Origin of the sequence: Quisquiliibacterium transsilvanicum (assembly GCF_014202215.1) — a bacterium.
Classification (GTDB): Bacteria; Pseudomonadota; Gammaproteobacteria; order Burkholderiales; family Burkholderiaceae_E; genus Quisquiliibacterium; species Quisquiliibacterium transsilvanicum.
The window spans coordinates 56,839-113,047 of record NZ_JACHGB010000001.1; the positions used below are offsets into that span (position 1 = coordinate 56,839).

The 56,209-nt window shown below is 69.8% G+C and carries 47 protein-coding genes and 4 tRNA genes (1 of these 51 cut by a window edge); 29 read left to right on the top strand and 22 right to left on the bottom strand.

All coding sequences use genetic code 11. The features are described from left to right. Positions 1–25 precede the first annotated feature (25 nt). The 5 genes from prsT to HNQ70_RS00265 form a co-directional block, all read right to left on the bottom strand. Positions 26–2,830 (bottom strand): XrtA/PEP-CTERM system TPR-repeat protein PrsT, encoded by a 2,805-nt coding sequence (gene prsT / locus HNQ70_RS00245; protein WP_183963167.1) that lies wholly within the window; start codon positions 2,828–2,830, stop codon positions 26–28. An 88-nt stretch (positions 2,831–2,918) separates the two neighbouring features. Continuing rightward, positions 2,919–4,241 carry a PEP-CTERM-box response regulator transcription factor gene (prsR, locus tag HNQ70_RS00250; RefSeq protein ID WP_246434591.1) on the bottom strand — a complete coding sequence of 441 codons (1,323 nt, stop codon included), beginning with the start codon at positions 4,239–4,241 and terminating at the stop codon, positions 2,919–2,921. A gap of 104 nt (positions 4,242–4,345) precedes the next feature. Beyond that, positions 4,346–6,511 carry an XrtA/PEP-CTERM system histidine kinase PrsK gene (gene prsK / locus HNQ70_RS00255; protein ID WP_183963169.1) on the bottom strand — a complete coding sequence of 722 codons (2,166 nt, stop codon included), beginning with the start codon at positions 6,509–6,511 and terminating at the stop codon, positions 4,346–4,348. A gap of 13 nt (positions 6,512–6,524) precedes the next feature. Further along, the gene (locus HNQ70_RS00260; RefSeq protein WP_183963170.1) at positions 6,525–7,898 is read right to left on the bottom strand and encodes a TIGR03013 family XrtA/PEP-CTERM system glycosyltransferase; all 1,374 of its coding nucleotides are present in this window, start codon (positions 7,896–7,898) and stop codon (positions 6,525–6,527) included. A gap of 260 nt (positions 7,899–8,158) precedes the next feature. Continuing rightward, positions 8,159–9,001 (bottom strand): M90 family metallopeptidase, encoded by an 843-nt coding sequence (locus HNQ70_RS00265; RefSeq protein WP_183963172.1) that lies wholly within the window; start codon positions 8,999–9,001, stop codon positions 8,159–8,161. Positions 9,002–9,047: 46 nt separating this feature from the next. Between HNQ70_RS00265 and HNQ70_RS00270 the strand changes: the two genes are divergently transcribed. Further along, positions 9,048–11,330 carry a RelA/SpoT family protein gene (locus HNQ70_RS00270; RefSeq protein WP_183963174.1) on the top strand — a complete coding sequence of 761 codons (2,283 nt, stop codon included), beginning with the start codon at positions 9,048–9,050 and terminating at the stop codon, positions 11,328–11,330. Positions 11,331–11,391: 61 nt separating this feature from the next. Here the strand turns inward: HNQ70_RS00270 and mog are convergent, their stop codons facing one another. After that, positions 11,392–11,982: a molybdopterin adenylyltransferase gene (gene mog / locus HNQ70_RS00275; RefSeq protein WP_183963177.1), complete on the bottom strand. Its 591-nt coding sequence runs from the start codon at positions 11,980–11,982 to the stop codon at positions 11,392–11,394. Positions 11,983–12,007: 25 nt separating this feature from the next. Then, positions 12,008–12,652, bottom strand: a complete 645-nt coding sequence (gene yjgA / locus HNQ70_RS00280) for a ribosome biogenesis factor YjgA (protein ID WP_183963179.1) — start codon at positions 12,650–12,652, stop codon at positions 12,008–12,010. Positions 12,653–12,709: 57 nt separating this feature from the next. Between yjgA and pmbA the strand changes: the two genes are divergently transcribed. Further along, the gene (pmbA, locus tag HNQ70_RS00285) at positions 12,710–14,050 is read left to right on the top strand and encodes a metalloprotease PmbA (RefSeq protein ID WP_246434503.1); all 1,341 of its coding nucleotides are present in this window, start codon (positions 12,710–12,712) and stop codon (positions 14,048–14,050) included. Between the two features lie 51 nt (positions 14,051–14,101). Here the strand turns inward: pmbA and HNQ70_RS00290 are convergent, their stop codons facing one another. After that, entirely contained in the window at positions 14,102–14,443 is a 342-nt protein-coding gene (locus tag HNQ70_RS00290; protein ID WP_183963183.1) for a hypothetical protein, read from the bottom strand. 102 nt (positions 14,444–14,545) lie between these two features. Between HNQ70_RS00290 and greB the strand changes: the two genes are divergently transcribed. Together greB and HNQ70_RS00300 are read left to right on the top strand one after the other, a co-directional pair. Continuing rightward, positions 14,546–15,100, top strand: coding sequence for a transcription elongation factor GreB (greB, locus tag HNQ70_RS00295; RefSeq protein ID WP_183963185.1), 555 nt, complete (start codon positions 14,546–14,548; stop codon positions 15,098–15,100). 146 nt (positions 15,101–15,246) lie between these two features. Beyond that, positions 15,247–16,653, top strand: a complete 1,407-nt coding sequence (locus tag HNQ70_RS00300) for a PEP-CTERM sorting domain-containing protein (protein ID WP_183963187.1) — start codon at positions 15,247–15,249, stop codon at positions 16,651–16,653. Between the two features lie 45 nt (positions 16,654–16,698). On the opposite strand, the gene HNQ70_RS00305 is transcribed toward HNQ70_RS00300, so the two are convergent. Genes HNQ70_RS00305 through gmk form a run of 3 tightly spaced genes read right to left on the bottom strand, consistent with a single transcriptional unit; the run spans position 16,699 to position 19,935 of the window. Beyond that, a complete protein-coding gene (locus HNQ70_RS00305; RefSeq protein ID WP_183963189.1) occupies positions 16,699–18,981 on the bottom strand; it encodes a RelA/SpoT family protein in 2,283 nt (760 codons plus the stop codon). Positions 18,982–19,003: 22 nt separating this feature from the next. Beyond that, complete coding sequence (gene rpoZ / locus HNQ70_RS00310; RefSeq protein WP_183963191.1) at positions 19,004–19,216, bottom strand: DNA-directed RNA polymerase subunit omega; 213 nt, start codon at positions 19,214–19,216, stop codon at positions 19,004–19,006. 32 nt (positions 19,217–19,248) lie between these two features. Beyond that, entirely contained in the window at positions 19,249–19,935 is a 687-nt protein-coding gene (gmk, locus tag HNQ70_RS00315) for a guanylate kinase (protein ID WP_246434505.1), read from the bottom strand. A gap of 401 nt (positions 19,936–20,336) precedes the next feature. Between gmk and HNQ70_RS20480 the strand changes: the two genes are divergently transcribed. Then, a complete protein-coding gene (locus HNQ70_RS20480; protein ID WP_343060567.1) occupies positions 20,337–22,172 on the top strand; it encodes a c-type cytochrome in 1,836 nt (611 codons plus the stop codon). Between the two features lie 92 nt (positions 22,173–22,264). Here the strand turns inward: HNQ70_RS20480 and HNQ70_RS00325 are convergent, their stop codons facing one another. Continuing rightward, positions 22,265–22,723: a universal stress protein gene (locus HNQ70_RS00325; RefSeq protein ID WP_183963195.1), complete on the bottom strand. Its 459-nt coding sequence runs from the start codon at positions 22,721–22,723 to the stop codon at positions 22,265–22,267. A gap of 192 nt (positions 22,724–22,915) precedes the next feature. Next, entirely contained in the window at positions 22,916–23,125 is a 210-nt protein-coding gene (locus tag HNQ70_RS00330; RefSeq protein WP_183964330.1) for a hypothetical protein, read from the bottom strand. 255 nt (positions 23,126–23,380) lie between these two features. Here HNQ70_RS00330 and HNQ70_RS00335 point away from each other — a divergent pair, with 255 nt between their 5' ends. Next, positions 23,381–24,526, top strand: a complete 1,146-nt coding sequence (locus HNQ70_RS00335; protein ID WP_183963197.1) for a sugar-transfer associated ATP-grasp domain-containing protein — start codon at positions 23,381–23,383, stop codon at positions 24,524–24,526. A gap of 318 nt (positions 24,527–24,844) precedes the next feature. Here HNQ70_RS00335 and HNQ70_RS19865 read toward each other — a convergent pair whose 3' ends face one another. Both HNQ70_RS19865 and HNQ70_RS00345 read right to left on the bottom strand, forming a co-directional pair. Further along, positions 24,845–25,015, bottom strand: coding sequence for a PIN domain-containing protein (locus HNQ70_RS19865; RefSeq protein WP_221302580.1), 171 nt, complete (start codon positions 25,013–25,015; stop codon positions 24,845–24,847). 67 nt (positions 25,016–25,082) lie between these two features. After that, positions 25,083–25,967, bottom strand: a complete 885-nt coding sequence (locus HNQ70_RS00345) for a YicC/YloC family endoribonuclease (protein ID WP_183963198.1) — start codon at positions 25,965–25,967, stop codon at positions 25,083–25,085. Positions 25,968–26,095: 128 nt separating this feature from the next. Here HNQ70_RS00345 and HNQ70_RS00350 point away from each other — a divergent pair, with 128 nt between their 5' ends. The 10 genes from HNQ70_RS00350 to ntrC all read left to right on the top strand — a co-directional run bounded on the left by HNQ70_RS00350 (position 26,096) and on the right by ntrC (position 37,695). Continuing rightward, positions 26,096–27,121 (top strand): serine/threonine-protein kinase, encoded by a 1,026-nt coding sequence (locus HNQ70_RS00350; protein ID WP_183963200.1) that lies wholly within the window; start codon positions 26,096–26,098, stop codon positions 27,119–27,121. After that, a complete protein-coding gene (locus HNQ70_RS00355) occupies positions 27,118–28,026 on the top strand; it encodes a PP2C family protein-serine/threonine phosphatase (protein ID WP_183963203.1) in 909 nt (302 codons plus the stop codon). Before HNQ70_RS00350 ends, HNQ70_RS00355 begins: the two co-directional genes overlap by 4 nt. Positions 28,027–28,099: 73 nt before the next feature. Further along, entirely contained in the window at positions 28,100–28,843 is a 744-nt protein-coding gene (gene rph / locus HNQ70_RS00360) for a ribonuclease PH (protein WP_183963205.1), read from the top strand. A gap of 16 nt (positions 28,844–28,859) precedes the next feature. Beyond that, entirely contained in the window at positions 28,860–29,471 is a 612-nt protein-coding gene (gene rdgB, locus HNQ70_RS00365) for an RdgB/HAM1 family non-canonical purine NTP pyrophosphatase (protein WP_183963207.1), read from the top strand. A gap of 32 nt (positions 29,472–29,503) precedes the next feature. Further along, a complete protein-coding gene (hemW, locus tag HNQ70_RS00370; RefSeq protein WP_183964235.1) occupies positions 29,504–30,700 on the top strand; it encodes a radical SAM family heme chaperone HemW in 1,197 nt (398 codons plus the stop codon). Continuing rightward, positions 30,697–32,361: a long-chain fatty acid--CoA ligase gene (locus HNQ70_RS00375; RefSeq protein ID WP_183963209.1), complete on the top strand. Its 1,665-nt coding sequence runs from the start codon at positions 30,697–30,699 to the stop codon at positions 32,359–32,361. The genes hemW and HNQ70_RS00375 overlap by 4 nt, the downstream gene beginning before the upstream one ends. Before the next feature lie 278 nt (positions 32,362–32,639). Next, positions 32,640–34,052, top strand: a complete 1,413-nt coding sequence (gene glnA, locus HNQ70_RS00380) for a type I glutamate--ammonia ligase (RefSeq protein WP_183963211.1) — start codon at positions 32,640–32,642, stop codon at positions 34,050–34,052. A gap of 265 nt (positions 34,053–34,317) precedes the next feature. Then, positions 34,318–34,875 (top strand): DUF4124 domain-containing protein, encoded by a 558-nt coding sequence (locus tag HNQ70_RS00385; RefSeq protein ID WP_183963213.1) that lies wholly within the window; start codon positions 34,318–34,320, stop codon positions 34,873–34,875. A gap of 16 nt (positions 34,876–34,891) precedes the next feature. Then, a complete protein-coding gene (gene glnL / locus HNQ70_RS00390; protein WP_343060569.1) occupies positions 34,892–35,926 on the top strand; it encodes a nitrogen regulation protein NR(II) in 1,035 nt (344 codons plus the stop codon). A gap of 44 nt (positions 35,927–35,970) precedes the next feature. Continuing rightward, positions 35,971–37,695, top strand: coding sequence for a nitrogen regulation protein NR(I) (gene ntrC / locus HNQ70_RS00395; RefSeq protein WP_183963217.1), 1,725 nt, complete (start codon positions 35,971–35,973; stop codon positions 37,693–37,695). A 47-nt stretch (positions 37,696–37,742) separates the two neighbouring features. On the opposite strand, the gene HNQ70_RS00400 is transcribed toward ntrC, so the two are convergent. From HNQ70_RS00400 to HNQ70_RS00410, 3 genes are all read right to left on the bottom strand, one after another. Beyond that, complete coding sequence (locus HNQ70_RS00400) at positions 37,743–38,720, bottom strand: Bug family tripartite tricarboxylate transporter substrate binding protein (RefSeq protein ID WP_183963219.1); 978 nt, start codon at positions 38,718–38,720, stop codon at positions 37,743–37,745. A gap of 83 nt (positions 38,721–38,803) precedes the next feature. Further along, positions 38,804–39,580 carry an exodeoxyribonuclease III gene (xth, locus tag HNQ70_RS00405; protein WP_183963221.1) on the bottom strand — a complete coding sequence of 259 codons (777 nt, stop codon included), beginning with the start codon at positions 39,578–39,580 and terminating at the stop codon, positions 38,804–38,806. 219 nt (positions 39,581–39,799) lie between these two features. Beyond that, positions 39,800–40,009 (bottom strand): ribbon-helix-helix protein, CopG family, encoded by a 210-nt coding sequence (locus tag HNQ70_RS00410; RefSeq protein WP_183963223.1) that lies wholly within the window; start codon positions 40,007–40,009, stop codon positions 39,800–39,802. A 112-nt stretch (positions 40,010–40,121) separates the two neighbouring features. On the opposite strand from HNQ70_RS00410, the gene HNQ70_RS00415 reads away from it, so the two are divergent. From HNQ70_RS00415 to HNQ70_RS00440, 6 genes are read left to right on the top strand one after another with little or no spacing between them, the layout of a single operon-like run. Then, the gene (locus HNQ70_RS00415) at positions 40,122–42,134 is read left to right on the top strand and encodes a proton-conducting transporter transmembrane domain-containing protein (protein WP_183963225.1); all 2,013 of its coding nucleotides are present in this window, start codon (positions 40,122–40,124) and stop codon (positions 42,132–42,134) included. Then, on the top strand, positions 42,131–43,066 hold the full coding sequence (locus tag HNQ70_RS00420) for a respiratory chain complex I subunit 1 family protein (protein WP_221302582.1): 936 nt from the start codon (positions 42,131–42,133) through the stop codon (positions 43,064–43,066). Before HNQ70_RS00415 ends, HNQ70_RS00420 begins: the two co-directional genes overlap by 4 nt. After that, positions 43,063–43,677: a hypothetical protein gene (locus tag HNQ70_RS00425; protein ID WP_183963227.1), complete on the top strand. Its 615-nt coding sequence runs from the start codon at positions 43,063–43,065 to the stop codon at positions 43,675–43,677. The genes HNQ70_RS00420 and HNQ70_RS00425 overlap by 4 nt, the downstream gene beginning before the upstream one ends. Next, on the top strand, positions 43,674–45,125 hold the full coding sequence (locus tag HNQ70_RS00430; RefSeq protein WP_183963229.1) for a proton-conducting transporter transmembrane domain-containing protein: 1,452 nt from the start codon (positions 43,674–43,676) through the stop codon (positions 45,123–45,125). The genes HNQ70_RS00425 and HNQ70_RS00430 overlap by 4 nt, the downstream gene beginning before the upstream one ends. Next, positions 45,125–46,639: a hydrogenase large subunit gene (locus tag HNQ70_RS00435; protein ID WP_183963231.1), complete on the top strand. Its 1,515-nt coding sequence runs from the start codon at positions 45,125–45,127 to the stop codon at positions 46,637–46,639. The genes HNQ70_RS00430 and HNQ70_RS00435 overlap by 1 nt, the downstream gene beginning before the upstream one ends. Positions 46,640–46,660: 21 nt before the next feature. Next, a complete protein-coding gene (locus HNQ70_RS00440; protein ID WP_183963233.1) occupies positions 46,661–47,410 on the top strand; it encodes an NADH-quinone oxidoreductase subunit B family protein in 750 nt (249 codons plus the stop codon). Positions 47,411–47,504: 94 nt separating this feature from the next. Here the strand turns inward: HNQ70_RS00440 and HNQ70_RS00445 are convergent, their stop codons facing one another. Together HNQ70_RS00445 and folD are read right to left on the bottom strand one after the other, a co-directional pair. Beyond that, positions 47,505–49,619, bottom strand: a complete 2,115-nt coding sequence (locus tag HNQ70_RS00445) for a M3 family metallopeptidase (protein WP_183963235.1) — start codon at positions 49,617–49,619, stop codon at positions 47,505–47,507. 118 nt (positions 49,620–49,737) lie between these two features. Then, the gene (folD, locus tag HNQ70_RS00450) at positions 49,738–50,607 is read right to left on the bottom strand and encodes a bifunctional methylenetetrahydrofolate dehydrogenase/methenyltetrahydrofolate cyclohydrolase FolD (protein WP_183963237.1); all 870 of its coding nucleotides are present in this window, start codon (positions 50,605–50,607) and stop codon (positions 49,738–49,740) included. A 79-nt stretch (positions 50,608–50,686) separates the two neighbouring features. Here folD and HNQ70_RS00455 point away from each other — a divergent pair. The 5 genes from HNQ70_RS00455 (at position 50,687) to HNQ70_RS00475 (ending at position 53,217) form a co-directional block, all read left to right on the top strand. Then, positions 50,687–50,762 (top strand) — tRNA-Ala (locus HNQ70_RS00455). A 9-nt stretch (positions 50,763–50,771) separates the two neighbouring features. Then, positions 50,772–50,847 (top strand) — tRNA-Glu (locus HNQ70_RS00460). Between the two features lie 176 nt (positions 50,848–51,023). Beyond that, a tRNA-Ala gene (locus HNQ70_RS00465) sits at positions 51,024–51,099 on the top strand. Positions 51,100–51,120: 21 nt separating this feature from the next. Next, positions 51,121–51,196 (top strand) — tRNA-Glu (locus HNQ70_RS00470). A gap of 155 nt (positions 51,197–51,351) precedes the next feature. Further along, positions 51,352–53,217, top strand: a complete 1,866-nt coding sequence (locus tag HNQ70_RS00475) for a patatin-like phospholipase family protein (RefSeq protein WP_246434508.1) — start codon at positions 51,352–51,354, stop codon at positions 53,215–53,217. Here the strand turns inward: HNQ70_RS00475 and HNQ70_RS00480 are convergent. Then, positions 53,169–54,149, bottom strand: coding sequence for an HD domain-containing protein (locus tag HNQ70_RS00480; RefSeq protein ID WP_183963241.1), 981 nt, complete (start codon positions 54,147–54,149; stop codon positions 53,169–53,171). The two genes, HNQ70_RS00475 and HNQ70_RS00480, sit on opposite strands and share 49 nt — an antisense overlap. An 81-nt stretch (positions 54,150–54,230) precedes the next feature. On the opposite strand from HNQ70_RS00480, the gene HNQ70_RS00485 reads away from it, so the two are divergent. Both HNQ70_RS00485 and HNQ70_RS00490 read left to right on the top strand, forming a co-directional pair. Further along, positions 54,231–54,737, top strand: coding sequence for a FecR family protein (locus HNQ70_RS00485; protein WP_246434510.1), 507 nt, complete (start codon positions 54,231–54,233; stop codon positions 54,735–54,737). Positions 54,738–54,829: 92 nt separating this feature from the next. Continuing rightward, positions 54,830–55,345: an OmpA family protein gene (locus HNQ70_RS00490; RefSeq protein WP_183963243.1), complete on the top strand. Its 516-nt coding sequence runs from the start codon at positions 54,830–54,832 to the stop codon at positions 55,343–55,345. A 122-nt stretch (positions 55,346–55,467) separates the two neighbouring features. Here HNQ70_RS00490 and HNQ70_RS00495 read toward each other — a convergent pair whose 3' ends face one another. Then, a protein-coding gene (locus HNQ70_RS00495) for a CHASE2 domain-containing protein (protein WP_221302583.1) crosses the window boundary here: on the bottom strand, positions 55,468–56,209 show its end. Its footprint extends 1,391 nt past the window's final position; 742 of the gene's 2,133 nt are visible here — the last part of the coding sequence; its start codon lies off the right edge, out of view — the gene reads right to left on this strand; it ends in the stop codon at positions 55,468–55,470.

Below are 56,209 nucleotides of genomic sequence, written 5' to 3' on the forward strand. Positions count from 1 at the left end.
AAGCGGCCCGCGCTGCTCCCGCGGCTCACAGCTTCTTCTCGAGCTCGCGCGCGCGCTCTGCGACCGGGCCCTGCGGATTGTCCTTCAGCAGTGCATCCAGTTCGGTGCGGGCGCCGGCCTTGTCGCCGGTGTCCAGCAGGGCCTGTGCAAGGTGCAGGCGCAGCGCGGGTGCCTTGGGCGCCGCCGCCACGGCCTTGCGCATCAGTTCCAGCCCGCGCGGGGCCTGGCCCGCGGTCACCAGGATGACGCCTGCGGTGTCCATCACCGACGGCACGTTGGGCGCGGCGGCCAGCGCCTTCTCGGCGGTCTCCAGCGCGGCGGGATCCTTGGCTTCGTGCATCGCCCAGGCCATGTTGTTGAGCGCCAGTGCGTTGCCCGGCTGCTTCTCGACCACGGCGCGGTAGTGAGCGATGGCGGCGCTCCAGCGCTGGCGCGCGATTTCGTACTGTCCGGCGTAGCCGCGCAGCGCGAGGTCGTCCGGTTGAGCCGACACCATCGATCGGATCATCGCGTCGGCCTGGGCATGGTCCCCACCGGCGTAGACGGCCTGATGCAGCTTGATCTGGATCGGCAGGACCTTCTGCAGGGCGAGCGCCTTGCGGAACGCGCTCTCGGCGTCGCCGAACTTGCGTTCGGACATGGCGATGTCGCCTTCGAGCAGCAGCCCGGCGGCATTCTTCGGCGCCTCCTTCTGCAGCGTGGCGGCAATGCTGCGCGCCTCCGCCGCCTTGCCGGCGCGCGCCAGGCCCGCAGCCAGGGCGATGCGGGGCTCGATCGCCTTGGGCTGCAGCTGCACCGCGCGGCGCAGGTTCACCAGCGCGCCATCGACGTCGTTGCGCGAGATCTTGAGCTGGCCCATCCGAATCTGGAGCATCGCGTCGTCGGGGCGGGCGCGCAGGATTTTCTCCAGTGTCTCCATGCCCAGGACGTCCTGGTCGGAGCGCAGGTAGGCGGTGCCCAGGGCATCGAGGATCTGCGGATCGTCCGGGTTCCTCGCTAGCGCCTGCTGCAGCATGGGCACCGCTTCCTTGGCCTGGTTGCGGGCGGTGTGCCAGCCGGCCAGCGCCAGCGTGGCCTGCACGGAGGAGGGATCGGTCTCGGTCGCCTTCTTCAGCCAGACCAGGGCCTCGTCGGCCGCCTTGGCGTCGCCGCGCGGGGCGGTGGACTGGATGAATCGGGCCAGGGTGAGCATGGCCGGAATGTTGCGGGGATCCTGTTCGAGCAGCGCGGTGAAGCGCTTGCGGCCGTCCTCTCGCTTGCCTTCGCGGACGTCGAGCGAGGCCAGGGTGCTTGCGGCGGCGAGGTACTTGGGGTCGCGCGAGAGCGCCAGCTCGAGCGCCTTGCGGCCGCCCGCGGCGTCGCCCTTGCCGAGCAGCGCCGAGCCGCGCAGCGCGGCGGCGACTGCGCTGTCCGGGCGCTTCTTCTCGAAGCGGTCGATGGCCGCGAGCGCCTTGTCGAACTGGCGGGCACGCAGGTGGGTGGAGACCAGCGCGAGGTCCGCCTGCACGTCGTCGGGCGCGGCCAGGCTCACCGTTTCGAGCTCGGCGATGCCGCGCTCGCGATCGCCGCCGGCGATGTGCGCGAAGGCCAGGCCGGCCTTCTTGCGCGGATCGTCAGGATCGAGGGCGATGGCCTTGTCGAAGAAGGCTGCGGCCTTGGCCGGCTCGTTGGTGCGCAGCGAGGCCTCGCCGGCGAGCGTGTAGATCGCGGGATCTTTCGAGCCGCGGTCGAGCGCGGGCTTGAGCACCTCCAGCGCCTTCTCCGGGGCGTTCTTGCGCAGCAGGGCGGCGCCCAGCAGGCGGTAGCCCTGCGTGGAATTCGGCGCGAGGTCGACCACCTTCCGGGCATTCTGCTCGGCCTGCTCGAGGTTCCCGGTGCGCAGGAAGATCTCCGAGCCCAGTGCCAGCGCCGGCAGGTAGTCGGGCGCGGCCTTCAGCGAGGCCTGGATGGCGTCGCGTGCCGGCTCGAGCTTCTCCTGCCGGTAGTGCAGCATCGACTGCAGGTACATCGTGATCGCCGCCGGGCCGGTCACGCGCTTAAGCTCGTCCACGCGGGACTGGGCCTTGGCGAAATCGCCCGCCTGGGTGTCGATCATGACCAGCCGGATCCTGCTTTCCCTGTCCTTGGGGTCGGCGTCGGCCACCTTGGCGAACCATTCGCGTGCCTGGGCGGGGCGGCCCTGCGCCTGCTCCAGCTCAGCCTTTACGGACATCGCCTCCGGGCTGGCGGGGGACTTCTGGAGGACGAGGTCGATCGCTGCCGAGGCCCCGGGCAAGTCTCCGCCGGCGGCTTGCAGGGTAACAAGCGCCGCCTGTGCTGGCGCATGGTCGGCACTCGCCTGCAGTGCGGACTCGAAACTGCGCTTGGCCTCGTCGCGCTTGCCGAGCGCGAGCCAGGCGCGCCCAACCAGCGTGGCGAGTTCGGCCTTGGCCACCGGGTCGGTGGGGGCGGCCTTGGCGGCCTCGTCGATCGCCTTCTGCGGCTCGCCCAGTTGCAGCCGGGTGCGCGCCAGCGGCAGTGCGAGTCGCTGGGGGTCGAAGCCTGCCTGCTGGGCGCGCGTCAGCTCCTTCTCGGCGGAGCGCAGGTCGCGCGCTTCCAGGTGCAGCATCCCCAGCAGATACCGCGCCTCCGCGTTGTCCTCCTTCTGCAGAAGGTTCTTCAGGTGGATTTCGGCCGCCTTGGGCTCCTTCTTCTCGATGGACTCCTTGGCCTTGGCGAGCATCGTCTCGGGCGAGTCCCCGCAGCCGACCAGGAACAGGCTCGAGGCGAGGGCGGCGGCGGCGAAGGCCTGGCGGACCAGGCGGGCGGCGGGGGTGGGACGGGTGTTCATGGATGCTCCGGAATCTCGTGTGTTCGGTGGCGTTGCGCGGGCGGTGGGCGATATTTGCGCCGGCGCCCGGCGGGGCATGCGTCTGGCTTCAGCGCATCCCGAACCGGTTCAGCAGATCGTACAGCGTGGGACGGCTCACGCCGAGCAGCTCGGCGGCGCGGGCGATGTTGCCGTCGACCCGGGCCATCACCTTGAGCACTGCCGCGCGTTCGGCCTCCTCGCGCACCTGGCGCAGGTTGAGGCTCTCGGCCTCGTCGGCGATCTGCAGGCCGAGGTCTTCGGCGGTGATCGCGCTGCCGTCGGCCATGATCACTGCGCGCTTGATGCAGTTCTCGAGCTCGCGGACGTTGCCTGGCCAGCCGTGTGCGGCGATCGCGTCGAGCGCGTCCTCGCGCAGCGTGAGCTTGCCGCGGCCGTTGGCCTCGCCGAAGCGGCGCACGAAGACGTGGGCCAGCAGCGCGGTGTCGCCGGCGCGCTCGCGCAGCGGCGGGATGTTGAGCACCATCTCGGACAGCCGGTAGAACAGGTCCTCGCGGAACGCGCCTTCGGCGATCAGTTCGCGCAGGTTGCGGTGCGTGGCGCAGACCACGCGCACGTCAACGGGGATTTCGCTGCGGCCGCCGATGCGCTCGATGACGCGCTCCTGCAGGAAGCGCAGCAGCTTGGCCTGCAGCGGGTGCGGGAGGTCGCCGATCTCGTCCAGGAACAGGGTGCCGCCGTCGGCGGTCTCGATCTTGCCGGGAGTGGTCTTGGATGCGCCGGTGAATGCGCCCTTTTCGTAGCCGAACAGCTCGGCTTCGAGCAGGGTGTCGGGAATGGCGGCGCAGTTGATCGCGATGAAGCGCTTGTCCTTGCGCGGCGACAGCTGGTGCAGCGCCCGCGCGAAGACCTCTTTGCCGGTGCCGCTGTCGCCCAGCAGCAGGACGGTGGCGCTGGTGGGCGCAAGCCGCTCCACCTGGCGCGCCAGCTTGAGCATGACGGGGTCGCGTGTGATCAGCCCGTCGAGCGGGCTCTCGACGGTGGCGTTGGCCAGGCGGCGGTTCTCGCGCTCCAGGTCCGCCAGCCGGAAGGCGCGCTCCAGCACCAGGCTGAGGATCTCCGGCTCGAAGGGCTTGGCGAAGAAGTCGTAGGCGCCCATACCGATGGCCTTGAGCGCGTTGGCGCGGTCGTTCTGGCCGGTCAGCGCGATGACCTTGGTGGCCGGCGACAGCGACAGGATCTCCTCGAGGGTGCGGAAACCCTCCTCGGGGGTGTCGGGGTCGGGCGGCAGGCCGAGGTCGAGCGTGACCACTGCGGGCTCGTGGCGGCGCAGCTGCGCGATCGCCGCCTCCCGGTTGTCCGCGAAGACCACGTTGTACTGATCGAAGGACCAGCGCATCTGCTTCTGCAGGCCGAGGTCGTCCTCGACCATCAGCAGCGTGGGGCGCTGCTCGGCGCTGGACGGCAGGTCCGCCGGCTCCTGCGGCTGAGTTCGCCGGTTGTCATCTGCGACGGTCGACATCTGCTGCTCCTTCCTCATCCGTTGGCGGTGGCCAGCGCCAGTGGCAGCCGGATCCTGAACAGGCTGCCGGCGCCTTCGCTGCTCTCGACTTCGAGCGAGCCGCCGAGCTCGCGGACGTAATCGCGGCTCTCGAAGGCGCCGATGCCCATGCCGTGGTCCTTGGTGGATTCGAAGGGCTTGAACAACTGCTCGCGGATGAAGCGCTCGCTCATGCCCTTGCCTGTGTCCTCCACCTCGATGCGCGCATTGCTGCCCTCGCGCTGCACGCGCATGCTGATTCTCCCATCGGGCGGCGTGGCTTCCGCCGCGTTCTGGACCAGGTGGCCGATCACGCGCTCCAGGCGGTCGCGGTGCGCGAGCACCGCTGCGTGCTGAAGCTCCGGCGCCACCTCCAGCGTGGGCTCCGGCCCCGAGCCGCGCCGGCTGCGCAGCGCCACCTCGAGCGCGGCGACCAGCGGCACCGGTCCCGGGGGCTCGATCGGCCTCGCGCCTGCGCGCAACTGCATCAGCAGACCCTGCATCCTGCCAAGGACATTCTCCACGGTGTCCAGCATGTCCTGCTGAAACTCAGGGTTGTCCCGGTGACGGGCGGCGTTGGCCATCAGCAGCGTGAGCTGCGCCACCAGGTTCTTCAGATCGTGGACCACGAAGGCCGACATCCGGTTGAAGGAGTCGAACTGACGGGCCTGCACCAGCGATTCCACCGCGCGGCGCACTGCCAGGTAGCTGGCCACCTGGCGGGCGGCGGCCTTGAGCGCGTCGCGCACCTCCCAGTCAACCGTCACCGGCACCAGAGGCTTGGCCAGCAGCGCGAAGCCCAGCAGCTGGTCGTGCAGCATCAGCGGGACGATCAGCCAGTTCTGCTGCTCGGAGGCGATCTGGGCGGGCAGGGCCAGCCCGTCGTACCGCTGGGGATGCTCGCGCCACTCGGGCAGGCTGACCACCCACTGGGTGGAGCGCAGGAAGGCGGCCAGCGGGTCCGCGCCAGGCACCACGGGCGTCTCGGCGTGGAACACCCAGCGCGCGTTGCAGACGTAGGCGCCGTCGTCGCCGGAGAGCCAGAGCGCGGCGCCGGGGCTCTCGACGAGCCGCGCCAGGCCCTGCAGGGCGCGGATCTCGAGCAGCTCGCTGCCCTGGGGGGGCGGTGTCTCGGCGTTGCGCCCAGGGCGACCCTGCGGGCTCGCTGCAGGGGGCTGAGGCGCCGACCGGGAGGTCTGCCCGGGCACGGATCCGGCGGGCGCCTCCGAGAGCAGCTCGGTAAGCCGCAGCCACTCCGCCCGGTAGTCGTAGCGGTAGCGGAAGAAATGCTTGGCCAGCAGCACCCGCAGCCGCGCGCGCAGGCTGCCGGAGAAGAGCGCCACCATCAGCGCGACCACGGTGATGAACACGAACAGCGCCTGCGCCGCCTCGCCCCAGTCGCCACCGAACCAGCGCAGGAGGTACCCGCCCACCGCCATCAGCATCAGGAACAGGCCGGCGGCGAACAGGGTGGCGCTGTGGAACACCACCTGGCGCGACACGGTGATGCCAGTTTTCCACTGGTCGTTGCGGGCGGCGGCGATGCCCAGCAGCGGCACCAGCAGCGCGTTGGCGTAGCCGCGCACCGACCAGAGCGCCGGATTCATCCGAGAGAACAGCAGTGCCTCGCTGTACATGAAGAGATCGAAGCCGAACAGCGCGAGCAGGCCGATGGCCAGGAACTTCAGCGCCCAGCGCCCGTCGGGGCCGGTGTTGCGGTAGACCTGTTCCAGGCAGACCAGCGCGAACACGGCGCCGATCACGTGCACGATGAAGGCGGGGCGCTCGCCGAAGGCGAACAGTTCGACCGCCACTGCGCCGGCGGCGATGGTGGCCGCGGCGACCATGCCGCCGCTGGCGGCCCGCTGCGCGCTGTCCGGCGCGCTGGCGTCGCCCGCGCCCATCGCGCGCAGCAGCGACAGCAGGAACAGGATCCAGAAGAACAGGCGCGCCGCCTCGGCGAGCGAGACCAGCAGCACGGGGACCGGCAGTCCGGCCATCGCGGCGGCCACCGTGGTCGCCCACATTGCCTCGACCGAGACTGCGACGAGGAAGAGCCGCCCGGTGCCCGACGGCGCGCCCTTGATGCCCAGCAGCAGGGCGAAGCCCAGGTAGGCGATCGCGGCCAGCGCGAAGCCTGGCAGGGCGAGCGGAATCAGCATCGGGCGTTCGCGTTCAGCGCGCGCCCTTGCCCAGCAGCACCACCTGCGCGGTCTCGATCAGGATGAGCAGGTCGAGGAACAGCGAGTGGTTCTTGACGTAGTAGAGGTCGTACTCCAGCTTGGCGATCGCGTCCTCCACCGATGCCCCGTAGGGGTAGCTCACCTGCGACCAGCCGGTGATTCCCGGCTTTACGCTGTGGCGTACGTCGTAGTAGGGGATCTCGGCGACCAGCTGGCGCACGAAGAAGGGGCGCTCGGGCCGCGGGCCGACGAAGCTCATGTCGCCGCGCAGCACGTTGATCAGCTGCGGCAGCTCGTCGATGCGGGTCTTGCGGATGATCCGTCCGACGCGGGTGACGCGGTCGTCGTTGGCGCCGGCCCAGCGCGGCTTGCCGTCGCCCTCGGCGTCCCGGCACATCGAGCGCAGCTTCAGAACCGTGATCGGCTTGCCGCCCTGGCCGACGCGTTCCTGGCGGTAGAACACCGGCCGGCCGCTCTCGATGACGATCGCAGCCATCGCCAGCAGCAGGATGGGCAGGGTGACCACGAAGAGGCCGAGGCTGACGGTGATGTCGAAGAGCCGCTTGATTGCGTCGCGCGTTGCGCCGCGATCGAAGCCGTGGCCGAAGATCAGCCAGCTGGCGCGCATGTTGTCCAGTTTCAGGATGCCCTTCTCGCGCTCGTAGAACGAGGAGAGGTCGAGCACGCGCACGCCGGCGAGCTTGGCGTCGAGCAGCTGGTGCAGCGGCAGCACCCCGCCGCGGCGCTCGCGCACCGCGATGACGATCTCCGAGACGCGCAGGTCGCGCACCGTGCGGCCGAGCTGGTCATGGTTGATGCGGCGCTCGGGCTCGTCGGCCTCGCGCTCGCCGATCACCGGGTACATGCCGGCGTACTGGATGGTGCGGCCGCGCTCGCCCTCGTGCAGGAAGCGGATCACGTCCTCGGCTTCCTTGCCGTTGCCGAGCACCAGCACCCGCCGCTTGGGCAGGCCGATGTCGGTGATGCGAAAGAAGATCATCCGCAGCAGCAGCACGCCGCCCAGCGCGAACACCGACGCGGTGGCCATCACGCCGCGACCGACATAGGTCTCGGGGAAAAGATAGAACACCACCGACATCGCTAGCAGCGCCAGGCCGTACGCCACCGCCAGCCGCTGCACCGTGGTGCGGAAGCGCTCCAGTTTCTGTTCGTACAGGCCCAGCGCGGTCATCGCCAGCAGCATGAGCACCGTGAACAGGGCGGCGTCGAACAGCGGCAGCGGCGCGCTGAACTCCGCGAGCCGCAACTGGTAGCCCAGCACCATCGACTGGAACAGCACCATCGCCTCGATCAGCGCGAGGAGCACGGTCCTGGTCGACAGGTAGTGATTGAAGACGCGAATCATCCGCGGGCGCTCTTTTCTTTTCCTGGTGCGCGAGGCGGCGGGTGGCCGCAATGGTCGGATCCAAGCCTATCGGTCGCGCACACGGCGCGGAATGACTTTGAACACGAGACGCCGTCTGTTTGCCGCCCCGGGTGTGACTTCCGTCACTGTAAGGATAACCGACACATGAGGACCATCGGGAGACGGTAGCGTTGCAGGCTGGGCGATGCCGACGGACGGTCGGCGCGCCTTGTCCGCGCCGAGCCCGCGCCGCAGCCGGATCAGGGAGGGAAGCCGTGTCCCGATGCGTTCTGAACCGCCGCGGGCTTCTGCCGGGGATCCTGCCGGAAGAATCCGGCCAGGGCTTCATACCAGGCCGGGAAGGCCTGCGCGAGGGCGTCCGGCGTGACGAAGAAGGCCTCGCCCGAAACCGCGAAGAACTCCGCCAGGTCGGTGGCCGCATAGGGGTCCAGCGGCAGCCGGGAGTAGTAGGGCTCCGCGGCCGGGCCTTCAGGGTCGACGTGGCCGGGGATGGCGCGCTCCACCCGGTCCAGCTGCATGCAGAAGTCGTCGTAGGCGGCCAGCATCGCCTGCTCCCAGCGGGCGCGCGCGGCCCGGGGCAGCGGCGGGATGCCGTCGGCGTCGCCGTCGGCGAGGTCCAGCTTATGGACGAATTCGTGGATGGTGACGTTCCAGCCGCGGCTGCGCGCGCCCGGGGCGGCGTCCGCCCAGGACAGCACCACCGGGCCGCGGTCCATCGCCTCGCCGGCCAGCGCCTCGACGCTCTCGTGCACCACGCCGGCCTCATCGACCTGGCTGCGGCGGACGACGAACTGGTCGGCGTGGATCACCAGTTCGACGAAGTCGTCGTAGCCCCCCAGGCCCAGGTGCAGCACCGGCAGGCAGGCCTGGAAGGCGATCGCCGCCCGCATCCGCAGGGTGACGGCGAGATCATGGGCGCCGCTGAAGGTCTTGCGGCGCAGGAATTCCTCGCACAGGGCGCGCAGGCCCTGCAGTTCCGCCTCGCCGAGATGGCCGGCGAAGGGAAAATCCGCCACGGTGCGGCGCCAGAGCCGGTCGTCGATCTGCGGGGCGTGCCTGCGGCCGAACCAGGGGAGGGGCATCGTGGCTGTGGTTTCCTATAATGCAGTCTGTCCTTCAAGGGCGCCCATGGGCGCCCGCCCACCGGAGTCTAGCGCCATCGAAGAGCACATCGCCGAGGGCGCGGCCCCGCCGCCGCCACCCGTGCCGGACACCGGCCGGATCGACCGTGCGCTGGCGCTTGCGCGCGAGCGCATCGGCGAGTCCACCGGCCGCAACGGCGAACCGGTGCTGGGCCACGGCCAGGGGACGATGTCCATCCTGGCCGAACTGGGCGCGGACGAGGCCACCCAGGTGGCGGCCCTGCTGTTCGGCGCAGGCAACACCCTGGGGCGCGAGGAGATCGAGCTTGCCTTCGGTCGCGACGAGGCCTCGCGCGCCTTCGGCCGGGAGGCCGCCGAACTCGTGGAGGGCATCCACCAGGTGCTGCGGATGCGCGAGGTGCAGATCCGCATGTCCGGCCAGGCCGACGGCGACCAGCTCGAGACGCTGCGCCGGATGCTGCTGGCGATGTCGGCCGACATCCGGGTGGTGATGCTGCGGCTGGCTTCGCGCCTGCAGACGCTTCGCTGGCATGCCGCCGCGCGCCGCGAGCTCGAGCCCGGCGTGGCCGACCAGACGCTGAACGTTCTCGCCCCGCTCGCCAACCGGCTGGGTCTCTGGCAGCTGAAGTGGGAGCTGGAGGACCTTGCGTTCCGCTTCAATTCGCCGGACGAGTACCACAGCCTGGCGCGCGAGCTGGAGGAGAAGCGGCGCGAGCGCGAGGAGTTCATCGAGGCCGCCACCGAGAGGGTGCGCGAGGCCCTGGCCGAGGCCGGAGTGCGCGCCGAGGTCAGCGGCCGGCCCAAGCACATCTACAGCATCTGGAACAAGATGCGCGTCAAGCGCCGCCCGCTCGACGAGATCCAGGACCTGCGCGGCCTGCGGGTGATCGTCGATGACGTGCGCGACTGCTACACGGCGCTGGGGGTGATTCACGAGCGCTGGCCGCCGATCACCGCCGAGTTCGACGACTATATCGCCAGGCCCAAGGCCAACGGTTACCAGTCCTTGCATACCGTGGTGACCGCCCACGACGGCAAGCCGATGGAGGTGCAGATCCGCACCCAGGACATGCACCGGTTCGCCGAGTACGGGGTGGCCTCGCACTGGCGCTACAAGGAGCGCACCACCGGCGTTGCGGGGGCGGCGCGCTCGCATGCGGACCAGGACGAGCGAATCGCCTGGATCCGGCAGCTGCTGGCCTGGCAGATGGAGGTCGGCACCGAGCTGGGCAGCGGCGCAGTGCCCTCGACCGCTGGCGATCGCATCTTCGTGATGACGCCGCAGGCGCGGGTGATCGAGCTGCCCGCGGGCTCCACGCCGGTCGATTTCGCCTACCACGTGCACACTGCGCTCGGCCATCGCTGCCGCGGCGCACGTGTGGACGGCCAGATGGTGCCGCTGAACACCGAGCTGCACACCGGGCAGACGGTGGAGGTGATCGCGATCAAGCCCGGCTCGGGCAGCGAGGGGCCCTCGCGCGACTGGCTCAACGTGCAGCTCGGCTACGTGCGCTCGCCGCGGGCGCGCAGCAAGGTGCGCCAGTGGTTCAGCGCGCTGGAGCTGGAACGCGACGTGGCGGCCGGCCGGGAACGGGTGGAACGGGTGATGCAGCGCGAAGGGCGCACCGCGCTGGCCTTCGAGGAGCTTGCCGCGCGGCTGGGGCAGCCGGACGTTGAAGCGATGTTCATCGCGGTGACCCGCGAGGAGATCGGGCCGCGGCAGCTGGAGGAAGCGGTGCGCGGCGTCGCCGCCCGCGGGCCCGTCGAGGCTGGCGATTCCGACGAGGCCGCACTGGCCGCGATCGAGCAGCGCGCCCGCCCGTCGGCGCGGCGCAAGCCGGCCGACGGCGGCGTGCTCGTGGTCGGCGTCGACCTGCTGATGACCCAGCTTGCGCGCTGCTGCAGGCCGGTGCCGCCGGATCCCATCGTTGGCTTCGTCACCAAGGGCAAGGGCGTGTCGGTGCACCGCGAGGGTTGCACCATGTTCGCGAAAATGGCGCAGCACGCGCCGGAGCGGGTGCTCGAGACCACCTGGGGCGAGCGGCGGCCGGCCGTCGGCGGGCGCGACAGGGCGTCGGGCTACCCGGTGGACCTCGTGGTGCGGGCGATGGACCGGCCGGGGCTGCTGCGCGACATCACCGAGGTGTTCGCGCGCGACAAGCTCAACGTGACCGCGGTGCAGACGCTCAGCCGGCAGCAGGTGGCCAACATGCAGTTCACGATCGAGGTGCCGGACGGCTCGGTGCTGTCGAAGGCGCTGGCGGCGATCGGCGAGGTGACGGGGGTGATCGACGCGCGGCGCAGGTAGGGGCGAGGGTCGGGCGCGCGCGCCGGGGCACTGCGCAGCCGCGCGCGCTGTGGCCGCGCGCTCAGGCCGTGATCGGCGGCGGCGCCTGTTTCGGCCGGAAGGCCTTGCAGACCGTCGCGTCGGTCTCGATGCGCGGCGCGCCGATCAGGTCCAGGCAGTAGGGCACTGCCGCGAAGATGCCGTGCACCACCTGGCGACCCTCGACGTCCTTCAAGCCTTCGAGGGTCTCGCGGATCGACTTCGGCTGGCCCGGCAGGTTGACGATCAGCGCCTTGCCGCGGATCACCGCGACCTGGCGCGACAGGATCGCGGTGGGCACGAAGTTCAGGCTGATCTGGCGCATCTGCTCGCCGAAGCCGGGCATCTCGCGGTCGGCCACCGCCAGCGTGGCGTCCGGGGTGACGTCGCGTAGCGCGGGGCCCGTGCCGCCGGTGGTGAGCACCAGCGAGCAGCCGACCGTGTCGACCAGTTCGACCAGGGTGCGCTCGATGAGCGGGCGCCCGTCGGGGATCAGGCGGGGCTCGGCCACCCAGGGGGTGAGCAGCGCGCGTTCCAGCCAGGCCTGCAGCGCCGGCAGGCCCTGGTCCTGGTAGACGCCGCTGGAGGCCCGGTCGCTGATCGAGACCAGGCCGATGCGCAGCGGCGGGCTCATCGGCTGCCTTCGCTTCGAACGAAGCTCACGCGTGCTCCGCGTCGTCGGCGTCCGGGCGCGCCTCGTCGCCCGTGTCATCGGCCGGATGTGTGGCGGGTTTCGGCGCGCTGGCCTCGAGGATGATGTCGCGCAGCAGCCGGTAGAGCTGGCGGTAGGAGCGGCCGTGCTGCGGCGATGAAGCCTCGGCGCGGGCGCCCGTCACCAGCTTCTCGAGCTTCTCGAGCTCGCGCCCACCTTGGGGGTAGCCGCTGCAGAACTCGGCCAGCACGGCGTCGTCGGCAAGCAGGCGCTCGCGCCAGCGCTCGGCCGAGTGCATGGCGGCAACCTCGGCGCGGTGACCTGCGCCGTCGACCGACAGGGCATCGCGCAGCGGCGCGGGATCGACGTCGCGCATCAGGCGCCCGATGTACTGGCGCTGCCGGCGCAGCCCCTCGCGGTCGCGGATGCGCTGCGCGAGCTCGATCGCGTCGAAGAGCTTCTCGGGGATGGGCATGTCGCGCAGCTTGGCCAGCGGCAGCTTGAGCAGCTGCTCGCCGAGATCCTGCAGGGCGGTCATCTCGCGCTTGAGCTGCGACTTGCTGGGCCGGTCGTAGCGCGCGGACGGGTCCTGCGGCTCTTCGGGCTGGTCGCGGGGCTGGCGGGCGTCGAACGAGGAATGGCGGATTCTCACGCTGCTATGATAACCGGCCCCGCGACCGCGCTCCTCCGGAAGGCCGAGAAAGCCACGATGTTCGACTACTCCCCAGACCGACTTCACGAGATCGCCGCGGACGTGCTGGACGCGGCCCGGCGCCTGGGCGCGAGCGATGCCGCGGTGGACGTCTCCGAGGCCAGCGGCCTGTCGGTGAACGTGCGCATGGGCGGCGTCGAGACCATCGAACAGACCCGCGACAAGGGCGTGGGCGTGACGGTTCACGTCGGCCAGCGCCGCGGCCATGCGAGCACCAGCGACTTCTCGCCCAAGGCGCTGCACGACGCGGTCGAGGCCGCCTGGCAGATCGCCCGCCACACCGGCGAGGACGACTGCGCCGGCCTGCCGGACCCGGACACCATCGCCACCGAATTCCGCGACCTCGACCTGTTCCACCCCTGGAACATCGACGTCGAGCAGGCGATCGACCTGGCCCGCAGCGTGGAGGCGGCAGCCTTCGCGGTGAGCCCGCTGATCCGCAATTCCGAGGGCGCATCGGTCAGCGTCAGCCACGGCCACTTCGTCACCGCCAACACGCGCGGCTTCAAGGGCGGCTACCCGTACAGCAGGCACTCGGTGGGCGTGGCGCCGATCGCCGAGCGCAAGGGCGCGATGCAGCGCGACGACTGGTACACCGCGTCCGCGGTGCCCGAGCGCCTGGCCGATCCCGAGAAGCTTGGGCGCTACGCAGCGCAGCGCGCGCTGTCGCGGCTGGGGGCCAGGCGGCTGTCCACGCGCCGGGTGCCGGTGCTGTTCGAGTCGCCGCTGGCCTGCGGACTGCTCGGCAGCTTCGTCCATGCGGCCAGCGGCGGCGCGCTGTACCGGCGCAGCAGCTTCCTGCTGGATGCACTGGGCCGCGACGTGTTCGCCCCGCACCTGGACATCGTCGAGGACCCGGGCATTCCGGCCGAGATGGGCAGCGTCCCGTTCGACAGCGAAGGCGTGGCGGTGGCGCGGCGCTCGGTGGTTTCCGCGGGCAGGCTCGAGGGCTATTTCCTGTCGAGCTACTCGGCGCGCAAGCTGGGAATGAAGACCACCGGCAACGCCGGCGGCTCGCACAACCTGGCGCTGACCAGCCGCCGCACCCGCCAGCTGGACGACCTGCCGGCGATGCTCCAGCGACTGGGCACCGGGCTCTTCGTCACCGACCTGATGGGCCAGGGCGTCAACTACGTGACCGGCGACTACTCGCGCGGCGCAAGCGGCTTCTGGGTCGAGGGCGGCGAGATCCGCTATCCCGTAGAGGAAATCACCATCGCCGGCAACCTCGCCGAGATGTTCCGCGGCATCGTCGCGGTGGGCAGCGACGTCATCCAGCGCGGCAGCAAGCGCACGGGGTCGGTGCTGATCGACGAGATGGCGGTGGCGGGGGACTGACTGGGCGGTCTCCCGTGCAGGTCGGATTCAGGCGGCGGCGGGTAGCATGAGTCAGCTGCCGGCGAGCTGGCAGCCGTCGTCGAACGAGGCCTCCAGCGGCTCCGGCCCTTCGTCCAGTTCGTTCTCCGGGTGGTGTTCGTGGCCGAGCTTCAGCTCGCGCTCCAGCGCTTCGAGCAGCGCCGCGAGATCGGGCAGCGAGGTGGCGTCAGCGCCCGGCATCGCCGCTTCGTAGAGCGCAAGATTGCAGGCGGCGTCGGCAAGCAGCTGCTGCGCCTCGTCTGTGGCCGGGGCCGGGGCCGACGGCCCGGAATCAGGTGCCAGCGCAGGCTCCTCCAGCAGCGCGTGGACGCGGCGGGCCAGGGCGGCATAGCGGGCGAGGGTGGGGTCGGTCATGTCGTGCGCGGCGGGGCTGAGTCAGCGTCGACTGTAGGCGCGGCGTTCCGCGCCCCGAAGGAACTATTGCCGGGGCGTCCCGGCGCACGGGAGGGGGCTCAGATGAACAAGGCATTCGTTCGCGAGGACGACGGCGACGAGGACGACGAGCTTCCGCCCGAGGGCGAGGCGGTTCCGGTCGTCAAGAACTACATCACCCCCGAAGGCTTCGCGCGGATGAAGGCGGAGCTGCTGCAGCAGATCGACGTCGACCGGCCCGAGGCGGTGCGCATTGTTTCCTGGGCCGCGTCCAACGGCGACCGCTCCGAGAACGGCGACTACATCTACGGCAAGCGCCGGCTGCGCGAGATCGACCGGCGCATCCGCTTCCTGACCGGCCGGCTGGACAAGGCCGAGGTGGTGGACGCCTCGCGCCAGGAGAGCCGCGACCAGGTGTTCTTCGGCGCCACCGTTAAATACCTGCGCAACGGCGAGCGCGAGGAGACGGTGACCATCGTGGGCGTCGACGAGGTGGACCCGCTGAACGGGCGGATCAGCTGGATCTCGCCGGTGGCCAAGGCGCTGATCAAGGCGCGCGAGGGGGATGCGGTGAGCTTGCGGACGCCGGCGGGGGTGGATGAGCTGGAGATACTGGAGGTGCGGTATCCCGGGGGCTGAGCGCGCGTTCCCGCTCGCTCGGCAGTGCCGTCGGCTCACCCAATTTGGGGATGAACGCGGATTGTCAGCGGCGTAGGCTTTCTCTCCAGAGTCCTGGCGGCGCGCAGTGGCGGCGTCGACCGGGGCCGAAACTCATGGAGGGGGAAATGAATGCAACGCGTTGCCGCGCTGGCGCCGGATTCCTGGTCGCCGCGCTTGGATTCCTGGTCGCGCCGGCGCAGTCCGAAACGATCGTCACCGACTTCAACATCGTCCAGCCGTTCACCACCCAGGTCTATAACGATCGCATCGGCAACAGCCGCTTCTTCTTTGGAGCGAACTCGGACCTTCTGCGAATCGCCGCGTTCGTGCTGCCGTCGCCGGACTCGGACACGATCGACGTCATCCGCGCCTCCGATGGGCAGGTTTTCCGAAGCACGAACGGCTACGAGACCACCGTCACTGCCAACCACGTCGCGGGCTTTCCAAACGGAACGTTGTCTCAGTCGCTCCGATGGAGCGGATTGGAGTCGGGTCGCGGCGGAGGGCGCTACGAATACCAGACACCTTTCGTCCTTTCGGATCCGGCGGTGCAGTCGCTGATCGCGGCCTGGGACCAGACACCGTTCACGATCACCGTCCAGAATCCTCGCTCGACCCCGACTTCGGTCACAGTGACCGCCCCGGATTACGATCCGAGTTCTCTGCCGCCGTTCCTGACCGACGTTGCCGTGACCGGGGGCGGATTGAAGCCCACGCTCAGCTGGACCGTTCCGGACAGTGGAGTGACGCCTGAGTCCGTGCGGATCCAGGTGCGGCTCATCACCGGTGAGTCCCCTGACGGTACGCGAATCACCTCGGCAAACCTTGTGCACGATGCCCAGATTCCCATCGGAACGAACAGCTATTCCTTCGAGGGCGTGGTGTTCAGCAATGCAGCGCTGTCCGGATTTCCCTCTGGCCTGGAGGTTGGATCCAAGTACGAGATCGCCGTAGTTCTCGAGGACCGTGCCGGCGGCACGGCGGGCGGCGCAATCCTGGGTCGCGCGCGAACCTTCTTCGAATTCACGCCGCTGCCGGACGACACGGGGAACGTCGCGGTCTATCTGCCGAATGTCGGGCCGGATGGAGTCTGGAAGTTCGACGTCAAGGTCACGGAGGGCCAGAGGATCGCCATCGACCCCTATGTAGCCATCGGCTACGAGTACCAGATCGGCTCGGGGGATCCGTTCTTTCGCAGCGTGCTCCTTCCCGACATCGGGGACGGTCTTTACGAGCTGTATCTGTTCGACGGGTCGGACTGGGTCATGTCGGCTGCCCTGGTCGCGGGGCAGGAGCACTTCTTCGGAGGCATCGGAGTGGATCGCTTCCGCGTCCTCGGGATCGAGCCGGGGGCGGGGCTGGACCCCACTGATGTCTCCGCCTTCGTCACGACCCTGACCTTCATGGGCGACGGTCGCTTTACCGGCTCGATGAGGGCTCTGGTGGCAGAGGTGAGCGAGCCGGGGACGGTGGCTCTGTTCGGCGCTGCGGTCCTGGCGATGGGACTTCGCAGGAGGCAGACCGGTCGGTGAGCTGGCACGGCGCCCGGAATCAGTGATGCTGCTCCGGAGGGCCACTCACCCCCGCTGCAACCTCGTAACCTCAGGCAGCTTCCGCAGGTTCCTCATCAGCAGCGCCAGGTGCACCCGGTCGCGCACCTGGACGACGAAGCGCAGGTGGACGGTCTTCTCGGCTTCCTCGTCCATCGAAATATGGACGATGTTGGCTTCGGCTGCGGCGATCTCGGCGGCCACCTTGCCGAGCACGCCGCGGTCGTCGCTGACGAAGAGGTCGAGGCCGCTGCGGAACAGGCCGCTGACGTCGTCGGACCATTGCACTTCCACCCAGCGTTCGGCGTCCTTGGTGCGCTGGCGCCCGGCGGCCTGGCAGTCAGCGCGGTGCAGGGTGAGGCCGTGGCCGCCGCGCAGGTGGCCCACCACCGCGTCGCCCGGCAGCGGGTGGCAGCAGGCCGCGTACTGGATGGCCGAGCCTTCGGTGCCATTGACGAAGATGGGGTCGAGGTCGGGCATGATCAGCGTGGCCGCGGCCTTGCCCGACATCAGCAGGGCGATGTTGCGCGCAGCGACCGGGGCCAGGCGCTTGCCCAGGCCGATGTCGGCGTAGAGCTCCTCGAGCGAGCGGGCGCCGGCGTCGCGGGCGCCGCGCTCGAACAAGGCGGGGTCGAGGTCGTCGAGGTCGATGCGCAACGAGGCCAGCGCCTGCTCCAGCAGCCGGCGGCCCAGCTCGACCGATTCGGTCAGCTTCATCGTGCGCAGGAAGTGGCGAATCTGCGCGCGCGCCTTGCCGGTGCGCACGAAGGCCAGCCAACCGGGGTTGGGGCGCGAGGCGGCGTCGGTGAGTACTTCGACCACGTCGCCGTTGTGCAGCTCGGTGCGCAGCTGAACCGGTTCCTGGTTGACGCGCGCGGCCACCGCCTGGTCGCCGATGTCGGTGTGCACGCTGTAGGCGAAGTCGATCACGGTGGCACCGCGCGGCAGCGAGCGGATCTGCCCCTTGGGCGTGAAGACGTAGACCGCATCCGGGAACAGGTCGACCTTCACGTGCTCCATGAACTCGAGCGAATCGCCGGTGTGGCTCTGGATGTCGAGCAGCGACTGCAGCCACTGGTGGGTGCGCTTCTGGAGGTCGGTGAAGGTTTCCTGCTCGGCCTTGTAGAGCCAGTGCGCGGCCACCCCGGATTCGGCGACCCGCTGCATCTCGCGGGTGCGGATCTGAAACTCGACTGGAGTTCCGAAGGGGCCGACCAGCGTGGTGTGCAGCGACTGGTAGCCGTTGACCTTCGGGATCGCGATGTAGTCCTTGAAGCGGCCGGGCACCGGCTTGAATGCCGCGTGCAGCGCGCCCAGCGCGAGGTAGCACTGCGGCACCGTATCGACGATGACACGGAAGCCGTAGACGTCGAGCACCTGCGAGAAGGACAGCCGGCGCTGCACCATCTTCTCGTAGATGCCCCAGAGCGCCTTCTCTCGGCCATAGACGTCGGCCTTCACGCCGATCTCGGGCAGCGCCTTCTGGGCGGCGTCGAGGATGCGGCCGAGCACCTCGCGGCGGTTGCCGCGCGCCGACAGCATCGCGCGGCGCAGCACCGCGGAGCGCATCGGGTAACGGTGCGAGAAGGCCAGATCGAGCAGTTCGAGGTAGAGCTTGCGCAGGCCCAGCCGGTTGGCGATGGGCGCGTAGATGTCGAAGGTTTCGCGGGCGATGCGGCGCCGCTTGGCGGCGTCGACCGCGCCGAGCGTGCGCATGTTGTGCAGCCGGTCGGCCAGCTTGATCAGGATGACGCGCACATCGCGCGCCATGGCGAGCAGCATCTTGCGGAAGCTCTCCGCCTGCTGCTCTTCCTTGGAGCTGAGCTGGACCCGGTCCAGCTTGGTGAGGCCATCGACCAGGTCGGCGACCTGCGGGCCGAAGCGCTCGAGCAGCTGCTGCTTGGAGACGTCGCAGTCCTCGAGGACGTCGTGCAGCAGCGCCGCCATCAGGGAGTCGGTGTCGAGCTTCCAGCCGGCGCAGATCTCGGCAACCGCGATGGGATGCGAGATGTAGGGCTCGCCGCTGGTGCGGAACTGGCCGAGATGGGCGCGGTCGGCGACGCGGTAGGCCTCGCGCACGCGCCGGACGTCCTCTTCGGGGAGGTAGGCCTCGGCGAGCCGGGTGAGACTGGCCAGCGATACGACCTGGCGCTCGTCGGGGGCGTTGGCGAAGGTGGCCGCCGCAGGGGGGGCTTCAGGGGTGTCGGCGCCGTGCTTGCCGCGCCGGGGGGCGCGGGACTTGGCAGCCGGAAGCGCGCCGGTCGCGGGAGCGACCGGTGGGGCGACGATCCGACTGCCGGAGAGGTCCATGGTCAGCGGCGACGCGGCGACATCAGGTCGGTACTCGTCGGAGCATTTCGATGCCGACCTTCTCTGCGGCGATCTCGCGCAGGGCCAGCACGGTGGGCTTGTCCTTGTTGTCCCTGGTCTCTACTCGCGGGGTGTGACCCTGGGCGAGCATGCGGGCACGATAGGTTGCTGCGAGCGTGAGCTCGAAACGGTTCGGGATCTGCTTGAGGCAATCTTCGACGGTAATTCGGGCCATGGTCGTTCACCTGGAAACGGGTTGACCGGCGCTCAGCAGGCACCGGCGGAAGGCTCGGAGGACAGGAACAGCTGGGCAAAGAGGCGGCGCTCCCTGGCCTGCTGCTTGGGGAAGCGCAGGCCGGCTGCCTCGACGATGCTGGCGAGCTGGCTCAAAGCCGTCGTAAAGTCTTGATTGATAATAACATATTGGAAGCTGTGCGCTTGCAGCAATTCGTCGCGCGCAGCAGCCATCCTGCGCTCGATGACCTCGTCGGAATCCTGCCCGCGGTGGCGCAGCCGCTCACGCAGCGTCTGCATCGACGGCGGAGCGATGAAGACGCTGACCGCGTCCGGGAACAGGCGCAGCACCTGGTGCGCGCCCTGCCAGTCGATCTCCAGGACGATGTCTCGGCCCTCGCCGATGCGCGCCGCGATCCAGTCGCGCGAGGTGCCGTACAGGTTGCCGTGCACCTCCGCCCACTCGAGGAACTCGCCTGCCGCGCGACGGCGCTCGAAGTCGGCGCGATCGATGAAGCGATAGTCGACGCCATCTCGCTCGCCGGGGCGGGGCGCGCGGGTGGTGAACGAGACCGACAGTTCGACCCCGGGGCGCTGGTCGAGCAGGGCGCGCACCAGCGAGGTCTTGCCGGCGCCCGAGGGGGCGACCACGACGAAGAGGCTGCCGGCGCCGGGCAGCGCGGCGCCGGGCTGTGGCGCGCCGGCCGCGGCGCCGGGCAAGGGCGTTCCCGCTGCGGGGGCCGGTGCGGCGGCGGTTGCCGCGACTGTGGCCGGCGGTTCAGGCCCGATGGCAGGGGCGGGGCTCGCTTCGGCGGCTGAGGGGCGCGTCAGTGGATCGGTCATCGCGAGGGGAGGGTTCGCTGGAAACGTGTATTTTCGCCGATCCACTGGCTTTCGATGCCGGGTGTGGCGCGTACGCCCCGGCCTGCTCCATCGACATGATCGTTCCCGGTTCCTTTCGCTCCAGCTGGCGAGCCATCGTCTTCTTCTTTTCCCTTCTTCTCCTGGCCGCTGCGTTTGCCGTGCAGGCGGCGCCCGCTGCGCCGGGCGCGATTGTTCCGCCTGCCTCCGCCGCCGCGCGCGCCGCCCAAGTCGGGCCCGGCCTGTCACGCGAGAAGGAGGTGCCCGACACCATCGCCCAGCGCACGCTCGCCTGCACCGGCTGCCACGGACGTGAAGGCCGCGCCACCAGCGCGGGCTATTTCCCTCGCATCGCAGGCAAACCAGCAGGCTATCTGCACGAACAGCTGCTCAACTTCCGTGATGGGCGGCGCCGTCACGCGGCAATGTCCGGGCTGCTGGCGCCCCTTTCGGATGCCTACCTGCGCGAAATCGCCGAGTACTTCGCGGAACTGGACCTGCCGTATCCACCGCCGCAGACCCGCGGCGCAGCGCGGCAACTGCTCGAGCGTGGTGAGTCGCTGGTACGCCGCGGCGACGCGAAGCTTGAGGTGCCGGCCTGCGCGGACTGCCACGGCGAGCGGCTCACCGGGGTCTCCCCGGGCATCCCCGGGCTGCTCGGTCTGCCGCGCGATTATCTGAATGCGCAGTTTGGCGCCTGGCGCGAAGGCCAGCGCCACGCCACTGCGCCGGACTGCATGGCGCAGATCGCATCCCGGCTCTCGCCTCCGGACGTGCAGGCGCTGTCCACCTGGCTGTCCTCGCAGCCCGTGCCCGCGGATTCTCGGCCGGCGCCGGCCAGCGCGAAGGCTCTGCCGATGCGATGCGGCCCGGCGGTGGTCAGGGGCACGCCGGCGGTGTCGGCCGCGGCGGCGCCGTCCGATCCGCAGGTGGCGCGCGGGCGCTACCTGGCGCTGGCCGGCAACTGCGCCGGCTGCCACACCGCGCCGGGCGACCTGCCCTACGCGGGCGGAAAGGGCGTCCCCACGCCCTTCGGCACAGTGATGCCCGGCAATCTGACGCCGGACGTCTCGACCGGGCTCGGCGCCTGGAGCGCGGACGACTTCTGGCGGGCGATGCACGAAGGCCGCTCGCGCGACGGGCGGATGCTCTACCCGGCCTTCCCCTATCTGGACTACACGCGGATCACCCGCCAGGACTCGGACGCGCTGTTCGCCTGGCTGCGCAGCCTGCCGCCGGTCGCGCGTGAGAACCCCACGCACCGGCTGCGCTTCCCCTACGACACCCAGGCGGCGCTCGGCGCATGGCGGGCGCTCTACTTTCGGCCCGATTCCTTCCGGCCTGACCCGGCGCGCTCCGAGGCGTGGAACCGCGGCGCCTACCTGGTCCAGGGGCTGGGCCACTGCGGCACCTGCCACAGCCCGCGCAACACGCTGGGGGCGACCCGCAGTGCGGCAGAGCTCGGCGGCGGGCTGATCCCGGTGCTTGGCTGGTATGCGCCGTCGCTGGCCGCGCCTGCGCAGGCAGGGCTGGCCGACTGGCCGCTGGAAGAGGTGGTGCAGCTGCTCGGCACCGGAGCGGCCCCGCGGGCGACGACCAGCGGGCCGATGGCCGAGGTGGTCCATCGCAGCCTGCAGCACCTGCTGGCGACGGATCTCGAGGCGATGACGGTGTACCTGAAGTCGCTGGGGCAGGGCGAGGTGGCGTCGCCAGCTGCGGCGAGCCGGAAGCCCGGGGCGGCCCTGGCGAGCGATCCGCAGGGCGCCGCGCTGTACGAGCGCCACTGCGCCGACTGCCACGGCGACTCCGGCCAGGGGCGCCGGGCAGGCGGGCGTCCGGCCTGGCCGGCGCTCGCGGGCAACCGCGCAGTGATCATGGAGCCGCCAGTGAACGCGGTGCGGATGGTGCTCGCCGGCGGCTTTGCGCCCGCGACCCGCGGCAATCCCCGCCCCTGGGGGATGCCACCCTTCGGGCACCTGCTCGATGACGCGGAGGTGGCTGCCGTGCTCAGCTACATCCGCAACAGCTGGGGCAATGCCGCGGCGCCGGTCACGCCGCTGCAGGTGCGGCAGTGGCGGGAGGGGAAGGGCCGCTGAGGACGTGGCGAACGACACGCTCGGCGTCGCCGAGATCGAAGTCCCTCCAATCGGCGCTTCTCCAACGGGAAGTGCGGCCGAAGGCGCTGGCGTCAGCCCGCCAGCGGGCGCACCAGCAGCACCGGCGTTGTCGCGTGCCGGGCCACCTGCTCGGCATCGCTGCCCATCACTACGCGATTGAAGCCGCGCCGGCCATGGGTGCCGAGCACGAGGAGGTCGGCCTCGGCGGCGCGGGCCCGTTCAAGGATGATCTCCCAGGTCCGCTGTCCACGGCTCTCCTGAAGGTCCGTGTCGACGGCAAGCCCGGGCGCCGCGGCGAGCGCAGCCTGGCGCGCCGTCTCCAGCACCTGTTCGCCGCCCGCGATCAGCTGCGGCAGGATGTCGCGGACATAGACCTCGGGGCGCTCGAAGCCCGTCATGTGGGCGATCGGGTCGAGGACGTGGAGGATGCGCAGCCGGGCGCCACAGAGGCTGGCCAGCCTGGCGGCTTCGATCAGTGCGCGGTCGGAGGTGGGACTGCCGTCGACGGGGATGAGGATGGTGCTGTACATGGGGATTTGGTCAGGGTGGCCGCGCGGGGAGGTTGCGCACTGCGCACTTCTACCATGACCTTGGTCCGGGGCGCGGCTCGATGCGCGCCCTGGGTGGCGAGCGAGGACCGGACAAGACCGCCGGTAGTGTCCTCAGCCTGGCCGGCGGGCGCGTGCGAGTGGTGCAGGCGCCCGCGGATCGCTTGCGCCCGATCAGTTGTCCGGGGTGACCGGGCCGCCGACGCCCGGGGTTACCGGTCCAGAGATGAAGGTCGGATTGATGGGGCCGCTCGGAGTGACCGGCCCAAGAGGCGTGACGGGGCCGTTGGGCGTGACGGGGCCAGAGATGTCATTCGGGGTGATTGGGCCATGGTGCTTGCGCATCGTCGTCTCCTGAACAATGGTTGGTCGCAGGATCTTCATGAGACCCCATTTTCGAAAAGCAAACTTCGCGCCAGGGTTGCAGTGCGCTGATTTGAAATAAGTTTCTCCTTCGTCGGCCGTGAGCTAAGGCTGTCTTGTAAGGTTTTCCGACACAAGGAAAGCGTCACGTGCGGGTGCAGGCGGCACCCCTATACTTGATCACAGCAGACTGCTACAGCAGCACCTGCCGCTGGATGCGCGCTAACGCTGCGCTGCCTGCGCTTCCTTTCCCGGCCCATGCAAGGGGTGCGACCGATGCCAGGCTTGTTCAGTCATCCGAGCGTGCAGGCGCTGCGCCGCGCATCGAAGATCAGCGGGATCGGCATCCCGCGCCTGCTGGCCGGGGCGATTGCCGCGCGGCGCCGGAATCCCACGCTGGGCGTGAGCGACTACTTGTCATACAGGCTCTTCGACCGGGACTTCGTCGGCGACGCGCAGCCCGAGGACTTCCTGGGCTGGCGGGCGGAAGGCGATCTGGCGTGCGCGCTCAATCCAAGGCGGGCCGTGCTCCCGGCGCACGACAAGCTCACGCTCGCGCTCTTCGCGGGCGCCTTCGACCTGCCCTTGCCGGCGCTCCGGGGGGTCTACATGGCCTCCGCCCGCCCGAGACCGGAAATCTGCGGGCTAAGCTTCGAATCGCCCGGGCAACTCGGCCGCTGGTTGCGGCGCGACGCGGCCTGGCCGGTCTTCTCGAAGCCTTCCTGCAGCTCGCAGAGCAGCGGTTGCTTCCACTTTGTCGGATACCGCGCGGACACCGACAGTCTGCTCACGCATTCCGGCTCCGAAGTTCCGGTCGAGAAGTTCCTTGCGATCGTCACCGGCGCGGCACGCCTGCCATGCGTCGAGCCGGAGATGGGCTACCTGTTCCAGGAAGTCCTGCGGCCGCATTCGGCACTGGTGGAGCTGCTCGGCTCGCGGCAGATCTCCGGGGTTCGGGTCGTGCTCATCCAGGACGAGGAAGGGGTGGAGATCGTTTCCGTACTCTGGAAGATCGCGTCGGACGAGTCGGACACCGATCGCTTCGAGAGCACCAGTGTGAACAACCTGCTCGCGGACATCGATCCCGACACGGGGAAGGTGCGGATGGTGCGCAGCCTGACCGGGCGCGTCACCACCGCGCCATTGACTGGCGCAGAGCTGCCGGGCTTCGAGCTTCCGGACTGGCCGGAGGCGCGCCGGCTGTGCATCCGCGCAGCGGGCGTGTTTCCCATGATGCGCATCCAGCACTGGGACGTCGCGCTCACCGATGCAGGGCCACGATTGATGGAGGTCAACGACGAGGGCATCATCGGCGCCCTGCAGGTCTTCGGGCACGGACTGATCACGCCGCGGATGCGGGCGTTGTTGCGCCGGCATGGCGATCCGCGCAGCCAGCGGTGGATTGCACGAATTTGTCGCTGAATACGTCCTTGCGGTCCCGGTAGCCGTCTTTTCGCGGCGGGATTCCCCCAGCCGCTTTGCCATCCGCCGTCCGCATCGCCCGGAAGGTCGAGGGTTCGTTCGGGGCTTTCAGCGCGACCTTGCTGCCGAGGCGAGACTCAGTCCTTCCCGGTCAACCAGTCCTCGACGCGCAGCCCCGGAACCCGCTTGAACTCGCTTGAACTCGCGAGTGTTGTGCGTCACCAGCGTCAGGCCGCGCGAGCGTGCGTGTGCGGCGATGAAGAGGTCGTGGCCGCCGATCGGCGTGCCAGCGGCCTCCAGAGCGGTGCGAATGTCGGCCTAGTGATCGTCGGCCGGCTCGTCGAGGGGCAGTACTGCCAGCGTGTCCAGCAGCTGCTCGACGCGCCGGGTCAGCGCCTCCGATCCCTTGCGGCGGGCGCCACCATCAGAGCGCCTCCCGCTGCTGGGGCGGGGCGTCTTCGTGTTCAGGCAGACCTTCGTCCAGAGCATGTGCCGCGCTTGAGGCTCGCGCAATACGCCTGGCTGCACGCGGCGGAGCCGCGCGCGGATCGAGCGCTCACTCCAGGTTCTGCACCTGCTCCCGAATCTGCTCGATCAGCAGCTTGAGCTCCACCGCGGCATTGGTGAGATCGATGTTCGCCGCCTTCGAGCCCAGGGTGTTGGCCTCGCGGTTGAGCTCCTGCAGCAGGAAGTCCAGGCGCTTGCCTGCGGGGCCGCTGCTGCCGAGGATGCGCCGCAGCTCGTCGATGTGCATGGCCAGGCGGGCGAGCTCCTCGGCGATGTCGATGCGCAGGCCGTAGAGCACCACTTCCTGGCGCACGCGGTCCATCGTGGCTTCCACCGGCAGCGGGGTGCCGGCGGCAGCTTCGCCCAGCGCGGCGCGCAGGCGCTCGACCAGGCGCTGCTCGAAGGCTGCGAGCAGCGCCGGCGCCTCAGTGCGCAGGCCTTCGACGATCTGCTGCATCCGGTCGGCGCGCTCCAGGATGACGCCGGCGAGCTTCTCGCCTTCTCGCAGCCGGCTCGCGCCGAGCTCGGCCATCGCGGCGCGGCCCAGCTCGATCACTTCGAGCGCGACGGCCTCGGGATCGGCGAGGGGTTCGGCCAGTACGCCGGGCCAGCGCATCAGGTCGGCCTGGGTCAGCGGCGCGGCGGCGGGCGCAAGGCGGCCGATTTCACCGGCGGCGGCCAGCAGCTGCGCCAGCAGTCCGCGGTCGATGGCCGGTTGTCGGCTGTCGGAGGGCAGCTTCTGCAGCGCGATGCGACACTCCACCTTGCCGCGTGCGACGCCTGCGGTGATGAGCTCGCGCAGCCCAGGTTCGGTGGCGCGCAGGTCGTCGGGCATGCGGAAGGCGAGGTCGAGGAAGCGCGAGTTGACGCTGCGCAGGTCGAGGGTGATGCGGCCGGCGGCGGTGTCTCGGGAAACCGAGGCGTAGCCGGTCATGCTCTTGACGGTTCGGGGGCTTGGCACGGTGCTTGGGCTACTCTTGGGAAACGGATTTCAGGACTGCCCTTCGCGGGCGCGGGGCCGGTCGCACTGCGGCCGGGCGGGCAGCATCTACGACGGCATGCATGGGCTCCCAGACGAACGCAGCGCTGCCTGACGACCTCGAGGTCGGCGGGTATCGCATTGTAAGAAGGATCGCCAGCGGCGGCTTCTCCATCGTCTACCTGGCCGAGGACGCCGACGGCGAACGCTTTGCGATCAAGGAGTACCTGCCGAGCACGCTGGTGCGCCGGGCCGCGGGGGAACTGCTGCCGGTGATCCCGGCCGAGAGCCTGTCCACCTACCGCAACGGGCTGAAGTGCTTCTTCGAGGAGGGGCGGGCGCTGGCGCGCATCCTTCATCCGAACGTGGTGCGGGTGGTGAACTTCTTCAGGGCCAACGAAACCGTCTACCTGGTGATGACCTACGAAGAGGGCCGCAGCCTGCAGGAGACCATCCTGCGCAGCCGCGGCCGCGAGGGCAGGGTGGTGATCGCCGAACGTCACGTGCGCCGCATCTTTTCGGAGGCGATGAACGGGCTGCGCGAGGTGCATGCCAACCGGATGCTGCACCTGGACCTGAAGCCGGCGAACATCTACCTGCGGCTCGACGGTTCGCCGCTGCTGCTGGACTTCGGCGCCGCGCGGCAGACGCTCACGCACGACGCCCCGCGGCTGTTTCCGATGTACACGCCGGGATTCGCCGCGCCGGAGCTCTACCGCAAGCCGCAGGACCTGGGCCCCTGGACCGACATCTACGGCATCGGCGCCAGCCTGTTCGCGTGCATGGCGGGCTCGCCGCCCCAGCCCGCCGACCAGCGCGAGACCAGCGACCGGATGCCCGAACTGCTCGCCGCGCTCCAGGGGGCCTACTCGGACGCGCTGGTGGAGGTGGTGGAGGCCTGCCTGCGCCTGGACCCGCTGCAGCGCCCGCAGAGCGTGTTCGCGTTGCAGCGCACGCTGCGCGGCAGCGACGCCGCGGCGGCCGATGAGGAGGCGCCGCGCGCCCAGGGGCTGGCGCGCTGGATCGACACCATTGCCGGCCGCTTCGGCGCGCGCCGGCGCGTCGGCGAGGAAACCGTGCCGACCAACACCCAGGGACGCAGTCGATGAGATTTTCCATTTTCCAGGACAGTGCGCTGGGCGCGCGCCAGGTGAACCAGGACCGGATGGGCTACTGCTTCACCCGCGAGAGCCTGCTGATGATCGTCGCCGACGGCATGGGCGGGCATCTGCGCGGCGAGGTTGCCGCGCAGATCGCGATGCAGGCGACCGGCGCGGTCTTCCAGCGGATGGCGCGGCCGGCGCTGGACGATCCGATCGAGTTCCTGGACCACGCACTGCGCAGCGCGCACCGAGAGATCCTGCGCTACCAGGAGCTGCATCGGATGCCCGAGGCGCCGCGCACCACGGTGGTGGCCTGCGTGGTGCAGCGCGGCCGCGCCTGGTGGGCGCATGCCGGCGACTCCCGGCTCTACTGGATGCGCGGCGGCGAACTGCTGGCCCGCACCCGCGATCACTCCAAGGTGGAGAACCTGGTGGCGCTGGGCCTGCTGCAGCCCCACGAGCAGGAGCAGCATCCGGAGCGCAACAAGGTGCTGAACTGCCTCGGCTCGCCCTTCGAGCCCACGGTGGAAATCGGCAAGGGCGTGGACCTGCGGCCGGGCGATGCGCTGCTGCTGTGCTCGGACGGGCTCTGGTCGGCGCTGTCGGAGGAGACGCTGTGCCGTGAGATGACCGCGGCGCCCGCGATGCAGGCGGTGCCAGGGCTGGTGCGGCAGGCGGTGGACGCGGCCGGACGGCACGCGGACAACGTCACCGCGCTGGGCATGAACTGGGAGGGCGAGGCCCGCACCGTGGACACCCTTGCGCCGGGGCTGATGCCCGAGGGCGCGGTGACCACCACCATCGCCCTGGGTCAGCTGGAGGGCGAGGAGGCGCCGGACATCACCGAGGACGAGATCGAGCGCACCATCCGCGAGATCCGGGCCGCGATCGACCGGAGCGGTGCGGACTGAGGGCGCAGCCAGCCGCGGAGGCCGACCCATCGGCGCGCCGGACCAGGGCTTCGGCGACCGTACAATGCGCGTCATGACCTCCGATCTCATCGCCAGGCGGCACTCCGGCCGCACCCCCGACCAGCTGCGCCAGGTGCGGCTGACCCGCAACTACACCCGCCACGCCGAGGGATCGGTGCTGGTGGAGTTCGGCGACACCCGCGTGCTGTGCACCGCCAGCATCGAAGACCGGGTTCCCGGCTTCCTCAAGGGCAAGGGGCAGGGCTGGCTCACGGCGGAGTACGGGATGCTGCCGCGGGCCACGCACACCCGCTCCGACCGGGAAGCGGCGCGCGGCAAGCAGTCGGGGCGCACGCTGGAGATCCAGCGGCTGATCGGCCGCAGCCTGCGCGCGGTGGTCGACCTGGAGCGGCTCGGCGAGCGCACGCTGCAGATCGACTGCGACGTGCTGCAGGCCGACGGCGGCACCCGCACCGCGGCGATCACCGGCGCCTGGGTGGCGGTGCACGACGCGGTTGGGCGGCTGCTCGCCGCCGGCGCACTGACGGCCACGCCGATCCGCGATGCCGTGGCCGCGGTGTCCGTGGGCATGGTCTCGGGGCAGCCGGTGCTCGACCTCGACTACGAGGAAGACTCCAGCTGCGACACCGACATGAACGTGGTGATGACCGGCGCCGGCGGCTTCGTCGAGATCCAGGGCACGGCCGAAGGCGTTCCGTTCAGCCGCGGCGAGGTGGACACGCTGCTCGAGCTGGCGCGCGCCGGAATCTCGCAGCTGGTCAGCGCGCAGCGCGCCGCGCTCGGGCTCGCTGTCTGAGCCCCAGGGGCCACGGATGAAGCTCAGCAAGGTGGTGCTGGCCTCCGGCAACCTCGGCAAGCTGCGTGAGCTGGGCGAGCTGTTTGCGCCGCTCGGGGTCGAGCTGCTGCCCCAGTCGAGCCTGGGGATCGGCGAGGCCGAGGAGCCGCATCCCAGCTTCGTCGAGAACGCGATTGCCAAGGCGCGCCATGCGTCGCGCGCCAGCGGCCTGCCGGCGCTGGCCGACGACTCCGGCATCGCCGTGGACGCGCTGGGCGGCGCGCCGGGCGTGCACTCGGCGCGCTGGGCGCAGCTGGCCGGCGGCGAGAAGAGCGACGCCGCGAACAACGCCCGCCTGGTGGCAGCGCTGGCCGGCGCAGCGCAGCGCACGGCGCGCTACGTCTGCGTGCTGGCGCTGCTGCGCAGCGCCGACGATCCGCAGCCGCTGATCGCCGAGGGTGTCTGGTGCGGCGAGGTGATCGACCAGCCGCGCGGCAGCGGCGGCTTCGGCTACGACCCCCATTTCTGGCTGCCCGAACTCGGGTGCACCGTCGCCGAGCTCGGCGCCGAGCGCAAGCACGCGCTGGGCCACCGGGGGCAGGCGACGCGGGCGCTGGTCGAGCGGCTGGCGGCGCTGCGGCTGGTGTGAGCACCGTGGCCGTCGGCAAGCTGGCGCAGCTGATGGCGGCGGGCGCGCGCGCGGCCGTGCCCGGGCTCACGCAGCTGCCGCCGCTCTCTCTTTACGTCCACCTGCCGTGGTGCGTGCGCAAGTGCCCTTACTGCGATTTCAATTCGCACGAGCTGCGCGGCGGCGCGCAATTGCCCGAGGACGCCGAGCAGGGCTACCTGGCCGCGCTGCAGGCCGACCTCGAGGCTTCGCTGCCGCTGGTGTGGGGGCGCAGCGTGCAGACGGTGTTCATTGGCGGCGGTACCCCCAGCCTGTTCTCCCCGGGCGCGATCGAGCGGCTGCTGCAGATGGTGCGCGCGCTGCTGCGGCTGGCGCCGGACGCCGAGATCACCATGGAGGCCAACCCGGGAACCTTCGAGGCGGGGCGTTTCCGCGACTTCGCCTCGGCGGGAGTGAACCGGCTGTCGATCGGCGTGCAGAGCTTCGACGACCGGCTGCTGTCGGCGCTCGGGCGCATCCATGACGGCGACCAGGCCCGCCGCGCCATCGAGACCGCTGCGGAACGCTTCGCGAGCTTCAACGTCGACCTGATGTACGCGCTGCCGGGCCAGGGGCCGGACGACCTGGAGCGCGACCTGCGCACCGCGCTGTCGTTCAACCCGCCGCACTTGTCCTACTACCAGCTGGCGCTGGAGCCGAACACGCTGTTCGCCAAGCACCCGCCGCAGCTCCCCGACGACGACACTGCCGCGCAGATGCAGGAGCGCATCGAGCAGGCGACTGCCGAGGCGGGCCTGGGGCACTACGAAATCTCCGCCTATGCGCGTCGCGGCCACCGGGCGCGGCACAACCTGAACTACTGGGAGTTCGGCGACTACCTCGGCATCGGCGCCGGCGCGCACGGCAAGCTGTCCTTTCACGACCGCATCCTGCGGCAGGCGCGCTACCGGCATCCGCAGCGCTACGTCGAACAGGCAATGCGCGGCGCGGCGGTCGAGGAGGAGCGAGTGCTCGGCCCGTCCGACCTGCCCTTCGAGTTCATGCTCAACGCACTGAGGCTGGTCGACGGCGTGCCGGCGGCGATGTTCGTTGAGCGCACCGGCCTGCCGGTCTCGGCGGTGTACCGGCGCCTGGGCGAGGCCTCGGCACGCGGACTGCTCGACCCCGACCCCACGGTGATCCGCGCCACGCCGCTGGGGCTGCGGTTCCTGAACGATCTTCAACAGCTCTTTCTCGAGGAGGCTCCATGAAATCGACCATGATGTCGACCCAGCTGTCGCTGAACCGCGTGCTCGACTACGGCACCCGGATGTTCCCCGGCACGGAGATCGTCTCCCGCCTGCCGGACAAGTCCTTCGTCAAGCACAGCTTCGCGCAGTTCGGCGCGCGCGCGCGCGCGCTGGCGGGCGCGCTCAGGAAGCTCGGCCTGCGCAAGGGCGACCGGGTCGCCACGCTGTGCTGGAACCATCATGCGCACCTCGAGGCCTATTTCGGCATTCCGGCGGCCGGCGGCGTGATGCACACGCTGAACCTGCGGCTGGCGCCGGAGGAAATCGGCTGGATCGCGCACCACGCCGACGACCGCTTCCTCATCATCGACGACATCCTGCTGCCGCTCTACGAGCAGTTCGCGAAGCTGCACCGCTTCGAGCGCGTGATCGTCTTTTCGTTCTCCGGCGCCCCGGTGGCCACGCGCGCGGGCGACCCGCACGAGGGCGAGCCCGCGGTCGACGACTACGAGCAGTTGCTGCGCGAGGCGCCAGCGGCCTTCGAGTACGTGGACCATGACGAGAACGACCCGGTGGCGATGTGCTACACCTCGGGCACCACCGGCAAGCCCAAGGGCGTGGTGTATTCGCACCGCTCGACGGTGCTGCACACGCTGACCATCTGCATGCCCGACTTCATCGCGCTGCAGGCGCGCGACGTGGTGCTGCCGGTGACGCCGATGTTCCACGCGAACAGCTGGGGCATCCCCTACGCGGCGGTGATGCAGGGCTCGAAGATCGTGTTTCCCGGCCCGCACCTGCACGCCGACGACCTGCTCGACCTGATGCAGGCCGAGCCGCCGACCATCGCGCTGGGCGTGCCGACGATCTGGCTGAGCCTGATCCAGACCTACGAGGCCAACCCCGGGCGCTGGACGCTGCCGAAGAATTTCCGCAGCCTGGTGGGCGGCGCCGCGGTGCCCGAGGGGCTGATCCGCGCATTCGCGAAGCACGGCCTGTCGATCCAGCAGGGCTGGGGCATGACCGAGACCTCGCCGCTGGCCACGGTCTTCTACGAGAAGCCCGAGCTGAAGGCCAGTCTCACTGAGGACGACTGGCACGCGCGGCGCACCCTGGCCGGCGTGATGGTGCCGATGGTGGAGTTCCGGCTGATCGACGAGGAGGGCAAGGTGGTTGCCTGGAACGGCAAGGACGTGGGCGAGCTGCAGGTGCGCGGCCCCTACATCACCGGTGCCTACCACGACGTGCCGCAGGATCCGGACAAGTTCACCGACGACGGCTGGCTGCGCACCGGCGACGTGGCGGCGATCGACCAGTACGGCTACATGCGCATCGCCGACCGCACCAAGGACCTGATCAAGTCCGGCGGCGAGTGGATCAGCTCGGTGGACCTGGAGAACGCGATCATGGGTCATCCGGCGGTGGCCGAGGCCGCGGTGGTGGCGGTGGCGCATCCGAAGTGGACCGAGCGGCCGCTGGCCTGCGTGGTGCTCAAGCCGGGCGCCAGCCTCGGCGCCGAAGAGCTGCGCACCTTCCTGTCCGACAAGATGGCGCGCTGGCAGGTGCCGGACGCGATCAAGTTCGTCGATGCTATCCCGCGCACTTCCACCGGCAAGTTCTGGAAGATGAAGCTGCGCGAGCAGTTCCGCGACTGGAAATGGCCGGAGGGCAGCGGCAGCTGAATTTCTGCACCGCACCGGTGCAATCTTTGAAAGCGCCCCGTCATGGGGCGTTTGTCGCATCCGCCGCCCGAGATCGGGGCGCAGGGTGCGGGGAATTGCACAGGGGGTCTCCGCTGCCGCCCCCGGGACGTGCGCCTCGGCGCGCGATCCTCAGCCTGGCACGGAAAATGCTTACCTGTTCTGCGCAGTTTGCCAGCCCCCGGAAATACGCACACAATCCGGTGCTTCCGGGGCTGGCACTCAATCACACAGCCACGACGTACTCAGGAGATTCCCGAATGGCGACCGCCAAAGACGTGATGAAGATGGTCTCGGACAACGAAGTGAAGTTTGTGGACTTCCGCTTCACGGATACGCGCGGCAAGGAGCACCACGTCACCGTGCCGGTGAGCCACTTCGAAGAGGACAAGTTCGAGTCCGGACATGCGTTCGATGGCTCGTCGATCGCCGGCTGGAAGGGCATCGAGGCCTCCGACATGCTGCTGATGCCGGATCCGTCCACCGCGAACATGGATCCGTTCCGCGAGGAGCCCACGCTGATCCTGACCTGCGACGTGGTCGAGCCCAGCGACGGCAAGGGCTACAACCGCGATCCCCGCTCGATCGCCAAGCGGGCCGAGGCCTACCTGAAGTCCACCGGGATCGGCGACACCGCCTTCTTCGGTCCGGAGCCCGAGTTCTTCATCTTCGACTCGGTGACCTGGAACATCGACATGTCCGGCTGCTCCGTGAAGATCAACTCCGAAGAGGCTTCCTGGAGCACGGGCAAGGAGTTCGAGGGCGGCAACCTCGCCCATCGTCCGTCGGTGAAGGGGGGCTACTTCCCGGTCCCGCCGGTCGATTCCTTCCAGGACATGCGCTCCGAGATGTGCCTGCTGCTCGAGCAGATGGGCATCCCGGTCGAGGTGCATCATCACGAGGTGGCGGGCGCCGGCCAGAACGAGATCGGCACCAGGTTCTCCACGCTGGTGCAGCGCGCCGACTGGACGCAGGTGCTCAAGTACGTGGTGCTGAACGTCGCGCACAGCTACGGCAAGACCGCGACCTTCATGCCGAAGCCGATCGTCGGCGACAACGGCTCGGGCATGCACGTGCACCAGTCGGTCTGGAAGGACGGCACCAACCTGTTCGCGGGCGAGAAGTATGCCGGCCTGTCCGATTTCGCCCTGTACTACATCGGCGGCATCATCAAGCATGCGCGCGCGCTCAACGCCATCTCCAACCCGGGCACCAATTCGTACAAGCGCCTGGTGCCGGGCTTCGAGGCGCCGGTCAAGCTCGCCTACTCGGCGCGCAACCGTTCGGCGTCGATCCGCATCCCGCATGTGAGCAACCCGAAGGGCCGCCGCATCGAGTGCCGCTTCCCGGACCCGACCGCCAACCCCTACCTGCTGTTCTCGGCGATGCTGATGGCCGGCCTGGACGGCGTGCAGAACAAGATCCACCCGGGCGAGGCCGCGGACAAGAACCTGTACGACCTGCCGCCGGAAGAGGATGCGAAGATCCCGACCGTCTGCGCGTCGCTCGACCAGGCGCTCGAGTACCTGGACCGCGACCGCGAGTTCCTCACCCGCGGCGGCGTGTTCAGCGACGAGATGATCGACGCCTACATCGGACTGAAGATGGAGGAGGTGCAGCGTTTCCGCATGACCACGCACCCGATCGAGTTCGACATGTACTACTCGATCTGAGCGGCCGGCGGTGCCACGTGCACCGCCGACCTTCAGGGGCACAGGGGCCGGGCGACCGGCCCTTGTGCATCGCGCGTCGTGCGTCGTGCCGCGCGTGCGCATGGCGCTTCGTTCGTGGTCTGGTCCGTCCGGCCGTCGTCTGGCCCGTCCGTGCGGCTCCCGGCCCGGTCCATCGGCGCCCATGCTCCATCGGGCGGTCCGCGGGGCGGGGCGCGGACGGAAACCGGTATAGTCGGCCGCACTTCAACCCGATCACTATCAGGGCATGGCAACAGGCAAAGCGTTGCGGATCGCGCTGCGTTCCGGTCTCTCCTCCGTGCTGGCCGCGCTTGCGCTCCAGGCCGGACCGGCGCAGGCCCAGATCTACAAGTGCGTGGGGCCGGATGGCGTGGTCGAGTACAGCAACGCCCCGTCGCAGGCCAACCGGCGCTGCACCGAGATGCAGCTGAGCCCGATCATGAGCATCCCTGCGCCGAAGCTGCCGCGCGCGGCACAGCCTGCCGGTGCCGTCCAGCCATCCGGGGCGCCCGCTGCGCCCGCAGCGCGTGCCAGCAGTCCGTCGGAGTTTCCCCGAGTGGATGGCGCCACGCAGAAGGCGCGCGACACCGACCGCCGCGGCATCCTCCAGGAGGAGTTGCGCAAGGAGGAGGAGAAGCTCGCCGGGCTGCGCGACGAGTACAAGGACGGCGAGCCGGAGCGCCTTGGCAGCGAGCGCAACTACCAGAAGTACCTGGACCGCGTGCAGCGGCTCAAGGACGACATCGGCCGCTCGGAGGCCAACATTGGCTCGCTCAAGCGCGAACTCGGCGCCCTCCGCAACTGATTCCGGCGCGCCTCCGGTGCGCCTGCGCGGCCTCGAGCTGCTCGCCAGCGCGGTGGTGGTGCTGTCCACGGACGGCCGGGTGCGCTGGCTGAACCTGGCGGCCGAGCAGCTCTTCGAACTCTCGGCCAAGGTGGCGGTCGGGGCCTTCTTCGCGCGTCTGTTCGTCAATGGCGCCGCGGTCGACGCGCTGGTCGAGGACGCCAGGGCGAACGCCTTCGGCCTCAAGCGCCAGGAAATGCTGCTGGAGCGTGCGGGGCACGAGCCGCTCACCCTGGACATCATCGCCACCGTGCTCGAGTCGCCCGATGATGCGCTGCTGCTCGAGTTCCGCGAGCTGGACCAGCGCCTGCGTCACGACCGCGAGTCGCACATCATCGACTCCGCACAGGCCAATCGCGAGCTGGTGCGCAACCTTGCGCACGAGATCAAGAATCCGCTGGGCGGCATCCGCGGCGCGGCGCAGCTGCTCGAGACCGAGCTCGATTCGCCGGGGCTGCGCGAGTACACGCAGGTGATCATCAAGGAGGCCGACCGGCTGCAGGCGCTGGTGGATCGGCTGCTGGAGCCGCACCGGCATCCGCGCGCGGTCGCGGACGTCAACATCCACGAGGTCTGCGAGCGGGTGCGTTCGGTGGTGCTGGCCGAGCATCCGATGGGGCTGCGCATCGAGCGCGACTACGATGCGAGCATGCCGGAGCTGCGCGGCGACAAGGCACAGCTGATCCAGGTGGTGCTCAACCTGGTGCGCAACGCGGCCCAGGCGCTGAGGGGCCAGGGCCGCATCGTGCTCAAGACGCGGGTGGCCCGCCAGGTGACGCTTGCGAAGCAGCGGCACCGCCTGGCACTGGAATTGCATGTGATCGACAATGGCCCTGGCATCCCGGAGGCGATCCGTGACCGGATCTTCCATCCGCTGGTGTCGGGGCGCGAGGGCGGGAGCGGCCTTGGCTTGTCGCTCGCACAGAGCTTCGTGCAGCAGCACGGGGGGCTCATCGAATGCGAGAGCCGTCCGGGCCGCACCGATTTCCGGATCCTGCTTCCCCTGTCGTAGCCGGACTTGCGCGGCGGGGGCGGCAGCCACGCAGAGCAGGGACCATGAATTCCGTATGGATCGTTGACGACGACCAGTCGATCCGCTGGGTGCTGGAGCGCGCACTCACGCGGGAAGGTTTCGACGTGCGCGCCTTCGGCGACGCGCAGGAGTGCCTGCGGGCGCTCGAACAGGGGGACGCGCCGAGGGTGCTCGTCTCCGACATCAGGATGCCGGGCGGCAGCGGCATCGAGCTGCTGCAGAAAGTTCATGAGCGGCGGCCGAAGCTGCCGGTGATCATCATGACCGCCTACTCGGACCTCGAGAGCGCGGTTTCCGCCTTCCAGGGCGGCGCCTTCGACTACCTGCCCAAGCCCTTCGACCTGGTCAAGGCGGTGGAGCTGATCCGCCGGGCAATGCAGGAGAGCGGGCCGGAGGCGGCTGCCGAGGAGGAGGCCGATGCCAGCCTGGAGATCCTGGGCAAGGCCCCCGCGATGCAGGAGGTGTTCCGGGCGATCGGGCGGCTCTCGCATTCCAGCGTCACGGTGCTGATCACCGGAGAGTCCGGCACCGGCAAGGAGCTGGTGGCGCGCGCGCTGCACGATCATAGCCCGAGGGCGGCGCAGGCTTTCGTCGCGCTGAACACCGCCGCAATTCCGCGCGACCTGCTGGAGTCCGAGCTGTTCGGCCACGAGCGCGGGTCGTTCACCGGCGCACAGCAGCTGCGCCGCGGCCGCTTCGAGCAGGCCGAGGGCGGCACGCTGTTCCTCGATGAGATCGGCGACATGCCGCCCGACCTGCAGACCCGGCTGCTGCGGGTGCTGGCGGACGGACAGTTCTACCGGGTTGGCGGGCACCAGCCCCTGAAGGCCAACGTGCGGGTGATTGCCGCCACCCACCAGGATCTCGAGGAGCGGGTGCGCAAAGGCCTGTTCCGCGAGGACCTCTTCCACCGGCTCAATGTGATCCGGCTGCGGCTGCCGCCGCTGCGCGAGCGCACCGAGGACATCGGCCTGCTGGCGCGGCATTTCCTGCAGCGCTCGGCGCGCGAGCTGGGCGTGGAGCCCAAGCGCCTCACCGAGGGCGCGCTGACCGGGATGGCGGGCTTCCCCTGGCCGGGCAACGTGCGCCAGCTGGAGAACGTGTGCCACTGGCTGACGGTGATGGCGCCGGCGCAGGCCGTGGGGTTCAAGGACCTGCCGCCGGAGATCCGCGACGCTGCGCCCTATGCCGGGCTGCATGTGGCTGCGCCTGCCGCGGAGCCGTCGCCGGGCGGCGCAGTGGCGGGCGCGGCCGGCGCGCGCCCCGACGAGGGCGGGGCCGGGGCCTCGCGTGCGGAGGCGGCGGGCGCTCCCGCTGGGGGCCAGGCTGGCACCGCGGCAGGGTACGCGGCGGGGTTCGCAGCCGGCTCTCTGGCGGGCGCTCAGACAGTCTTTGCCGCTGGTCCGGACGTTGGCGCGTTCTCCCCGAACGGCGGCGAGCTCGCCGCCGCCGAAGCGCTCCCGCCGGCCGCCTGGTCGCGGCTGCTGGAGCGCGAGGTGGCTGCGCGACTCGCTGCGCAGCCCCGCAACGTCCGCCCGGGCGGCGACGGCGAGAACGGAGGCATGGTCGCCGACGACGACGAAGAGGGGCTGATGGACGCGCTGGTGCGCGAGTTCGAGAGCGTGGTGATCCGTGCCGCGCTGCGCCACACGCGCGGCCGCAGGATCGATGCCGCGGTGCGACTGGGCATCGGCCGCAACACCATCACCCGCAAGATCCAGGAGCTGCGGCTGGAGGAGGACGAGTAGGCGCTGCGGTCCGGGCCCGCGCGCATCGATCGGGCCCGGCGCGAAGCTTACTTGTCGGCCAGCGGCGTGGTCCTGGCGAGTTCGCGGTACCGCTGGGTTTCCGCGACGATCAGCGCCTTCAGCTGCGCGCCGCTGCCCGCGATGATGTCGGCGCCGCCCTGCTTCTCGTTGTAGGCCTTGTACTCCGGGCTTTTCAGGATCTCGATCAGCAGCTCCTCGAGCTTCTGTGCCAGTGGCTCGGGCGTTTTGGCGCTCACGCCGAAGCCGGTCCAGACGATCAGTTCGTAGGGCACGCCCAGTTCCTGGATGGTCGGAACGTTCGGCAGGAATGCGTGCCGGTTGGGGCCGGTCTGGGCGAGCGGGCGCAGGCGTCCGGCCTCGATCAGGGGCATGGCGCCGCCGGTGTCGGTGATCGCTACGTCGATGTCGCCGGCGATCACGTCGTTGTTCGCCTGGGCTGCGCCTTTGTAGGGCACGTGGATGAACTTCGCGCCGGTGACCTGCTGCAGCTGCAGCCCCCCGATCCTGTAGTGATGCCCGTAGTTGGACATCCGCACGGTCCCCGGCTTGTCTTTGGCTTCGGCGATCACCTCCGCGAAGGAACGGAATCGCGAGTTCGCGCCGGTGACCATCACCGCCTGGCTGCGCGCGATGTAGGCGATCGGGCGCACGTCGCGCAGCGGATCGTAGGGCGTGGCCGGATTCAGCAGCGGCGTCAGCACCATCGGGGAGGGCGTCAGGTACATCAGGGTGTGCCCGTCGGCGGGGGCGCCTAGCAGGCTCTGCATCGCGATCACGCCGTCGCCGCCCGGACGGTTCTCGACGATGGCGGACTGGCCGGTGATCTTGCCGAAGCGCTCGGCGACGAAGCGCGTGCCCGTGTCGGCGCCGCTGCCCGGTCCCAGCGCAACGATGAAGCGCACCGTCTTCGACGGAAAGGCAGGGGCCTGCGCCAGGCCGTGCCGCGCGGCCAGCAGCGTGCCGGCGCCCGCCGCTGCGAAGGCCAGAAAGTTGCGTCTCGTCATCCTCGTCCTCCTACTTGTAGTTGGATTGCCGCGTGCATGATGCGCGATTCGCGGGCGGGACGGGCGAGCGCGGAGTTCAGGAATCAGTCGATCCGCACCACCACCGGCGCGTGGTCCGAGGGTTGCTCGCGCTTGCGCATCTCGCGCTCGATCCGGCACTCGCGCACGCGCCCGCGCAGTGCGCCGGTCACCAGGATGTGGTCGATGCGCAGGCCCATGTTGCGGCGGAAGGCCATCTGCCGGTAGTCCCACCAGGTGTAGAACTTCTCCGGCTGCTCGAAGAGCCTGAAGGCGTCGACGAGGCCCAGCGCCTCCAGAGCGCGGAAGCGCTCGCGCTCCGGCTCCGAAACCAGCACCTGACCGGCCCACGCGGCCGGGTCATGCACGTCGCGGTCCTCCGGGGCGATGTTGAAGTCGCCCAGCAGGGCCAGCGGCGCGCCGTCGGCGAGCTGCGGCTGCAGCCATTCGAGCAGGCGGTCGATCCAGCCCAGCTTGTAGACGTACTTGTCGGAGTCGACCGACTGGCCGTTAGGGAAGTAGGCGCTGATCACGCGCACGCCGGCCACCGTGGCCGAGATCAGCCGCTGCTGGGGGTCTTCGAGCAGCGGGTTGCCGATCGCAACGTCCGAAGGCTCGCCCACCGTCTCGCGCCGGGTGAGGATGGCGACGCCGTTGTAGGTGGGCTGGCCTGAATAGGCGGCCGCGTAACCGGCCTGCGCCAGCGCGTCGATCGGGAACTTCGCGTCGACCAGTTTGGTTTCCTGCAGACACACCACGTCGACCGGATCCCGCGACAGCCAGTCGAGCAGCTGCGGCAGGCGGACTTTCAGGGAGTTCACATTCCAGGTGGCGATTTGCATCGGGGAAGTCTTCCTTCTAGTGGCAAAGGGCGCCCGGCGGCCGCCTCATTGCTGGGGGCCTGCGCCTACTGAACGGGTAGGGCGGGCTGCACGCGGGGGAAGCCTACACCGAGCGGCGGCGCGAGAAGGGTCTCCTTCGCGCGCAGGGGAGCCGATGCAGAAGAGGAAAGCCGGCGGCGGCGTCCATCGAGATCGCGAGCGCCCCCACCGGGATCGTAGTCAGCGCTGCCCGGCAGTCGTGTCTTCGTCGTCCCCGTCGCCGTCCGCGCCGCTCGGCACGAAACTCACCCCATGCTGCGCCAGGTAGTCGCGGATCAGCCTGCGCACCACCTGCGAAGGCGTCACGTCCTGGCGCGCGCACAAGGTCTCGAAGGCCTTCTTCTTCGCCGGGTCCACCAGCACCGTCAGCCGTGCGGTCTTGCGTTCCATTGCCGACTCCATGCGAGTCCAATCTGTTTCGGAGTATCATGTGATGAGCACAAGACACACATGACATGATAATACCAGTCATACATCTGCGGGTCGTCGTGCCCGGTTGCGCGTGAACTCTCTTCTCTCCGCGCAGGGGGTGCTGCTGGTCGGTGCCGCGGCCTGCCTGCTGCCGGCAGGCAACCGGCTGCGCGCGGCGGTCGGGCTCGTGTCGCAGGCGGTGGCGACGGTGCTGGTGCTGCTCGTCGCGCTGCCCGTGGCGCTCGGCGGCACTCCGCTCGAGGGGACGCTCGCCTGGGCGCACCCGGTGGGCACGCTGAGGATCAGGCTGGATGCGCTCGGCGCCTTCTTCCTCGCCTGGTCGCTGCCGATGACGCTGCTCGGCAGCGTGTATGCCGTGGGCTACCTCCGCCGCCACTTCGACACCGAGCGCCATGTCGGGGTGCACTACGCGCTGCTCAACATGACGGCGCTGTCCTTCATCCTGGTCTACACCGCGGATCACGCGCTGGTGTTCCTGCTGGGCTGGGAGATCGCCGCACTGGCGGCCTGGCTGCTGGTGATCTGGGACTACCCGAACCAGAAGGTCCGCTTCGCGGGCTTCAACTACCTGGTCTCCACGCACATCGGCCTGATCTTCCTGGTCGCTGCCTTCATGATCCTCTACGCCCATTCGGCGAGCTGGGACCTGGGCAGCTTCGGCCGCTGGCTGCAGGAGAACCCGGGGACCGAGCGCAATCTCGTCTTCCTGCTGCTGCTGGCCAGCTTCGGGCTGAAGTCGGCGTTCTTCCCCTTCCACTCCTGGCTGCCGCGGGCGCACGCCGCCGCGCCCGCGCACGTGTCGGCGCTGATGTCGGGAGTGATCCACAAGGCCGGCCTGTACGCGCTGGTCCGCTTCATCCTGCTGATCGGCCGTCCCGACGAATGGATGGGCTGGTTCCTGATCGGCTTCTCGCTGCTGTCGGCGGTAATCGGCGCGCTCTATACGGTGGGCCAGCGCGACCTGAAGCGGCTGCTCGGCTACTCCTCCACCGAGAACGTCGGCATCGCCGGCCTGGGCTTCGGGGTGGGCTGCCTCGGGCTCGCCTGGGGCGATCCGGCGCTGACCGCGGTGGGCTTCGCTGGCGGCCTGCTGCACGTGCTCAACCACGCCTTCTTCAAGTGCCAGCTGTTCTATGCCGCGGGCGCCGTCTACCAGTCGACCCACACGGTCGACGTGGAGCGCCTTGGCGGACTCGCGCGGCTGATGCCGCTGACCGCGATCGCCTTCCTGCTCGGCGGACTGGCGATCTCGGCGCTGCCGCCGCTGAACGGCTTTGCCAGCGAGTTCCTGATCTATTCGGGGCTGTTCACCGGCCAGCCGATTGCGCCGTGGGCCAAGGTGGCGCTTGCCGGCACGGCCGCGGGGCTGGCCTTCGTCGGAGCGGTGTCGGCGCTGAGCATCACGCGGGCCTTCGGTGTGGTGTTCCTGGGCTCGCCGCGCGACGCGTCGATCGAGCGTCCGCGGGAGGCCAGCGCCTGGATGCTGGCGCCGACGCTGCTGCACGCCGCTGGCGTGGTCGTGCTGGGGGTGGCGCCGGTCCTCGGGCTGGCGCTGGTTCAGAGTGCGGCGGGGCTGGCGCTCGCGGCGCTCCCGTCGTCGGGCGGGGATCTCCTCGCGCCCCTTCGGGAACTCTCGGCGACGCTCTCGCGCATCGGCGCGATCTCGGCCGTGCTGGCAGTGGCGATCGCGGCGGTCTGGTGGCTGCGCGCGCGCTTCGGCCGGCAGCACGTCCTCCGCCATGTCACCTGGGGCTGCGGCTACACAGCCCCCAACGCGCGCATGCAATACACCGGCTCGAGCTTCTCATGGGACTTCAGCCGGCACTTCCGCTGGCTGATGGTGCTGCTGCGCCGCCAGCGCGCCCCGCAGGGGCCGTTCCCGACGGATGCCTACCTGGTGGCCGACTGCGTCGATGCGGTCGAGCGCCGGCTGTTTTCGGCGATCAAGCGCAGCGACGACTCCGCGGCAGAGATCTCCCGGAACCTCAGGGAGGACGACCCGCGCCTGGCCTTCGCGGGGGCGCTGCTGGCCATCGTGGTGATCGCCGGGCTCGTTGCGCTCTCGGGCGGGTGGCTTCAATGAGCGCACCCCTGGTGATGCTGAGCCTCGCCCATGTCGCCGTCGTCCTGGCGATGCCGATCCTGATGGTGGGCATCGTCAACCGCACCAAGTCCTGGTGGGCCGGACGCCGCGGGCCGAAGCTGGCGCAGTCGCTCTGGGACCTGCTTCGACTGCTGCGCAAGCAGCCCGTGACCAGCAGCGTGGCGACTCCGCTCTTTCTCGCAGGAGCGTGGGTGGTGCTGGTGGCCTCGCTGCTGGCCGCGCTGATCGCGCCGGTGTTCGGCGCCTTCGCGCCGTTGCAGTTCGGCCACGATTTCATCCTGCTCGCCTACACGCTGGGCCTGGCCCGCATCTTCATGATGCTGTCCGCAATGGACGTCGGCAGCTCCTTCGAGGGCATGGGCGCGGCGCGCGAGGCCTCGTTCACCGCCTTCATCGAGCCCGCGCTGTTCCTGCTGGTGGGCACGGCTGCGCTGGCCACCGGCCAGACCAGCCTTGCAGCGGCCATCGGCCAATGGCAGAACACCGCCGCGTTTGCGTGGCTGGTCGTGCCTGCCGTGCTGGTGCTGTTCGTGCTGCTGCAGGCCGAGGCCGCGCGCGTGCCGGTCGACGATCCTCTCACTCACCTGGAGCTGACCATGATCCACGAGGTCATGGTGCTGGATCACAGCGGGCCGGAGCTGGCCGCGATGCAGTACGCCGCGGCAGTGAAGATGAACCTCTATGCCGGCCTGGTCGCGGCCCTGCTCAATCCCTTCGACGCGCATGCCCAGCCGCTGGCTGCGATCGCCGCGTCGATTGGGCTGATGGCCGTGGTGGCGGTGGCGGTGGGCTGCGTCGAGTCGCTGGTGGCCCGGCTGCGCATGCGTCATGTCCCGCGCTACCTGATGCTGGCCTCAGCGCTGGCTGCGCTGGGCCTGGGCGCCGCCGGCTGGATTTCGGGGGCGGCATGACGCTTGCGCTGCTGGCGTTCGTGGCGGCGGCGGCGCTGCCCGTGTTCTTCGCCAGGCTGCGCTCGGCGCCAGCCTGGCTGCTGCTGCAGGCCGCGGCGCTGGCCTGGGCCTCGATGGCGCGGCATGGCGAGCCGGACCTCCACGCGTTCGCAGCGCTCGCCGAGCTGCTGCTGGTGCGGGGGCTGGTCGCGCCGCTGCTGCTGCGGCGGGCGATCCGTGAGCACGGCGGCCAGAACGTCGAGCTCATGCCGGGCAACCTCTTCGTCTGGGCGATCGCCATCGGGCTGATCGCGCTGGCCTTCCAGTTCGGCGTGACCGGCGGCGACCCGCATGCGCTGGTGCTCGGGGCGGTGGCGGCCACGGTGACGGTGGCGCTGCTGCTGCTCGCCACCAGCGATCGGCCGCCGGCGCAGCTGGTCGCCGTTCTGTTCATCGAGAACGCCATCGCGCTGTTCGAGACGACCCTGCCCGAGCCCTGGCCGACGCCGGTGCACCTCGCGCTGAGCGCGGTCTACCTGCTGACGGTGGCCGTCGGCGCCTGGCTGATCGCGCAGGCCGGGCCGCGGGCCGAGGCCGCCCGCCAGGCCGCTGAAGGCGGAGGCGCATCGTGAGCGCGACGACGACCGCTAAACCGACGGCGACCGAGCACCCGACGACGGCCGAGGAACCGGGCGCGCGCGTGCGCTGGGCCGGCCCCCTGCTGGTGGGCATTGCACTGGCAGGCTTCGCCGCCACCGTCCTGGCGTTTCTCGGCACGCCGCTGGAGCGGATGCCGCTCCACTTCGCGCAGCGCCTCCTGGTGCTCGACGCGACCTCCATGCTCTTCCTGCTGGTCATCAACACGGTCTTCCTGGGGATCAGCGTCTACATGTCGTCGCTGGCGCGGCGTTCGCCGTCGCTGGCGCCAAAGATGCCGTCGCGCACTGCGCTCACGCTCGCCTTCATGGTGGCGATGAACCTGGGGGTGATGGCCAACCACCTGCTGCTGCTGTGGGCGTTCATCGAGATCACCACCCTGTGCGCGGCGCCGCTGGTTGCGCAGGGGCAGGGCGCTCGCGCACGCCGGGTGGCCTGGCACTACCTGCTGTACTCGAGCGTCTCGCTCGCGCTGACCTTCCTGGGCATCCTGTGCCTGGCGCACTCCGCGCAGCTGCAGGGCGCCGTGCTGCAGTTCGGCTTCGACACGATGGCCGCGTCGCTGCCGCGGTCGGGCGACGGCTGGCAGCGCATGGGGCTGGCCCTGATGCTGTTCGGCCTGGGCAGCAAGCTGGGCCTCGCGCCGCTGTACAGCTGGCTGCCCGAGACTTACGAGGCTGCGCCCACCAGCACCAGCGCGCTGCTGGCCGCGGTTCAGTTCAACATCAGCGTGGTGGCGGTGCTGCGCGTGCTGCAGGTGTTCCGCGGCCAGGACACCGGCTTCGTGCTCTACGAGCTGCTGGTGATGGGCTGCCTGTCGCTGGTGATCGCCGCGATCCAGGTGATGGCCGCGCGCAACTACAAGCGGCTGATCGCCTATGCCTGCGTGAGCTCCTCGGGGGTGATCGCCATCGGGCTCTCGGTGGGCAGGGCGGCCGCCTACGGCGTGCTGCTCTACGTGGTGAGCGCCGCGTTCGTGAAGGCGCTGCTGTTCCTCACTGCGGGCCGGCTGCGCGCCGTCTACGGCAGCAACGAGAGCCGCGCACTGGCGGGGGTGATCCGGGTGCTGCCCTTCTCCGGCGCGCTGTTCGCGGTTGGCACCTTCGCGCTGCTGGGCTTTCCGCCCTTCGGCAGCTTCATGGCCGAGATGCTGATCCTGTCGGGCATCGTGCAGGTCGGTAACCTGATCGCCTTCACCGTGATGTGCGCTGCGCTGACCGTGATCTTCGTGGCCACCGGGCGCGCGATTTTCCCGATGATCTGGGGCGAGCCGGAGCAGCAGCGCCCGCCGGTGCGCGAGGGCTGGCTGACCGCGTTCCCGAAGCTCGGCTTCGTCACAGTGCTGGTGCTGCTCGGGGTCTACACGCCCGAGCCGATCGCCAGGCTGCTGGTGCAGGTCTCCCAATCGATCGGAGGGCAGTGATGGGTCCGTCGAAGCCGACCTCGATGATGCTCACGAAGGAACTTGCCGCCGTCCGCCTGGACGACTGGGCCCAGGCCTGCGGCGATGCGCTGGCTGCCGGCGACCGGCTGGTGACGCTGTTCGGCCGCGCGGCCGACGACGTGTCCAGGGGCGAGTCCGGAGGCGCGTCCTGGGGCGAGCTCATCGTCACCGCAGTGCTGCAGGCGGCCGATTCCGGCTTGTACGTGCTGCGGGGCCGCAGCGCGCGGGGCGCCGCCTATCCGTCGATCACCGCCCGCCATCCTTCGGCGCAGGCATTCGAGCGCGAGCTGTGGGAGCAGACGGGCCTGGTGCCCGAGGGCCACCCCTGGCTCAAGCCGGTGCGCTACGAGGGCGCGCGCCAGCAGCGGATGGGCGAGCACCCGTTCTTCACGATGCGCGGCCGCGATGTCCACGAGGTTGGCGTCGGTCCGATCCATGCGGGCGTCATCGAGCCCGGGCACTTCCGCTTCATGTGCCACGGCGAGCGGGTGGCGCACCTCGAGATCCAGCTGGGCTACCAGCATCGCGGCGTCGAGGCGATGCTGCTGCGCCGTCCGCCGCTGGCGCTGTCGACCACCATCGAGACGGTCGCCGGCGACACCAGCATCGCCTACGCCTGGGGATACTGCGCCGCCGTCGAGGCGCTGGCCGGCGTGCAGGTCCGCCCCGAGGCCGAACTGGTGCGCGGCGTTGCGCTGGAGCTCGAGCGCATCGCGATGCACCTGGTGGCGCTCGGCGGCATGGCCACCGACATCGCCTTCCTGCAGGGCGGCGCCACCTACGGCCGCCTGCGCACCGCCATCATCAACGCCACGCAGCGGGTGTGCGGAAATCGATTCGGCCGCGGCTGGCTGCGGCCAGGCGGGGTGCGCCATACGCTCGACCAGGCCCGGCGCAGCGATCTGCTGGCGACGCTAGTTGCGTTCTCGAAGGACTTCGCCGAAGTCAACACGCTGATGCTCTCGTCGCGCAGCGTCGGGTCGCGCCTCCATGGCACCGGCACGGTGACCGCGGCGACGGCGGCGCAGCTCGGCCTGGTGGGCCTGGCCGCGCGCGCAAGCGGTCTGCCGGTCGACGCCCGGCAGGATCTGCCCGGGCGGCTGTACAGCGAGCATCCCATCGAGACGCTCACCGAGGGCAGTGGCGACTGCTGGGCGCGGATGTGTCTGCGCATGCGCGAGATCGATGCTTCGCTGTGCTGGCTGCAGCAGGTGCTTGGCGCGGCAGGAATCGACCTCTCCGGCATGGCACAGGCGAACCTGGGGCCACTGTACCCGGGCACCCTGTGCGTCACGCTGCGCGAAGGCTTCCGCGGGCCGGTGGTGCAGGCGCTGGAGACGGGCGCCGACGGGCGCCTGCTCCACTACAAGCTGCAGGACCCGTCGCTGCAGAACTGGCTCGGCCTGGCGATGGCCGTGCGCGAGAACGAGATATCCGACTTTCCGATCTGCAACAAGAGCTTCGATCTCTCGTACTGCGGCAACGATCTGTAGCTCACCGAACCAGGGCAGCCAATGCTGAACTCGATCAAGGTGCGGGCCTCGCAGGGTTCGCAGTTCATCCCCGATCCGCGCAAGGCCGATCCGGTCGGCTTCCGCGCCCGGCCGGTGATTGCCGACCGGGCCTGCGACAGCGGCTGCAGCGCCTGCGTGTCCGCCTGCCCCACGCGGGCGATCGCGCTCGATCCTGTGCGCATCGACCTGGGGCGCTGCGTGATGTGCGGGGACTGCGCGCCGGTGTGTCAGGCGGAAAAGCTCTCGTTCACGAACGACTTCAGGATTGCCGCCACCGACCGGCAGGCGCTGGTGGTGAGCTCGGCGCGCCCCTCGGTCGACCCGGTGAAGGTGTCCGCCGCGCTACGCCAGCGCTTTGGCCGCTCGCTGAAGCTGCGCTCGGTGTCTGCCGGCGGCTGCAACGCGTGCGAGCTCGAGATCAACGCGCTGGGCAACGTCAACTTCGACATCGGCCGCTACGGCATCGACATGGTCGCTTCGCCGCGGCACGCCGACGGGCTGGTGCTTACCGGGCCGCTCACGCGCAACATGGCGCAGGCGCTGCAGCTCTGCTGGGACGGCATGCCGGAACCCAAGCTGGTGATTGCGGTCGGGGCCTGCGCGATCTCCGGCAGCCCCTTCGAGGAGGGCGGTGCGCTCGAGCGCAGCTTCCTCGATCGCTTCGCGCCCACGCTCTACGTTCCGGGCTGCCCGGCCCACCCGCTCACCTTCATCAGCGGCATCCTCGATCTGCTGGGCATCCCGAGCTGAGCCGCGGGCTCGGCGAGGCCGCTTCGCGTCGTTCTGCTCGAGTGCGTCCGCGGGTCCGGGCGGCGGCAGGGGGCCGGCCGCAGGGACCGGCGGCTCAGGCGGTCGCGGTTTCCACCATCCCGCTGTGCCTGAGTAGCGCGTCGATCTGCGGGTCGCGACCGCGGAAGGCGCGGAACGACTCGATCGCCGGCCGGCTGCCGCCGACGGCCAGGATTTCGTCCAGGAAGCGCCGGCCGGTCTCGGCGAGGCGCACTGGCGCGTCGGGCGCCTGCGCGGCCTCCTCGAAGGCGGCGTAGGCGTCCGCCGACAGCACCTCGGCCCATTTGTAGCTGTAGTAACCCGCCGCATAGCCGCCCGCGAAGATGTGCGAGAAGCTGTTCTGGAAGCGGTTGAAGGCCGGCGGCACCAGCAGCGCCACCTCGGCGCGAACCTCGTCGAGCAGATCCTGCACCCCAAGTCCCTCGCGCCACTCGGCGTGCAGCCGCATGTCGAAGAGCGAGAACTCGATCTGGCGCAGCGTCTGCAGGCCGCTCTGGTAGTTGCGCGCGGCGAGCATCCGGTCGAACAGGGCGCGCGGCAGCGGCTCCCCGGTATCGGCGTGCGCGCTCATCGCCTGCACGTTCTCCCACTCCCAGCAGAAGTTCTCCATGAACTGGCTGGGCAGCTCGACCGCGTCCCATTCGACGCCGGAGATTCCCGACACCGACAGGTCGTCGACGAGGGTCAGCATGTGGTGCAGGCCGTGGCCGAATTCGTGGAACAGCGTGATCACGTCGTCATGGGCGAGCGTGGCAGGCTTGCCGCCCACCGGCGGCTGGAAGTTGCAGGTGAGGTAGGCGGCCGGGGTCTGCAGTGCGGTGGGCAGGCGCCGGCGCCCGCGCGCGTCGTCCATCCAGGCGCCCGGGCGCTTGCCGGGGCGCGCATAGAGGTCGAGGTAGAAGTGGCCGACCAGCGCATGCCGGCCGTCGGCCTCCGGCGCGCGCCGCTCGATCCGGTGGAAGCGCACGTCCGGATGCCAGGTCTGCGTGGAGTCCTCCAGGATGCGCACGTCGAACAGCCGCTCGATCAGGCCGAACAGGCCCGCGAGCACCCGGGGCAGCTGGAAGTAGCGCTTCACCTCCTGCTCCGAGAACGCGTAGCGCTTCTCCTTGAGGCGCTCGCTGGCGAAGGCGACATCCCAGGACTGCAGGTCGGCGAGGCCGAGCTCGTCGCGGGCGAAGGCGCGCAGCTCGTCGAGGTCGCGCTGCGCGAAGGGTCGCGCGCGTGCGGCCAGGTCGCGAAGGAAAGCGGCGACCTCGCCGGGCGAGCCGGCCATCTTGGGCACCAGCGAGACCTCTGCGAAGTTGGCGTAGCCCAGCAGGCGGGCCTCCTCGGCGCGCAGCGCGAGGATTTCGTCGATCACCGCGGAGTTGTCGAGCGCCTTGACGCGATCGGGGTCAGCGGGCGCGGCGGCGTCAGCCGAGGCGCGGGTGACGTAGGCCCGGTAAAGGGTCTCGCGCAGCGTGCGGTCGGTGGCGTACTGCATCACCGGCAGGTAGGAGGGCATGTGCAGCGTGAAGCGCCAGCCCGGCTTGCCCGCGGCCTCGGCGCCCTCGCGCGCAGCGTGGCGCACATCCTCGGGCAGGCCGTCCAGGCGGGCTTCGTCCTCGATCAGCAGCTCCCACGCGTCAGTGGCGTCGAGCACGTTTTCGGAGAATTTCTGCGCCAGCGCCGCCTGGCGCTCCGAGAGCGCCATGAAGCGCTCGCGCTGCGGCGACTCCAGTTCCACCCCGCCGAGCCGGAAGGACTGCAGCGCGAGCTCGACGATGCGTCGGCGCGCCGGCGACAGCGCCGCGAACGCGGGCGAGTCCTGCAGCGCGCGGTACTTCTCGTAGAGCGCGCGGTTCTGCCCCAGCTCGGTCCAGAACTGGGTGATTCTGGGCAGGCTCTCGTTGTAGGCGGCGCGCAGCTCGGGCGTGTCGGCGACGCCGTTGAGGTGGCCGACCATGCCCCAGGCGCGCGACAGTCGCTCGGTGGCGTCCTCCAGCGGCGCGACGAACGACTCCCAGCTTGCCGGGGTGTCGGCGCGCGCGGCCGCCTCGACAGCTTCGCGCGCCTGCAGCAGCAGTTCCTCGATGGCGGACGCGACCAGCGCCGGGCTGAAGTCCGCGAAGCGCGGCAGGCCGGAGAAGTCGAGGAGGGGATTGGGGATCAGCGCGGTGGAGGTCATGTGGGCTCGGTGGGGGTCGTTCGTGAGGTTCGGTCGTGAGCTTCGGTCGTGAGCTTCGGTCGGGCGGAGCAGGGCGGTCTTTCAGGGCGGGCAGCGCCCGCCCGCCGGTGCCGTGGGCTCAGCCGCGGCCCGCCGCGCGCTCTGCCGCCTCGATGGTGTTGACCAGCAGCATCGCCCGCGTCATCGGGCCCACGCCGCCGGGCACCGGGGTGATCGCCGACGCGACCTTGCTGACGCTGTCGAAGTCGACGTCGCCGCAGAGCTTGCCGGCGTCGGGGCCGTCCGGGATGCGGTTCATGCCCACGTCGATCACCACCGCGCCGGGCTTGACCATGTCGCCGGTGATCATCCGTGCACGACCCACCGCGGCGATCAGCACGTCGGCGCGCCGGCAGTGCTCGGCCAGGTCGCGGGTCCTGCTGTGACAGATCGTGACGGTTGCGTTTCTTTCAAGGAGCATCATCGCCTGCGGCTTGCCCACGATGTTGCTGCGGCCCACCACCACGGCCTCGACACCGTCGAGCTTCACGCCCGCGTGATCCAGCATGCGCATCACGCCGTAGGGCGTGCAGGGACGGAAGCGCGGCGTGCCGGTCATGAGTGCGCCGGCGTTGCTGACGTGGAAGCCGTCGACGTCCTTCTCCGGAGCAATGGCCTCGATCACGCGGTGGCTGTCCATGTGCTTGGGCAGCGGCAGCTGCACCAGCACGCCGTGCACCGAGGGGTCGGCGTTGAGCTCGCGCACCCGGGCCAGCAGCGCCTCCTCGGTGGTGTCCGCCGGGAGGCGGTCCAGGATGGAGCGGATGCCGGATTCCTCGCAGTCCTTGACCTTGTGGCGCACATAGACGGTCGAGGCCGGGTCTTCGCCGACCAGGATCACCGCGAGCCCGGGCGTGCAGCCCGCGGTGACGAGCTTCGCCGCGCGCACCGCGACCTCCGAGCGGATCTGCCGGGCGAGCGCGTTCCCATCGATGATCTTGGCGGTCATGGTGTCGGGTTCCTGTGAATTCGTCGAAAGCTCGACTTTACAACGAGAAAACTCATCGCTATAGTAGCGGGCTTGTTCGGGGGGTATAGCTCAGCTGGGAGAGCGCTTGCATGGCATGCAAGAGGTCAGCGGTTCGATCCCGCTTACCTCCACCAACGATTGAAGTCCCGTTCGTCTAGAGGCCTAGGACACGACCCTTTCACGGTCGGTACAGGGGTTCGAATCCCCTACGGGACGCCAGCAGTGTGCAACGCCCGGTCCGGAAACGGACCGGGCGTTTGCTCGTGGGGCGTCGCGCTGCGATCGACCAGGGGCAAGGCCTCCCGATTTTTTGGTGAGGGCGCTCCCGGCGTGGGGTGTGGGTGGTCCCTGCTCGCATGCCTCGGCGGAGTTGTGGCATAATTTCGCTCTTGCTTGGGGGTATAGCTCAGCTGGGAGAGCGCTTGCATGGCATGCAAGAGGTCAGCGGTTCGATCCCGCTTACCTCCACCAGCGGAACACCGTAAGAACGCAGTCCCGTTCGTCTAGAGGCCTAGGACACGACCCTTTCACGGTCGGTACAGGGGTTCGAATCCCCTACGGGACGCCAGAATTGAAGAGGCCCCGATCCGGAAACGGATCGGGGCCTCTTCGCTTTCAGTGCCTCTGCTAGACTCGACGAGCACCTTGGGGTCTTCGAGTGCGTCTTCCGGAGGGGTGGACACGATGGATGGTGGAGCACGACCGAGTTACCAGGACACGCTGTTGCGCCACCATCTGCAGGCGTTCTTCGCGGACGTCGCACCCGAAGCGGTCGACCGGTTCCGGGAGCATCTCACCTGGGTGGACATCCGTGGCGGCGAGACCCTGCTGCAGCAGGGCGATCCCGGAGACGCGCTCTACCTGCTGGTCAGCGGCCGGCTGCGCACCTACGTCACCGACGAGGACGGCGCACAGCGCATGTTGCGCGAGGTTCCGCGCGGCGAGATCGTCGGCGAGATGAGCCTGTACACCGGGGAGCCGCGTTCGGCAACGGTTGTGGCGATCCGCGATTCGGTGCTGGCGCGGCTCGGCAAGGAAGAATTCGATCGCCTGCTCCTCAGCAGCGGGCAGGTTTCGGTTGCCCTCACGCGGCAGATCATCCGGCGGCTGCGCACCGACGGCTCGGCCCCTGCGGCGAACCGTCCGGTCACCATTGGCCTGATCCCGGTCACCGATGGAGTCGAGACGATGGACTTCGCGCAGCGGCTGGGGGCCCGGATGGGCGCCCACGGCCGGGTGCGGGTCCTCGATTCGGGAAGCATCGAACACGAGCTGCAGCGCATCGGGGCCGATGTCCGGCAACTGGGCGAACCGGAGTTCCAGCAGCAGGTCGCGCTGCTCCTCGACAAGATCGAGGCGGACAACGACTTCGTCCTGCTGGTTGGCGACGACGCGCCCACCGACTGGACCCGCCGCTGCACCCGGCATGCGGACGAGCTTCTGCTGCTTGCCGATGCGGGCGCCGAGCCCCGGCTCCATCCGACCGAAGAGCGCCTGCTGATGGAGCGTCCGCCGAAGACCGAGGCCGCGGAGGTCCTCGTGCTGCTGCACCCCGCGCAGACGCGGTCGCCGCGCAATACGGCCGCATGGCTCGCACGCAGACCCGTCGCCGACCATCTGCACATCCGTCCGTCGCTCGATCGCGACATGGGGAGGCTGGCCCGGATCCAGAGCCGTACCGCGGTCGGGCTCGTCCTGGCCGGCGGCGGGGCGCGCGGCTTCGCGCACCTCGGCGTCTATCGCGCCCTGCAGGAGCAGGGCGTCGAAGTCGACTACGTGGGCGGCACGAGCATGGGCGCGGTGATGGGCACGTACGTCGCATCGGGTCACCCGCTCGAGGTCGTGGCGCAAAGCGTGCGCCGCAGCTTCCGCAGCAATCCGACCGGCGACTACAACGTGCTTCCGCTGCTGTCACTGATCAAGGGCGGCCGGCTGCGCCGCGTCATCACTGCGGCCGTGCACGACCTGTTCGGTTTCGACGCCGACATCGAAGATCTCTGGATCAACTTCTTCTGCGTCACCACCAATTACTCGCGCGCCAGCGAGCATGTGCTGCGCCACGGAAACATCACGAAGTCACTGCTCGCAAGCGTCGCGATCCCGGGAGCGCTGCCCCCGGTCCTGCGCGACGGCGAGCTGTTCTGCGACGGCGGCACCTTCAACAACTTCCCCGTCGATGTGATGGCGCGCATGCGCGGCGTGGGCAAGGTGATCGGGATCGACCTGAGCAACGCCAACCCGCGCCGGATCGAGCTCGAGGAAATGCCGAGCGCGTGGAGCATGTTCCGCGACCGTTTCCGTGGCCGCAACCGGCGACGCTTCCGGCTGCCGTCGCTGGCGAGCTACCTGATGAACGTGACGATCCTGTACAGCGTGTCGAGACAGCGGCAGGCGCGCAGGCAGACCGACCTGTACTTCAATCCGCCGCTGCACCGGATCGGAATGCTCCAGTGGCATCGCCATGAGCAGATCGCCGAGCAGGGCTACGCGCACGCGAAGCAGGTGCTCGCGGGCTTGTCGGAGGGCGAGTTCGGAGCGCTTCAGCGCGCGGTGGCGACGCTGGACAGGCCGGAGCCGTCCTCGGCCTGAACGCGGTTCCGCCGCAGCCGACGCAGGCAGTCGATGCGCAAGGCCTGCCGGTTCGGCGCGAAGAACGCGCCAATCGTGAGTTCTCCGAACGCATCGATGAAGCGCAGCTTGTCCCTGGCGTCGAGCGTTCGCCCGAGCTCCGCTGCGAGCAGGGACTGCACGCGATGCCCGTACTCGACTGTCAGTCCGATCGACGGCAGCACGTCCGCTTCGATCAGCACGACTGCCTCCAGGGCCAGGCCAGGATCTGTCCTCAGCGGATCGAGCTCCGGCAACGGAGGGCGGTCCGGCGCCGAGGCGGCCTCGCCGCGATGGAAGGCATGGCAGGCGCGTGCGAAGGGCGCCCCGAGGGCGGGCTCGGTGGCGAGCACCAGGCAGGCGATCCGCTGCAGCGCATCGCTCGCAGCGCCGGCGGCCTCCAGGTACGGCAGCGCCTTGCTGACTGCCAGTCGCTCATGCCAGAAGGGCTGCTTGCCGCCGGCCGAGCCATCGTGATGGAAATCGTGCATCAGCGCCGCCACGAGCACGTTCAGTGTTGCGCCGTCCGGCAGTCGGGCCCTGCGGGACAGATCGAGCGCACACAGCAGCACCTCGAGGAAATGCCGGGGATTGTGGTAGCCCTCGGGGATGCCCGCGCCGATGCCGCGGTCGATGTCGGCGGCGATCACCATCGCGCCGACGCGAAGCGGGTCTCCCGGAGCGACGTCGAGCGTCGCCACTGAAGCCGCGAACGTCCGCGACATCCTGTCGGGGCGATCGCCAAGCTCACCGAAGCACGCAACGAGACGGGCCGCCAGCTGCTGCGGCGTCAGAGAGTCGTCCCGGGCGAAGGGCGCCGCGTCGGGCTCGCAGACGCGGGGGTCAGGCTCGGGGGCCGGGTCGAGCGGCTGCATTCGCCGACGACCGTAGTCTCGTCCAGTGCGCGTCGTCATTCGAGTACCGATCCTGCCCAGGTTGCTCCAGGGCCTTCGCCGCTGGACTTTGAAGTTAGACTACGCCAAACAAACAACAAGATGAGCGGCCACCCGATGAACGGATCTTGGTCTAGCCCCCGATTGCGTCGCGCGCTCGCGGCAAGCGGACTGGTGCTGGTGTTTTCGGCTGGAACTTCTTCCGCGCGCGCGGTCGAGCCAGGGGCCGTGATCGGCCATGTCAAGACGGTTTCCGGCGAAGCCTGGATCGGTCCGCCCGGTGCGTCGGTTCCTGCGGTCGTGGGCGCGTCCGTGCGTGTCGGCGCCCTGATGAAGACCGGGCCCGATGCGACGCTCGGCGTCACGCTCAGGGACAACACGGTGATGTCCTTCGGGCCCCGGACGGAGCTCACTGTCGACGAGTATCTGTTCGAGCCGGATCGCGGGGAGCTGAAGCTCGGCGCGAGCATGACTCGCGGCACCCTCAACTTCATCTCCGGCATGATCGCCAGGATGCGCCCGGAGGCCCAGACCGTCCGGACGCCCACCGGCACGATCGGCGTGCGGGGCACGCACTTCCTCGTCAAGATCGACGACCCCGCGCAGTGAGTCCGCCCTTCGTGATTTTCCGGAGGGCCTGCGCGCGCCTGTGGCCTGTGCTGTTGTGCGTGGGTTGCGCTACGCCGCCAGCCTCCTATGTGATGCTCATCGAGAGTCCGGACGGTTCCACCGGCCAGGTCGTCGTCAGCGATGCTCGCGGCAGTCGGGTGCTGAACCGCGCGAAGCAGGCCACCGGCCTCGATGGTTCGTCCGCGGCAACCGTCGAGATCTCCGACGAGCAGGCGAGCCGCGACTTCAGCGGGGCGATGGTCGCCCAGCCGCCGCTGCCCGAGACCTTCCATGTGTACTTCGAGAGCCGCGCTGCCCGGATGACGCAGGATTCGCTGCGCCGGATGGACCAGCTCGTGGAGAAGCTGCGCTCCTGGCCGGCGCCCGAGCTCCTGATCGTCGGTCACACGGACACCGTCGCGAGCCGCGCCTTCAACGAGCGGCTGGGCATGGAGCGCGCGCGCGCTGTCGTCGCCGCGCTCGTAGCGAAGGGCGTCGCGCCCCTGTCGATGACGGTCGAGTCGCGCGGGGAACGAGAACTTCTGGTGGTGACGCCGGACGAGGTCGATGAACCGCGCAACCGGCGAGTCGTCGTCTCGGTGCGCTAGCTGGCCGTGCTGGCGGCGCTGCCTGGCGCGCGCGGACCCGCAGGCCTGCGCCGGCCCCGAAGGCCTGCGAAGACCCAGCAGGCCTGCGAAGACCCAGCAGGCCCGCGCCGGCCCCGTGCCGGTCATTTCTCGGCCATGACGACGAGAGCGCCGCTGCCCTCGCTGCGCAGCCGATTCAGCTGCCAGGCGACCAGCGCGTCCCCGGGCCGCTCCGCAGCCAGCTGCTCGAACGCCGACAGGGCGCGCGGGTCCTGCGCGGCCATCAGCGCGTAGGCTTCGTCGTACCCGCTGTCGTTCTCGGTGAGCGGCGTGCCATCGGTATGCAGCAGCGGCTCGAAGACGCGCAGTGGCTGGGTGCGCCCCTTCAGCACGATGTCCCCGACCGCGCGCATGAACGCGCCGGGGCAGTCGTCGCGGATCGCGTCCGAAACGCAGACCAGCGTGCCAAGCTGCTTGTTGAGGGTTTCCAGGCGCGCCGCCGTGTTGACCGGGTCGCCGAGCGCGCGATAGTCGAAGATCGTCGAACCGCCGAAGTTGCCGACGATCACTTCTCCGGAGTGCACGCCAATGCGCGTGCGCCCGAACTCGACTCCCTGGCGGGCGAGATCCTCGACGTGAGCCTGGGCGAAGCGATGCAGGTCGAGGGCGCATTCGTATGCGCGACGCCGGTGGTCCGGCTGCTCGACCGGCGCTGAGAACACCACGGCCAGCGCGTCGCCGACGATCCGGTCGAGGGTGCCCTCGTGGCGGAAGACGATCGCGATCATGCCGTCGAGATAGTCGTTGAGCAGCGACACCGCTTCCCCGGGGTCGGTGCGCTCCATCAGCGAGGTGAACCCTGCGAGGTCGGTGAAGATGAAGCTG

Excerpts from the sequence above, each read along its gene's own strand:
- prsT (WP_183963167.1), bottom strand. The coding sequence starts at position 2,830 with ATGAACACCCGTCCCACCCCCGCCGCCCGCCTGGTCCGCCAGGCCTTC.
- prsR (WP_246434591.1), bottom strand. The coding sequence starts at position 4,241 with ATGGTCGAGGACGACCTCGGCCTGCAGAAGCAGATGCGCTGGTCCTTC.
- prsK (WP_183963169.1), bottom strand. The coding sequence starts at position 6,511 with ATGCTGATTCCGCTCGCCCTGCCAGGCTTCGCGCTGGCCGCGATCGCC.
- HNQ70_RS00260 (WP_183963170.1), bottom strand. The coding sequence starts at position 7,898 with ATGATTCGCGTCTTCAATCACTACCTGTCGACCAGGACCGTGCTCCTC.
- HNQ70_RS00265 (WP_183963172.1), bottom strand. The coding sequence starts at position 9,001 with ATGCCCCTCCCCTGGTTCGGCCGCAGGCACGCCCCGCAGATCGACGAC.
- HNQ70_RS00270 (WP_183963174.1), top strand. The coding sequence starts at position 9,048 with ATGGGCGCCCGCCCACCGGAGTCTAGCGCCATCGAAGAGCACATCGCC.
- mog (WP_183963177.1), bottom strand. The coding sequence starts at position 11,982 with ATGAGCCCGCCGCTGCGCATCGGCCTGGTCTCGATCAGCGACCGGGCC.
- pmbA (WP_246434503.1), top strand. The coding sequence starts at position 12,710 with ATGTTCGACTACTCCCCAGACCGACTTCACGAGATCGCCGCGGACGTG.
- HNQ70_RS00290 (WP_183963183.1), bottom strand. The coding sequence starts at position 14,443 with ATGACCGACCCCACCCTCGCCCGCTATGCCGCCCTGGCCCGCCGCGTC.
- greB (WP_183963185.1), top strand. The coding sequence starts at position 14,546 with ATGAACAAGGCATTCGTTCGCGAGGACGACGGCGACGAGGACGACGAG.
- HNQ70_RS00300 (WP_183963187.1), top strand. The coding sequence starts at position 15,247 with ATGAATGCAACGCGTTGCCGCGCTGGCGCCGGATTCCTGGTCGCCGCG.
- HNQ70_RS00305 (WP_183963189.1), bottom strand. The coding sequence starts at position 18,981 with ATGGACCTCTCCGGCAGTCGGATCGTCGCCCCACCGGTCGCTCCCGCG.
- rpoZ (WP_183963191.1), bottom strand. The coding sequence starts at position 19,216 with ATGGCCCGAATTACCGTCGAAGATTGCCTCAAGCAGATCCCGAACCGT.
- HNQ70_RS00325 (WP_183963195.1), bottom strand. The coding sequence starts at position 22,723 with ATGTACAGCACCATCCTCATCCCCGTCGACGGCAGTCCCACCTCCGAC.
- HNQ70_RS00330 (WP_183964330.1), bottom strand. The coding sequence starts at position 23,125 with ATGAAGATCCTGCGACCAACCATTGTTCAGGAGACGACGATGCGCAAG.
- HNQ70_RS00335 (WP_183963197.1), top strand. The coding sequence starts at position 23,381 with ATGCCAGGCTTGTTCAGTCATCCGAGCGTGCAGGCGCTGCGCCGCGCA.
- HNQ70_RS19865 (WP_221302580.1), bottom strand. The coding sequence starts at position 25,015 with ATGCTCTGGACGAAGGTCTGCCTGAACACGAAGACGCCCCGCCCCAGC.
- HNQ70_RS00345 (WP_183963198.1), bottom strand. The coding sequence starts at position 25,967 with ATGACCGGCTACGCCTCGGTTTCCCGAGACACCGCCGCCGGCCGCATC.
- HNQ70_RS00350 (WP_183963200.1), top strand. The coding sequence starts at position 26,096 with ATGGGCTCCCAGACGAACGCAGCGCTGCCTGACGACCTCGAGGTCGGC.
- HNQ70_RS00355 (WP_183963203.1), top strand. The coding sequence starts at position 27,118 with ATGAGATTTTCCATTTTCCAGGACAGTGCGCTGGGCGCGCGCCAGGTG.
- rph (WP_183963205.1), top strand. The coding sequence starts at position 28,100 with ATGACCTCCGATCTCATCGCCAGGCGGCACTCCGGCCGCACCCCCGAC.
- rdgB (WP_183963207.1), top strand. The coding sequence starts at position 28,860 with ATGAAGCTCAGCAAGGTGGTGCTGGCCTCCGGCAACCTCGGCAAGCTG.
- hemW (WP_183964235.1), top strand. The coding sequence starts at position 29,504 with ATGGCGGCGGGCGCGCGCGCGGCCGTGCCCGGGCTCACGCAGCTGCCG.
- HNQ70_RS00375 (WP_183963209.1), top strand. The coding sequence starts at position 30,697 with ATGAAATCGACCATGATGTCGACCCAGCTGTCGCTGAACCGCGTGCTC.
- glnA (WP_183963211.1), top strand. The coding sequence starts at position 32,640 with ATGGCGACCGCCAAAGACGTGATGAAGATGGTCTCGGACAACGAAGTG.
- HNQ70_RS00385 (WP_183963213.1), top strand. The coding sequence starts at position 34,318 with ATGGCAACAGGCAAAGCGTTGCGGATCGCGCTGCGTTCCGGTCTCTCC.
- ntrC (WP_183963217.1), top strand. The coding sequence starts at position 35,971 with ATGAATTCCGTATGGATCGTTGACGACGACCAGTCGATCCGCTGGGTG.
- HNQ70_RS00400 (WP_183963219.1), bottom strand. The coding sequence starts at position 38,720 with ATGACGAGACGCAACTTTCTGGCCTTCGCAGCGGCGGGCGCCGGCACG.
- xth (WP_183963221.1), bottom strand. The coding sequence starts at position 39,580 with ATGCAAATCGCCACCTGGAATGTGAACTCCCTGAAAGTCCGCCTGCCG.
- HNQ70_RS00410 (WP_183963223.1), bottom strand. The coding sequence starts at position 40,009 with ATGGAACGCAAGACCGCACGGCTGACGGTGCTGGTGGACCCGGCGAAG.
- HNQ70_RS00420 (WP_221302582.1), top strand. The coding sequence starts at position 42,131 with ATGAGCGCACCCCTGGTGATGCTGAGCCTCGCCCATGTCGCCGTCGTC.
- HNQ70_RS00425 (WP_183963227.1), top strand. The coding sequence starts at position 43,063 with ATGACGCTTGCGCTGCTGGCGTTCGTGGCGGCGGCGGCGCTGCCCGTG.
- HNQ70_RS00435 (WP_183963231.1), top strand. The coding sequence starts at position 45,125 with ATGGGTCCGTCGAAGCCGACCTCGATGATGCTCACGAAGGAACTTGCC.
- HNQ70_RS00440 (WP_183963233.1), top strand. The coding sequence starts at position 46,661 with ATGCTGAACTCGATCAAGGTGCGGGCCTCGCAGGGTTCGCAGTTCATC.
- HNQ70_RS00445 (WP_183963235.1), bottom strand. The coding sequence starts at position 49,619 with ATGACCTCCACCGCGCTGATCCCCAATCCCCTCCTCGACTTCTCCGGC.
- folD (WP_183963237.1), bottom strand. The coding sequence starts at position 50,607 with ATGACCGCCAAGATCATCGATGGGAACGCGCTCGCCCGGCAGATCCGC.
- HNQ70_RS00480 (WP_183963241.1), bottom strand. The coding sequence starts at position 54,149 with ATGACGACGCGCACTGGACGAGACTACGGTCGTCGGCGAATGCAGCCG.
- HNQ70_RS00485 (WP_246434510.1), top strand. The coding sequence starts at position 54,231 with ATGAGCGGCCACCCGATGAACGGATCTTGGTCTAGCCCCCGATTGCGT.
- HNQ70_RS00490 (WP_183963243.1), top strand. The coding sequence starts at position 54,830 with ATGCTCATCGAGAGTCCGGACGGTTCCACCGGCCAGGTCGTCGTCAGC.